The sequence below is a fragment of the Simplicispira piscis genome, assembly GCF_054783455.1.
In genome coordinates, this window is the sequence record NZ_BAAGQN010000013.1 from 63,077 (window position 1) to 107,052 (window position 43,976).

The following is a 43,976-nucleotide window of genomic DNA, read 5'->3' on the forward strand; positions in this document are numbered from 1 at the left end:
CGCCATGTGCCTTACTGGCCCCTGGGCTGGGTGGTGAACCGGTATGTCGAGCGGGTGATTGGTGCCCGGTTCACAGACATTGCGCCGCTCTACACCCTGGCCCGGGCGCAGTGCCCGGTGCTGTTGCTCCATGGCCGCCAGGACAACCTGGTGCCGGTCGATGATGTGCGCCAGCTGTGGCAGCGCCGTGGCAGCGCCCAGGTGCGCTTGCTGGAGTGCGATGGCACGCACGAGGGGTTTGATGATCTGGCCGCCGTGTCGCGGCACATTCTGGACTTTTTGCAGGCGCCGGGTGAGGCGGCTGCGTTGGCACCCATACACGAGAGCCCCAGCGCCGTTGCATCAGCCTTTTAGAATTTACTGAAACGCCACTTCGGCAAAACTGCGCAGCTTGCGGCTGTGCAGGCGCTGCACGCCACCCTCGCGCAAAATTTCGATGGCGCGCATGCCGATGCGCAGGTGCTGGTCCACGCGCTCGCGGTAGAAGTGGTTGGCCATGCCGGGCAGCTTGATCTCGCCGTGCAGGGGCTTGTCGCTCACGCACAGCAGCGTGCCGTAGGGCACCCGAAAGCGAAAGCCGTTGGCCGCGATGGTGGCGCTTTCCATGTCCAGCGCCACCGCGCGGCTTTGGCTGAAGCGCCGCTGGGGCAGGTTGTCGGGCAGCAGCTCCCAGTTGCGGTTGTCGGTGCTGGCCACGGTGCCGGTGCGCATGATGTGCTTGAGTTCGCTGCGGCCCAGTTGCGTGACGTCGGCCACGGCCTGCTCCAGGGCCACCTGGATTTCGGCCAGTGCGGGAATGGGCACCCACAGCGGTAGTTCTTCATCCAGCACATGGTCTTCGCGCACATAGGCGTGGGCCAGCACGTAGTCGCCCAACTGCTGGCTGTTGCGCAGGCCGGCGCAGTGGCCCAGCATCATCCAGGCGTGCGGGCGCAGCACGGCGATGTGGTCGGTGATGGTCTTGGCGTTGGACGGGCCGACCCCAATGTTGACCATGGTGATGCCGCTGCGGTCGGCCCGCATGAGGTGGTAGGCGGGCATTTGCGGCAGGCGCGGCAGTGGTGCGCCCAGCGCGTCGCCTGGCTGCTCGGGCAGGCCCACGCGGCGCGTGACCACGTTGCCGGGTTCCACAAAGGCGACGTATTCGCTGTCCGGGCGCGCCATCTCGGCGTGGCCCAGGCGCACGAATTCATCAATGTAGAACTGGTAATTGGTGAACAGCACGAAGTTCTGGAACCACTCGGGCGCCGTGCCCGTGTAGTGGCGCAGGCGGTGCAGCGAATAGTCCACGCGCGGCGCGGTGAAAAGCGCCAGGGGCTGCGCTTCGCCGGGGCGGTGCTGGTAGGTGCCATTGGCGATGCCGTCGTCCATGGCGGCCAGGTCGGGCAGGTCGAACAGGTCACGCATCAGCATGCGCCGCTCGGGCGAGAGCTGGCCCTCGACATGGTCGTGCTCGGCAAACGAGAAGTGGATGGGAATAGGGTGGGCGCTGGTGCCCACTTCCAGCTCTACGCCATGGCTTTGGCGCAGCAGGCGGAACTGCTCGTGGTAATAGTCGCCAAACAGGTCGGGCCGCGTGAGCGTGGTTTCGAAATGGCCCGGTCCCTCGACAAACCCATAAGCCAGCTTGCTGGCCGACCGAGCCACAGTGGTGGTGTGCACGCGCACAAAGGGGTAGAAGGCGCGTACCGGGGCTGGTGGTGTCTGCCCGGCTACAAACTCCTGCATGGTGCTGCGCAGATGGTCTATTTGCTGCTGGTAGATGCGCTGCACCTGGGACAGTGCGCTGGCAGGATCGGTGTGGCGGGTGGGTGCAATGAAATGGGGTGTTTGGGGCATGTGCCTATTGTCCATGTCCTGGATGGCTTTTTTGTTGCAGCCAGGCGTGCGTGGCAGCGGCATCCAGTGCGGCAGACACCACGTAGCCCTGGATCAGGTCGCAGCCCAGGCTGCGCAGCATGTCGCTTTGTGCAGGGGTTTCCACGCCCTCGGCCACTGTTTTGAGTTGCAGGCTGCGGGCCATCTGGATGATGGCGGTAATGATGGCTTCGTCGTCGGTGTTGCCGGGCGTGTCGACGACAAATGAGCGGTCGATCTTGAGTTTGTCGATCGGGTAGCGCTTGAGGTAGGCCAGCGAGGAATAGCCGGTGCCGAAGTCGTCGATGGAAATCCCCACGCCCAGGGCCTTGATGGCTTTGAGGGTGTCCAGTATTTGGCCGGCCTGGTGCATCAGCACCGATTCGGTCAGCTCGATTTCCAGGAAGCGTGGGGGCAGGCCTGTGGCCTGCAGCGCGGCGGCGATGTCGGCCGCCATGTCGCGCTGGCGGAATTCGAGCGCCGACAGATTCACGGCCATGGGCACCAGGGCCAGGCCTTCGTCTTGCCAGGCCTTGAGCTGGCGGCAGGCCTCGTGCATGACCCAGTGGCCGATCGGGGCGATGAGCCCGCGCGATTCAGCGAAGGCAATGAACTCGACTGGACTGACCAGGCCGCGCACCGGGTGTTGCCAGCGCACCAGGGCCTCTATGCCCTGGAGGCTGCCGTCGGCCAGGCTGACCTGGGGCTGGTAATGCAGCACAAAAGCGTTGTTGGCGATGGCCTCGCGCAACATGCGCTCTTGCTGCAGTACCTCCATGGCCCGGCTTTCCATGCCTGGCTGGTAGCGCTGGCGGTTGCCGCGCCCGCTTTCTTTGGCGTGGTACATGGCGGCGTCGGCATTGCGTAGCAGGGCGTCGCCCGTTTCGCCATCGTCCGGGTACAGGCTGACGCCGATGGATGGCGACATGGTGACGAGCTGCTGGTTCAGCGTGAAGGCGCCGTGCATGCTTTCGAGCAACCGGTCGGCCATGCGCAGGGCGCTGTCAGCATCGAGTGCGTTGGCCAGCACCACAACGAATTCGTCGCCGCTGAGCCGTGCCACCATGCCAGCCTCTCCTACGCATTGGCTCAGGCGCTGGGCCACCTCGCGCAGCAACTGGTCACCTGCGTGGTGGCCCAGCGAGTCGTTCACTGTCTTGAAATGGTCCAGGTCGACAAACAGCACGGCGGCGTGGCCCTGGCGCTGGCGGGCCTGGTCAACAACCCTGCCCAACTGCTCCATCAGGTGGCGCCGGTTGGGCAGCTCGGTGAGGGTGTCGTGCAGGGCCAGGAAGGCCTCGCGCTCCTGTGCCCGTTTGCGTGCCGTGATGTCGCGCAGGATGACGATGCGGTAGTCCCCGTGCAGTTCCGGCATGGTTTTGCCCACGGCTTCGACCGGGATCGTGCGGCCGTCTTTGTGGCGAAAACTCACTTCGTAAGGGTCCTCGCGTCCGCTGCGGGTGTATTCCAGCGCCACGGGGCGATATTCCGGGCTGATGAAATGGAAGATCGACAGGCCCAGAACCTCGTGCAGCGCATAGCCGGTCAAACGGGTCAGGGCTTCGTTGCCGTCGGAGATGAGGCCGTCGCGGTGGAAGACGATGGCTTCGTGCGTGGCATCGGAAAACTTGCGCATGCGCTCTTCGGTCTGCCGCATCGCCTGGTCGGCGCGCCAGCGCTCGGTGATGTCGGTGATCAGCACGAAGCAGCCCACCGGCTCGGGCGTGCTGGCCATGTGCGGGATCAGGTGCACCTCAATCATGCGTATTTCGCCGTTGGGCAGCGTCTGCTCGCGGGTGTACTTCACGCGCTCGCCGCGCTTGCTGCGCTCTACATAGGGCGCAATGGCCAGCCATGCGCGGGTGCCAATGGCTTCCTCCACGGACCGGTCCAGCATCGATTCGGGGGTTTGGCCGTGGTATGCGGCATAGCCCTGGTTGGCGAATCGGCAGAGCAGGCTGGGCAGCTCGAAATAAGCCATCAATGCCGGCACGGAATCCGCGATCAGGCGCAGCAGCGAATCGCTGGGTTCAGCCTGGGTGGCGGAGGGTGCATCGATGGATGGGGAGTGCATAAGAGCCGCTGGTTACAAAGGTTTATAGCCGATTGCCCGCAGGAGTGGATAGGTGCAAATCAGGAGAGTGCGGTTTTCAGACGGGCCCTGCGGCCGCGTCGGTCGAGGTTTCTGGCAGCATCGGGGTGCAACAACAACCAGGGGAGGAAGGCGCGCATGCTGGGAGCCGAGAACTTATTCGCCGCCATGGCCACGCTGGCCAGTGCGCTGGGTTGCGGATTGTTGATGGGGGTTGAGCGTGAGCGCCGCAAGGGAGAGGAGCCGTTTCGCGCCCTGGCCGGGGTGCGTTCGTTTGCCCTGGCCACGCTGGCCGGGGCGGTTGCGGCGCTCATGGACTCCATGGCGCTGGTGGTTGTTGGGGCGGCCTTCATTGCGGCCCTGGGCTTGGCGGCCTATGCCCGCGACCGCTCGGAGTTCCCCGGTGTGACCACGGAAATCGCCCTGTTTCTGGCCTACCTGATTGGCGTGTTGTGCGTGCACAACCCGGTGCTGGCTGCAGGGCTGGCGGTGGTGGTGACCGGCTTGCTGGCGGCGCGCGAAGGCTTGCACCAGTTTGCCCGCCACTGGCTGCAGCCCGGTGAGGTGCGCAGCGGCCTGGTGCTGGCGGCGCTGGTGTTGTTGGTCGCCCCGCTGGTGCCCGACGGACCGCTGTGGCAGGGCTTGCTGCATCCGCAAGCGGTGGTGCGCCTGCTGCTGGTGCTGCTGGTGATCCAGTCGCTGGCGCATGTGGGCCGGCGCCTGCTGCAGGCCCGCCAGGCGATGGCCTTGTCGGCGCTGGCGTCGGGTTTTGTGTCCAGCACGGCCACCATTGGCAGCTTGGGCATGGAGGTGCGCGCAGGGCGGGTTCAGGCGCGTGACCAGGCCGGTGCCGCCGTGCTGTCGTGCGCGGCGACCATGGCACAGATGGTGGTGGTGGCGGCGACCGTGCAGCCCGACTGGCTGGCGCTGCTGTGGTTGCCGGCCCTGGCCGGTGCGGTGACCGCCGCTGCCTGGAGTTGGTGGTGGGCACGCAACAACACAACGCGCACCGATGCGGGCGAGAGCGCGGCGGGGCTTCCCCAGTTGCCTCCCGATACGGCCATGTTCAAGCTGCGCGATGCGGCCATGATCGTGCTGCTGCTCACCACCATGCAGATGGCGGTGCAGTGGCTGACACAGTGGCTGGGCGATACCGGCATGCTGTTGGGCACCTTGCTGGCGGCGTTGGCCGATGTGCGTGCCGCGACCGCAGCGGTACTGCTGCGCGGTGGGCCGGAGAGTGCAGCGGCTACCGCTATTCAAACGGCACTGATGGCCGCCTTGCTGCTGCATGCCTGCAGCAAATGCGTGGTGGCGCTGGTCAGTGGTGGCCGCCAATACGCTCTGGCCGTGGCGCCGGGCATCGTGGCCCATACCTTGGCGTTTGTGGGTGTGCTGGCGGTTGTCTGATTCCATTTCTAAATCATCCGTGTCGTTGTTGCTTCGCCTTGCCGTGCTACAGCACTGTCTGCGGCTTCGCGCCTAGACACGAATGATTTGGAAACAGAATGACGTTTTGCGCAGGTGTTGGAAGGGCCGCACCAGATAATCGGGGCATGACGTCCCCCTCCCCCCAAGCCAGTGCGGCATTCAGCACCCTGGCCCTGAACCCCGCCACCCTCGAAAACTTGCAGCAACTGGGGTACACCCGGATGACCCCCATCCAGGCGGCCAGCCTGCCGCCCGCGCTGCTGGGCAAAGACCTGATTGCCCAGGCCAGCACCGGAAGCGGCAAGACCGCCGCCTTCGGCCTGGCCCTGCTGACGCGGCTGAACCCGCGCCGCTTTGCCGTGCAGGCGCTGGTGCTGTGCCCCACGCGCGAGCTGGCCGACCAGGTGGCCACCGAAATCCGCCGCCTGGCACGCGCCGAGGAAAACATCAAGGTCGTGACCCTGTGCGGCGGCGTGCCGCTGCGCGGCCAGATGTTGAGCCTGGAGCACGGCGCGCACATTGTGGTGGGTACGCCCGGCCGCGTGATGGACCACCTGGAGCGCGGCCACCTGACGCTCGAAGCCCTCAACACCCTGGTGCTCGACGAGGCCGACCGCATGCTCGACATGGGCTTCTTCGACGACATCGCCACCGTGGCGCGCCAGTGCCCCAAAGAGCGCCAGACCCTGCTGTTCTCGGCCACCTACCCGGAAGGCATCGCCAAGCTCAGCCAGCAGTTCATGAAGAGCCCGCAGCAGATCACGGTGCAGGCGCAGCACAGCGCGACCAAAATTGCGCAGCGCTGGTATGAGGTGAAGGAAAGCGAGCGCCTGCACGCGGTGTCGCTCCTGCTCGGCCATTTCCGGCCCGAGTCGTCGATTGCGTTTTGCAACACCAAGCAGCAGTGCCGTGATCTCGTTGGCGTGCTGCAGGCGCAGGGCTACAGCGCGCTGGCCTTGTTTGGTGAACTGGAGCAGCGCGAGCGCGACCAGGTGCTGGTGCGCTTTGCCAACCGCAGCTGCTCGGTGCTGGTGGCCACGGACGTGGCGGCGCGCGGGCTCGATATTGCCGACCTGGCCGCCGTCATCAACGTGGACGTGACACCCGATCCCGAGGTGCACATCCACCGTATCGGCCGCACCGGCCGGGGCGACGCCGAGGGCCTGGCGCTGAATCTGGCCAGCATGGACGAGATGGGCAGCGTGGGCAAGATCGAGCAACTGCAGGGCCGTGAATCGCTCTGGCACCCGCTGGCCGAACTTGCGCCCACGGGCAGCGGCCCGCTGGTGCCGCCCATGGTCACCATCCAGATCATCGGCGGGCGCAAGGAGAAAATTCGCGCGGGCGACGTGCTGGGCGCACTCACCGGCGAGATGGGTTTCACGCGTGCACAGGTCGGCAAGATCAACGTGAATGACTTCTCTACCTACGTGGCGGTGGACCGCGCCATTGGCGCCCAGGCCGCCCAGCGCCTCAACAGCGGCCGCGTGAAGGGCAAGAGCGTCAAGGCGCGGCTGGTGAGCGACGGCGAATCTTTTGAATGAAATTGGCCTATAGCGCATATCCAGCAAGCGTAAAAAGCTATTAATTAAATAGCATTCACGCCCCGCTACGGGCTCATGGGCGCGCGCCCGCGCCCTCCAGCATCTTCACCATGGCCGCGTAGCCGCGCTGGCGCGCGAGCTGCAGCGGCGTGTTGCCGTGGCGGTCGGCGAGCCGGGTGCTGGCGCCCGCGTCCAGCAGCGCCTGGAGCGTGGCCTGGTGGCGCGCGCCGCCGTCGCCGAGCACGATGGACTCGATCAGCGCCGTCCAGTGCAGGTTGTTCACATGGTCCAGCGGCGCCCCGGCCGCGATGAGCTGGCGCACCACGCCAGCGTGCCCCAGGTGGGCGGCGGCGATCAGCGCCGTGCCGTCGTAGCGGCTGGTCACCTGTTTGGCGCTGGCACCCAGCTGCAGCAGCAGGCGCAGCGTGTCCTCGTCATCGGCCACGGCGGCGATGGTGACTGCGTCGTAGCGGTCGTTCTCCAGCAGGTCGAGCGCCGCACCGGCCTGGGCCAGCAGGCGCACCGCCTCACGCTGGCGCGCGAAGGTGGCCACGTGCAGCGGCGTGCGCCCGTAGGCATCGCGTGCGTTCACGTCAGGCCGACCGGCCAGCAGCCGCTGCAGTGCGGCCGTGTCGGCGGCGTGCAGGCCCTGGTAGGCGGCGATCTCGCTGGCCGTGGGCGGCACCTGGGCTTGTGCCAGCGGCGTCAGCAGCAGTGCGGCGGTCAGTGCCAGCGGCAAGGTAGGGCATCGAAACACGGCATATTCCTCTCAATTCATCATCCCTGTGCTGCACAGGATTTGCGGCCTTGGCTACTGGCGCTGCCCAGGCCAGTGGCCACCGCGCAAGGGCCGCCCCGCCGCGCTGGTGGCGTCCCCCTTCCGCATCGCGTAGCGATGCCAGAGAAGGGGGAAGGCGCGTAGCGCCACAGGGGGTTGTTTCACTTCAGTTGGTCCTGGACCTTGGCAATGGCCGCCATGGCGCACTGCTCGTCCAGGTGGCCGCCGGGCGCGCCGCCCACGCCCACGGCGCCGATGACCTCGTTGCCCACCTTCACCGGCACGCCGCCGCCCAGCAGCAGGTAGCCGGGGATCTGGCCCAGGTTGGCCGCGGCGGGGTTCTTCTGCGCACCTTCCATGATGGCCTGCGTGGTGTTCTTGGCCGAGGCCGAGGTGTAGGCCTTCAGGCGGCTGGCCTCCAGCGTGTGCGGGCCGGCGTTGTCGGCGCGCTGCACGGCGCGCACGGTACCGGCGCGGTCGACCACGGTGGCCGTCACGTTGTAGCCGCCGGCGGTGCAGGCCGCGACGGTGTGCGCGGCGATCTGGTTGGCCAGGTCGAGCGACATGTTGCGCTCGGTGCGCACGCCTTCGGCGCTGGCGGCCGTGGCGATGAAGGCGAGGGCGAAGGCGGTGGTTTTGAGGATGTGGTGCATGGTGTTCTCCGGGGTTTTGGGGGCGGTGCCACCCTTTGTGGCGCCGTGGGAGAACTGTAGAAAAAGCCGCCGCGCGGCGCCATGCGGACGGTTACGCGCGCGGCTCCGTAGAAATACTGAGGAGGCAACCCCCTGTGGCGCTGCGCGCCTCCATGCAGCCGCCAGAGACGGCAACCCTTCGGGGACGTCCAAGCCTGCGCAGGCAGGCTTGGAGCCGCGCCCCTCAGCCCCTTCTCTGGCATCGCTGCGCGATGCGGAAGGGGGACGCCACCAGCGCGGCGGGGCGGCCCTTGCGCGGCGGCCACTGGTGAAGTCAACAGTGTTTCACGGGTCTGGGTGGGTATCTACGAGCGCGGCGTAGCGCCGGATCAGCTGGGCCAGCGAGTCCACGCCCAGCTTGGCGAACAGGTTGGCGCGGTGCGTTTCCACGGTGCGGGGCGAGAGGGCGAGCGCGCGGCCGATCTCCTTGTTCGTCAGCCCCTCGACGATCAGGCCCAGCACTTCGCGTTCGCGCGCTGAAAGCTGGCCATGGCGCTCGCGCGCCTGCTGGTCGGCCTGGTGGCGTTCGCGCGAGCGCACATGCTGGCGCACGGCGTTCTGCAGGGCCTCGATGAGCAATTCGTCATGCACCGGCTTTTCGAGGAACTCGGCCGCGCCGGCCTTGAAGGCGCGGCGGCACATGTCCACCGTGCCGTGGCCGGTGAGCAGGACCACGGGCTGGTCCGCGCCCTGGGCCTGGAGCTGCTCCAGCACGGCCAGGCCGCTGGTGCCGGGCATGCGCACGTCGAGCACGATGGCGCCGATGCTGGCGCGGTCGAACCCGGCCAGGAAGGCCTGCGGGTCGGCCCAGGCCTGCACGCGCAGGCCCACGGTGGCGATGAGCAGGCCCAGGCCCTCGCGCACGGCGGCATCGTCGTCCACGAGGTGGATGAGGGGCGAGAGGGAGGAGGCGCTGTCGTTCATGGCATGGGCGTGGCGGCGGGCAGCAGGAGCACGAAGGCCGCGCCCCGGCCGTTGCCGGGGGCGAGCTGGAGGCTGGCGCCCATGGCCTGGGCCAGGCTTTCGCACAGCGGCAGGCCCAGGCCGAGGCCGCCTGCGCGCGTGGTGAAGAAGGGCTCGAACAGGTGTTCGCGGGCCTCGGGCGGGATGCCGGGGCCGTGGTCGCGCACGGTGAGCTGGACCAGGCCGGGGGTGGGCATGGCCAGGCGCAGCTCCAGGTGGCGCTCGGCGGCGGGCACCTGTTCCAGCGCCTGCAGCGCGTTCACCACGAGGTTGTGCACGATCTGCTGCAGGGCCACGGGCTCGGCCAGCACGGCGGGTAGATGGGGTTCGGCATGCACCTCGGGCAGCACGGCGCGGGCGCGGCATTCGGGCTCCAGCAGGTGCAGCGCGTCGTGCACGGCGGCGGGTAGCTGCAGCGGCTGCGCCTGGCCGGCGAGGTCGGGGCGCTCGACCAGGCGGCGCAGCCGGCCCACCACGTCCGAGGCGCGGCGGGCCTGTTCCACGGCGCGGGCCATGGCGGTGCGGGCGGTGTCCAGGTCGGGCGGGTCGTCGCCCAGCAGGCGCTGTGCGGCCTGCGTGCCTGACAGCAGCGCGGTGAGGGGCTGGTTGAGTTCGTGCGCCATGCCGGCGGCGAGTTCGCCCAGCGTGTTCAGGCGCGCCACCTGGCCCAGGCGCAGCAGCTCCTCGGCGCGCCGGCGCGCCACGCGGTGGCGCCAGAGCACGCGCCCGGCGACGGCGGCGGCGGCCGTGAAGGCGCACCAGCCGAGCATGGCGAGCCAGGGCAGCTCGTCCCAGCCGACCACGCGCAGCGCCACCACGTCCAGCGGCTGGCTGGGCGAGGCCAGGGTCTTGCGAAAGCCATAGGCCCAGCCGCGCGCCGGGGTGCGGCCGGGCTGCACGGTGAAGGTCTGGCCTGCGTGCTCCAGCGTCACGCGCACCGGGCTGGTGGAACGGTCCATGGGCCATTCGCCCTGCGGCACGGTGGCGTGCAGGTCGATGTGCAGGGCGTAGCTGGCGGGCGTGCTGGCCAGCACCAGGTGGTAGCGTCCGGCGGCGAGGTCGGGGCGGGCCAGTGCGGCGTGGCCTGTGGTGCGCGATGCGGCCTCGGCCGCGTCGAGACCGGGCGCTGCGGCGGGCCAGGCGCCGCCGGCCGGGCGGCGCAGCACGTCGAGGATCTGCGGGTAGACCGAGGGCAGGCGCGGCAGGGCGGCGTCGGCGCTGCCCTGCTCGGGCGCGGCGGGCTGCAGCAGCGCCAGGGTGGAGAGGATGGCGTCGTGCTGCACCGCGCGCTGGCTCAGCAGGCGGTGGACGATGCGCGCGTCCGTCTCGAACGCCGCCTGCAATTGCAGCAGGCGCGCGTGTGCCAGCCACCCGGCACCACCGCCGGCGGCCAGGATGCAGGCCAGCGCGGCGGCGGTGCGGTGATGCCATGCCTTGTTCATGGCGGCGATTCTGGCACGGGGTGGGGTTGCGGGTCTGGTGTAATCCGAGGCCATGTCTTCCATAGAATCTTCCACGCGCCCCTGGCTCACGCCGGCCCATCTGCTGCGCGCCACCATTGAGCTGCTGCCCACCGATGTGGAAGCCCATTTCGACGACCTGAAGGATGTGTGATGCGACGCCCCCCTGAGGCGCCGCGTGCCTTCCCCCCGCTCTCGTATCGCTGCGCGATACGGGCAGGGGAATGCTCCTAGCGCGGCGGGGCGGCCCTTGCGCGGGAGCCCTGGCCTGGGCCGCGCCGGTGTCATCCGCCGGGTGACACACTGAACGATGGAGCACTGAAATGATCGCTGTTTTGCAAAGGGTGCGCGAGGCGCGCGTGGACGTGGCGGGCGAGACCGTGGGCGCCATCGGTGCGGGCCTGCTGGCGCTGGTGTGCGCCGAACGCGGCGATACCGAGGCTGAGGCCGACCGGCTGCTGGCAAAAATGCTCAAACTGCGCATCTTCAGCGACGATGCCGGCAAGATGAACCGCAGCGTACAGGACATCGGAGGCGGCCTGCTGCTGGTCAGCCAGTTCACCCTGGCAGCGGATACCACCACCGGCAACCGCCCAGGCTTTTCGCAGGCCGCAGCCCCCGAAGACGGGCGCAGGCTGTTCGACTACTTCGTTGCCCAGGCCCGCGCTGCCCACCCCGTGGTGCAGACCGGGCGCTTTGCCACCGAGATGCAGGTGCACCTGGTCAATGACGGGCCGGTGACGATACCGCTGCGCATGGCTCCAGCGGGTGTTTGAATGAAAAAAGATAGCTGCTCACGCTTGTCCTATAAGCGCTAGAAGCTATTTTTGCTGGAAATTACTGGCGATAAAAAAAGATCGCCGTCATCACCAGCCCGGTGAGCACGATACCCCCGCGCAGCCAGGGCGCGGGGATGCGCCGGGCCACGCGGGCGCCGCCGTAGCCGCCCAGCGTGGCGGCCACCATCATCATCAGCGCCTGGGGCCACAGCACAACGCCGCCTGCGGCGTAAATAGCCACGGCAATGGCGGTGAGCAGGGCCGAGACCCAGTTTTTGAGCCCGTTCATGGCGTTGAGATTGGTTTGCCCCAGCAGCCCGAACAGTGCCAGCAGCAAGATGCCCAGCCCGCCGTTGAAGTAGCCCCCATAGGCGGCGACGATGAGCACGCCAGCCGTGGCCTTGGCGGTGGACGGCTTACCGCCCGCCGTCCATTCGCGCAGCTTGGGCCCCAGGGCAAACAGCAGCGTCGCAGCCAGCAGCAGCCAGGGCACGATGATCGAGAACATGTCGTTGGATGTGACCAGCAGCAGCCCCGCGCCCGCTGCACCCCCGATGAGCGAGAGCAGCACCAGACGCGGCATGGAAAGTCCCGGCGGCGGCTGCGTGTCTTCCCGAAACCCCCAGGCCCCCGCCGCGTAGCCCGGCAGCAGCGCCACGGTACCGGTGGCGTTGGCCACCACAGGGGGCACGCCGGTGAATACCAGCGCGGGCAGTGTCAGAAAGCTGCCGCCTCCGGCAACGGCATTGAGGGCACCGGCGACGAAGGCGGCGGTGAGGAGCAGAGCGGTGTCGTACATGGAGGTTGTGGCGAAGGGGCCGTCTTGGGTCGTTTGGGTGCATATTAGGTGCAAAACGACCCAATATCTCGACTTATTAATAGCAAATAAGGTTGTATTGCTATGTGAGAACGTGTTCAATGTCTTTTGGTAGATCGCATTGGAGTGCAATCGGGATGAGTGGGTGGCCCAGATGCGCCGCATGGGCTCGTGCCCATGCCAGCAGATGGGGCGCCCAATCGCCCGATTTCACTCCAACCCTTGGGGCAAGTGCCTTTTCGGGCGGTCTGCGGCGTTGCAGCGCTTGTCCATAGCCGGGCTATGGACGGCGCACTGCGCCTTGCATCCCATCCCGAAAAGGTACTTGTGCGACTCCAAAAGACATTGAACACGTTCTGAGGGATGGTGCCATTGCCGCGCTGTGTTAGGCGGCGTAAGGGTTGGCAAACCCCAGTTCCTGCAGGATGGCGGTCTCGTAAGCCTCCATCTCCTGCGCGTCCTGCTCGCTGGTTTCGTGGTCCCAGCCCTGGGCGTGCAGCGTGCCGTGCACCAGCAGGTGGGCGTAGTGTTCTTCCAGCGTTTTGTTTTGCTCGCGCGCCTCACGCTTGACCACGGGGGCGCACAGCACCAGGTCGGCCAGCACCAGGGGCTCCTGCGCGTAGTCGAACGTGAGCACGTTGGTGGCGTAGTCCTTGTGGCGGTAGTCGCGGTTGAGCTGGCGGCCTTCCTCCTCATCGACGATGCGCACGGTGATCTCGGCGTCCAGTGCCAGGGCGTGGCGAATCCAGCGCGTGACCTTGTGGCGCGGCAGTGCAGCGCGGTGTGCGGCGACGTCGTCAAAACGGCCGAACTGCAGCGACAGGGTGAGTTGATTAAGTGTCATTCTGGCCTCTGGCGCCCTATATGCAAGCGCATACAGCTATGAAAAATGTAGTAATCGAATTCAGGTGCGTGGCGCTGGGCGGGTGCGCTGGGCATCGTAGGCATCGACAATGCGAGCGACCAGCGGGTGGCGTACCACGTCGGCACTGGTAAAGCGCGTGACGGCAATGCCCTTGACGCGCTTGAGCACGCGCTCGCCGTCGATGAGGCCGCTCATGGCGCCCTTGGGCAGGTCGATCTGGCTCACGTCACCCGTGACCACGGCCTTGGCGCCAAAGCCGAGGCGGGTGAGGAACATCTTCATCTGCTCGGGCGTGGTGTTCTGCGCTTCGTCGAGGATGACGAAAGCGTTGTTCAGCGTGCGCCCGCGCATGAAGGCCAGCGGGGCAATCTCGAGCGCGTTGCGCTCGAATGCCTTTTGCACTTTGTCATAGCCCATCAGGTCGTACAGCGCGTCGTACAGCGGGCGCAGATACGGGTCCACCTTTTGCGCCAGGTCGCCGGGCAGAAAGCCCAGGCGTTCGCCCGCCTCCACGGCGGGGCGGGTGAGCACGATGCGCTGCACGGCGCTGCGCTCCAGTGCATCGACCGCGCAGGCCACGGCCAGATAGGTCTTGCCCGTGCCGGCTGGGCCAATCCCGAAAGTGATGTCGTGCGTGGCAATGTTGTCCAGGTACAGGGCTTGTGTGGGCGTGCGCGCCCGCAGGTCGGCGCGGCGCGTGGCCAGCGGGGAAGGGGCGGTTTCGCTTTCGGCGGTGATGGCGCCATCGCCTGCCAGCATGAGCTGCAGGTGCTCTTCGGTGATGGGGCGCTCGGCCATCTCGTACACCGCCTGCAGCACCTCCAGGGCCTGCGTAGCGCGGGACTTGGGGCCATCCACCTTGAACTGCTCGTGCCGGTGGGCAATACTGACCTGAAGCGCAGCTTCGATCGTGCGCAAGTGGCTATCGGCAGGCCCGCACAGGTGCGTGAGGCGGGTGTTGTTGTGGGGAGTGAAGGTGTGGCGCAGGATCACGTTGATAATTCCGTCGGAATGCGCCGAACGGCGACAAAGGACTTCAATGATAGGCAAATTGACCGGCACCCTGCTGGAGAAGAACCCGCCCGAGGTGCTGGTGGATTGCGCGGGCGTGGGTTACGAGGTGCAGGTGCCCATGAGCACCTTCTATAACCTGCCTGCCGTGGGGCAGCAGGTGGGCCTGCTTACGCAATTCATCGTGCGCGAGGATGCGCAGTTGCTGTACGGCTTTGGCACCGCTACGGAGCGCGCGGCGTTCCGCGAGCTGATCAAGATATCGGGCGTAGGCCCGCGCACGGCGCTGGCCATTCTGAGCGGCATGGGTGTGCAGGATCTGGCGCAGGCGATCACGCTGCAGGAGGCCGGTCGCCTGGTCAAGGTGCCGGGCATCGGCAAGAAGACCGCAGAGCGCCTGCTGCTCGAGCTCAAGGGCAAGCTGGGGGCTGAGATGGATGGTGTGCGTACGCACGCAGGCACGCAAGCGCAGGCCGATATTCTCCAGGCCTTGCTGGCGCTGGGCTACAACGACAAAGAAGCGGCCGCCGCGCTCAAGGCTTTGCCAGGTGATGTGGGAGTGAGCGAGGGGATCAAGCTGGCGCTGAAGGCGTTGGCGAAATAATGGCAATAACGGGACGAAAAATGATGAATAACTGGAAACGTGCGGGTTCCGCGGCCGTTGCATTTTTGGTGGCCGCACTGGTCGGTTGTGGCGGTAGCTTTGAGGGGGCGGAGCCTCCATCAGCGACGGTGCTGCGGGTCGAGGGGCGGTCAATGTCGGAGCCAGGGGCTGCCTTGCCCTCCATGGTCAAGTCCCGCGAGGCGGTCTGGGTGACGACGACAAGCCGTGTGATGCTGGGGCCGCTGGAAGCGTCTAAAAGCTTGGTGTCGACGGAGGGGGGTCGGCAATTGGTAGGCGTAGGGCGCGATATTGGGGTGACCAGTACGTCGGATCAGACCCTGCAGCATCTGCGCTGGAATAGAACCCCTGCAGGGGGGCAGGTTGCGGCGGTCAGTTTCACCGCACAGGATGCGAAAGGTCTGCGCTTGGGAGTACAGATAGACGCCCTTCCTGGTGCTGCCAAACTGCGCATCTACAGCCAGGAGCGCAACAGCATCGTCTTCCAGATCACGGGGGAGGAGTTGTTGCAGCGTATCCAGGGCAATGTCAATGCAGGAGACAGCAGTAAAGAAGCGCGGACTTGGTGGACTCCCGATTTGGGTTCGGAAGAGGTGACTTTGGAAGTCGAATTACCAGTGAACGCGGACACTTCGGCACTCAAAATTTCTGTGCCGCGCTTGTCGCATATCTTTAGTGAGCTAAATTTGCTTGGCGAGCCGGAAGGGCAGGCCAAAATCAATGAATCTGCTGACTGCCATCTGGATGCGACTTGTGATGACACCTATGCCAATCAGCGAAATGCAGTTGCACGCATGCTGTTCAACAATGGGGGGCGTACTTATTTGTGCACAGGTACGCTGCTTAACGACTCCAAAAATTCAGGGATCCCGTACTTTTTAAGTGCAAGCCATTGCATCTCGAACCAGACAGTGGCATCGACGATCCAAACAGATTGGTTTTATCGCTCGCCAAGCTGTAACAGTCGGTCGCTGTCGAGTGCTAGCAGCAAGCTCTATAACGGTGCTGTGTTGCTGAGTGCCAGCAACAGCACAGATGTATCTTTGATGCGATTGAATGATGCCCCACCGGCGGGCGCCTTTTTTGCCGGCTGGGATGCATCGCTTGGAGAGTCGGCAACAGGGGCGGCGGTTGCCGGTTTGCACCATCCCCGTGGAGATTTGCTGAAAATCAGCAAGGGGCGTGTGCTGGGCCAGATCGGGTGCACCACGACAGGGGACACCCAGTTCAGCTGCAGTGGTACGAGCGGCAACTTTCAGCGCGTAGCCTGGAGCCAGGGATCAACTGAGGGGGGCAGCAGTGGCTCGGCACTGTTTTCGGGCGACAGGCGCCATGTGATTGGAACGCTGTATGGCGGCGCGGCTTCTTGCACAGCCATGGGTACATCGTTTGATGTGTATGGCCGTTTTGACGTGGCCTATAACGAAAATCTTAGTCAATGGCTTGGTGGTTCAGCCAGTGACAGCAATACGTCCCGAGCACTCGAAAGTATTTTGAAAATACTTCGAGTCTCAAGCATGAATTAAGATTTTTGTGGAGCGATGGTACAAAATTAGCTTATTAATTTCGCACTGTCGTGAATTATTCTGTAGGTGCTATCTTCTGTTGCATAGAAACTAATTTTTGCAATAAAAATGATTCGCTGGTAGATGTGCTGCGAACTCCCTGTATTTTGGATGTGATATCAGTAATGGAGACACTGACGCCTTTGAGGCTGCTGGAGCTGACTTCCTTGGAAAAAGCACACACAGCATCTCCGGGTGAGAAAAGTAACAGCAGCGCAGAGTCTGTGGAACGTCCCGGGGTTCTTCCGAGTGTCCCGGCGTACAGATTTGCGAGATCGGCGCCGTTGGTAACGGGTTCATTATTGAGATACCCTGTGCCTCGCCAATCTCCATTTGAATAACTAATTCTGGATCTCAATGAATCTACATGGAGTGTTGGGTTGGAATCGGGTCCGGTGGATTCGGAATACGCCACAAGAACCTTGAAGCCCTCATAAGTTGGGCCACCATTCGCGATGATGGTGCAAGCAATGGCTTCCTGATTGGTGGATTGCAGTGAAGTACTGCTGATGTTCAGGAGATCGGCATGTGCTGACATTGTAGAAAATGCAGCGATGCAAGTGTAAAAGATATTTTTATATTTCATAATATAACGTCCTCTCTCTGTTGGGTTTATAAGCGCAGCGGAATTTGTGAATATGATCGATGGTCTTCCGCCAAGGTTATATTACAAAAAATTACGTTCGTACAAGTAGGTGGATTCCCGTACCAAAGTATTTTTTCCTTGCGCAGAGACATGTTTTTGCGTAGACGAATATTTTCAATTTAATTTTCTGGCGCCGTGACCATCCAAACCGACGACTTCGCCCCCGCTCCCCCCAAGCGCATGGTGTCTGCAGCGCCCACTTCGCCGCAAGAAGAGGCCATCGAGCGTGCGCTGCGGCCCAAGCTGATGCAGGAATACGTGGGCCAGGCCAAGGCGCGTGAGCAACTGGAGATTTTCATTGGTGCGGCGCGCCACCGGGGTGAGGCGCTGGACCACGTGCTGCTGTTTGGCCCGCCGGGGCTGGGCAAGACGACGCTCTCGCACATCATTGCAGCCGAACTGGGCGTAAACCTGCGCCAGACCAGCGGGCCGGTGCTTGAAAAGCCCAAGGACCTCGCGGCGTTGCTGACCAACCTGGAGAAGAACGACGTTCTGTTCATTGACGAGATCCACCGGCTCTCGCCCGTGGTCGAGGAAATCCTCTATCCGGCGCTGGAGGACTACCAGATCGACATCATGATCGGCGAAGGCCCGGCGGCGCGCTCCATCAAGCTCGATCTGCAGCCCTTCACCCTGGTGGGCGCCACCACAAGGGCGGGCATGCTGACCAACCCGCTGCGCGACCGTTTTGGCATTGTGGCGCGGCTGGAGTTTTATACGCCCGAGGAGCTGGCCCGCATTGTCACGCGCAGTGCGACCCTGCTGGGCACGCCCATGGACCCCGAAGGGGGCGTCGAGCTGGCGCGTCGCTCCCGGGGCACGCCGCGCATTGCCAACCGGCTGCTGCGCCGCGTGCGGGACTATGCGCAGGTCAAGGGTACCGGGCGCATTACGCTGGACATGGCGAACCGTGCGCTGGCCATGCTCGATGTCGATCCGCAGGGCTTTGACGTGATGGACCGCAAACTCCTGGAGGCCGTGATCCACCGCTTTGACGGCGGCCCCGTGGGGCTGGACAACATTGCCGCCAGCATTGGCGAAGAGGCGGGCACCATCGAAGATGTGATCGAGCCCTACCTGATCCAGCAGGGATTTCTGCAGCGCACGCCCCGCGGGCGTATTGCCACCCTTGCTGCGTACCGGCACCTCGGTGTTGCAGCGCCACAGCGGGCCGACGGTTTGTTCGACGCTGGGGCGGCCAAGTGACGCTGCCTCGGCGCGGACTCTGGCTTGGCGCGGCTTTGCTGCTCGGCGCATCGGTGCTGGCGGGCTCCACCTGGCTGCGCGGACCGCAGGTGGATGTGATCGAGGTGCGGCGTGCGCCATTGGTGCGTACCCTGCAGTTTTCAGCGCGGGTGGCCACGCTATCGCGTGTGGATGTGGGCAGCACCGTCACCGGCCGAGTGGCCGAAGTGCGCGTGTTGGAAGGCGCCGCCGTGCGCGCGGGCGACGTGCTGGTGCAACTGGAAGACCAGGAATGGCGCGCCGCACTGGCGCAGGCGCAGGCGGCGGAAAGCCAGGCGCGGGCGCACCTGACCGGCTTGCGCAGCAGCGCACGCACGGCGACCCGTGCGGCGCTGGCGCAGGCACAGGCCACGCAGCGCGCGGCCCAGGCGGTGCTGGTGCGTGCGCAGCAGCTCGTGGCCCAGGGTTTCTACAGCGCCGCGCAGCTCGACGAAGCAAGCCGCGCAGCCACCGTGGCGCAGGAGCAGGTGCGCAGCGCCAGCGCCCAGGTGCAGGCCAATGCCGAGGGGGGTACCGACATGGCCCAGGCGCAGGCCCAGCTGGATGTGGCCCGGGCCGCCACTGTCGCGGCGCAGGCGCGCCTCGCACAGGCCACGCTGCGCGCCCCTACCGATGCCCGTGTGCTGCAGCGCGAAGTGGAGCCGGGGCAGATCGTGCAGCCCGGCAAAGCGTTGTTGGGTTTGGCGCTGGTCGGTCCGACACAGCTCGTCGCCCAGGTGGATGAACGCTTCCTGGATCAGTTGCGGCCTGGCCAGAGTGCCGCCGTGTTGGCCGACGCCTTTCCTGGGCAGCGCTTTGCGGCGCGGGTGCTCAGTCTGGCACCTGCAGTGGATGCGCAGCGCGGCGCCATCGAGGTGAAATTTGCACTCGCCGGAGAAGCACCGGCGTTTCTGCGTGAAGACATGACGCTTTCCGTCGAGGTGGAAACCGCCCGGATGGACGCCGCGCTGGTGCTGCCGCAATCAGCCCTGCGTGCGCCAGCGCAGGGTGATCGGGCCGAGGTGCTGGTGGCGCAGGACGGCCGTGCGCTTGTGCGCAGTGTGCGCCTGGGTCTGCGCACTTTGGGCGCTTTGGAAGTGCAGGATGGACTGGCCGAGGGCGATGTGGTGCTGCAAAGTGGCGGTACGGCGGCCGGTGCGCGCGTGCGCCCCCATGTGGTTGACTGGCGCCCCGCTGCGGTACCGCTGGCAACCAAGGCCGAAGATGCCGGGGGCGCCATGGCCAACGCCATGGGGCGCTGAAGCCCATGCTGCGCTGGCCCGGTTTCGAGCTCCGCGTAGCGCTGCGCTTTCTGCGCGAGGGCCGCATGCAGACGGTGCTGATCATTGTGGGCGTGGCCGCGGGTGTGGCGGTGATTGCCTATATCTCGGCGCTGATCAATGGCCTGCAGTCCAACACCCTGGCCAAGACGCTGGGCGCGCAGGCGCACATCACGCTCAAGGTCCCCGACGATCTGGTCTTGCCCGCTGCTTTGGCGCCAGCGGGGACCACGGTGCTCAGCGAAACCCAGCCGCGTGCCCAGCGCCTGCGCTCGGTCGCCAACTGGCAGGCGCTGGTACCGCTCCTTGAGAACCTGCCCAATGTGGCCGGGGTTTCGCCCATGGTTTCGGGCGCGGGGTTGGCGCTGCGTGGCGAAGCGGTGCAGGCCATTGCGCTCATGGGCGTAGACCTGGACCGCTATGACCGCGTCGTGGGCCTGCGCAGCAAGGTGGTGAGCGGCACGGCCCGGCTGGAGCCGGGCGAGTCCATCCTGGGCCGCGAGCTGGCGCAGGACTTGGGCGTGCGTGTGGGCGACCGGCTCACGGTGCAGACCGGTCAGCGCAGCGAGTCGCTGCGCGTCACCGCCTTGGTGGACCTGGGCGTGAAGGACTTGAACCGCCGCACCGTCATCGTGCCACTGCGCGCCGGGCAAAACCTGCTGGCGCTGCCCGGCGGCGCCACCAGCCTCGACCTGACGCTGGGCGACGTGTGGGTGGCGCAGGTGATGGCGCGCAATCTGCGCGCACAGTTCCCCTACAAGATCGAGAGCTGGCAGGAGAGCAATGCCCAGCTTGTCTCTGCGCTCAACGCCCAGTCCATCAGTACCAGCATCATCCGCGGCGTGGTGCTGGCCGTGGTGGTGTTGGGCATCGCTAGCGTGCTGGTGGTTTCCGTCGTGCAAAAGCGCCGTGAAATCGGCATCCTGCGTGCCATGGGCGCAACCCGCGGACAGGTCATGCGGGTGTTTCTGGTGCAGGGCGCCGTGGTGGGCGCAGTCGGCTCTCTGCTGGGGTTGCTGCTCGCCGTGGCGCTCATCTTCGTCTTCACCCGTTTTGTGCGTGGGTCCGACGGTTTGCCGCTGTTTTCCATTGGCCTGCCGCTTGGCACGGCGCTGCAGGTTGCAGTGATTGCCACCGTGTGCGGCGTGGTGGCCGCCATTGCCCCCGCACGCAGCGCCTCCCGGCTGGACCCGGCGCAGGCCATCCGTATCTGAGAGCCCGCATGGCCGCGCCGTCCAAAACCGATGCGCTGATTGCGCTCTCCGGCATCAAGAAGAGCTACAACATCGGCCGTCCGAGCGAAGCCGAGGTGCTGCACGGGCTGGACTTGCAGGTGGCTGTGGGTGAATTTATTGCGCTGATGGGCCCCTCGGGGTCGGGCAAGAGCACGCTGCTGAACATCCTGGGCCTGCTGGAGCCCGCCACCACAGGCGAGTACCACTTGCAGGGCAAAGCGGTGCAAAACCTGCAGGATGCAGAGTTGACCTTGTTGCGGCGGCATACGCTGGGCTTCGTGTTCCAGTTCCACCACCTGCTCCCGGCTTTCTCGGCACTGGAGAATGTGACGCTGCCTGCGCTGATGGGAGAGGGTCGGGTGAGCAAAGAGCAGCGTGAGCGTGCTCGCAGCCTGCTGGACGCCGTGGGCCTGGCCCATGCCATGGACAAGCGGCCTGGAGAACTCTCGGGCGGCATGCAGCAGCGCGTTGCGATTGCCCGTGCCCTGGTGCTCAATCCGCCGCTGGTGCTGGCCGACGAGCCCACCGGCAACCTCGATACCGCATCGTCGGCCGAGGTGTTTGCGCTGCTGCGCCGTATCCATGAAGAGCGCGGCACCACCTTCATCGTGGTCACGCACGACCCGCGTCTGGCGGCGCGCTGCGACCGGTTGGTGGAACTGGTGGACGGCAAGATCGCGCGCGACGAAGCCATTGCCGAGGGTGTGGAGCCTGTCCCCAGCGTTCCGCCTGCGTTGCACCCGTCAACGGCTGCTTGAATGGAAATCAAAAAAGTGAGCTAGCAGCGCTTGCTGCATAAGCGTTAGAGGCCATTTTTAATAAATATTTACTTTGCACATCGCTCCTCATTGCCAGCCAAAGCGGCGGATGTAAATGCGCTTGAGCGCCGTCGCCAGCACCGCATAGCCCAGCAAGATGGCGACCAGCCAACCAAAGAAAGGCAGCGGCAGCGCCTGCAGCTTGAAGTATTCGGCCAGCGGCCCCATGGGCAGAAAGACGCCCGCGGCCATCACCGCCAGCGTCATGCCCAGCAGCGGCCAGGCGGCGCGGCTCTGGATGAAGGGCAGTTTGGGTGTGCGGATCATGTGCACGATCAGCGTCTGTGTGAGCAACCCGACGACGAACCAGCCCGACTGGAACAGCGTTTGCTGCGCCTGCGTCTGGGCCTGGAACACCCACCACATCAGCGCGAAGGTGAGGATGTCGAACACCGAGCTGATCGGCCCGAAGAACACCATGAAGCGCCCCAGGTCCTGCGGGTTCCAGCGCAGCGGCTGGCGCACCAGCTCATCATCGACGTTGTCGAAGGGAATGGCAATCTGCGAGATGTCGTACAGCAGGTTCTGCACCAGCAACTGCAGCGGCAGCATGGGCAAAAAGGGCAGGAACGCACTGGCCACCAGCACCGAGAACACGTTGCCGAAGTTCGAGCTGGCCGTCATGCGGATGTACTTGAGCATGTTGCTGAAGGTCTTGCGCCCTTCCACCACGCCCTCGTTCAGCACCATCAGGCTTTTCTCCAGCAGGATGATGTCGGCCGCTTCCTTGGCGATGTCGACCGCGCTGTCCACGCTGATGCCGATGTCGGCGGCGCGCAGCGCGGGCGCGTCGTTGATGCCGTCGCCCATGAAGCCGACGATGTGGCCGTTGGCGCGCAGCGCGCGCACGATGCGCTCCTTGTGCAGCGGCGTGAGCTTGGCAAACAGGTGGTGCTGCTCCACCAGCAGGCGCAGGCCAGGTTCGTCCAGGTTTTCGATCTGCGCGCCCAGCACCACGCTATCGACGTTCAAACCCACATCGCGGCAGACCTTGGCGGCCACCCGATCGTTGTCGCCGGTCAGCACCTTCACGGCCACACCGTGTGCGGCCAGCGCCCGCAGGGCGGGGGCGGCCGATTCCTTGGGTGGATCGAGGAAGGCGATGTAGCCGGCCAGGATCAGGTCGGACTCGTCGGCAATGCTGTACACGCTCTTGTGCGGCGGCACCTCTTTCATCGCCACGGCCACCACGCGCAGGCCCTCGTGGTTGAGCGCACCGGTCACCTCCTGCACGCGCGCCAGCATGGCTGCGTCCAGTGGCTGCACCTGGCCGTCGGCGTCCTGGATATGGGTGCAGATGGCCAGCATCTCCTCGACGGCGCCCTTGCAGATCAGCTCATGGTGGTGCTCGCGCTCAGACACCACGACCGACATGCGCCGCCGCTCGAAGTCGAATGGAATCTCATCGACCTTGCGGTAGTCCTGTGCCAGGCGCAACTCGGTCTGCAGCTCCACATGGTCGAGCACGGCGCGGTCCAGCAGGTTCTTCAGCCCGGTCTGGTAGTGGCTGTTGAGGAAGGCGAACTTGAGCACTTCGTCGGACGGGGCGCCAAACACATTGGTGTGGCGTTCGAGCACGATCTTGTCCTGCGTCAGCGTGCCGGTCTTGTCGGTGCACAGCACATCCATGGCGCCAAAATTCTGGATCGCGTCGAGCCGCTTGACCACCACCTTCTTGCGTGACAGCAGCACGGCGCCCTTGGCCAGGGTCGAGGTGACGATCATCGGCAGCATCTCGGGTGTCAGGCCCACGGCCACCGAGAGCGCAAACAAAAAGGCCTCGGCCCAGTCGCCCTTGGTGTAACCGTTGATGAGAAAAACGATGGGCACCATGACCAACGCGAAACGGATCAGTATCCAGCTGACGCTGTTGACCCCCGCCTGGAAAGCCGTGGGCGCGCGGTCGGTGGCGGAGACGCGCGTGGCGATGGTGCCAAAGTAGGTGTTGTTGCCGGTGGCCAGCACCAACGCTGTTGCCGCCCCCGAGACGATATTGGTACCCATGAACACCAGGTTGGCGGCGTCCAGCACGCCGTCCTCGGGGGTGGCCGCAGCGGCTGCAGTGGCATGTTTCTCGACAGGCAGCGATTCGCCCGTCATGGCGGCCTGGCTGGCGAACAGGTCCTTGGATGCCAGTACACGGCAGTCGGCCGGAATCATGTCGCCGGCCGACAGCACGATCAGGTCGCCCGGTACCAGCTGGGTGATGGGTATCTCGTGCTGTGCGCTGGTGCTGCCTGCGCGGTCGTCGTCGCTGCGGCGCAGCACGGTGGCGGTGTTGCTGACCAGGGCCTTGAGCCGCTCGGCCGCGCGGTGCGAGCGACCCTCTTGCACAAAGCGCATCAGCGTGGACAGCATCACCATGCTGCCGATCACCACCGTGGCCTTCATGTCATCGGTGAGCCAGGAGATCAGGGCCAGCGCTGTCAGTAGCAGGTTGAACGGGTTCTGGTAGCAGTGCCACAGATGCAGCCAGGCGGGGAGGGGCTTTTCATGTTCGACCTCGTTGGGCCCCACGCGCGCGCGGATGGTGTCGGCTTCGTCCTGTGTGAGACCGGTGTCGCGGCTGCCCATGCGGGCCAACAGCGTGGCAGTGTCGTCCTCGCTGGCCTGGCGTAGCGAGGACGACAACCCGGGTGGCGCCGGCACGGCTTGGCCGTGCGTCTCCAGCGACTCGAGCATCAGGCGCCGCCGGAAATGCCGTAGCGCGCGACGACTGCGCAGGAAAAGTGCGAACTGGGCTTTGAAGAATTGCGGGGCCATCTTTATCCGTTGCGGAGCAGCAATCGTCGCGGCCGGGCGGGTTCTCGGCTTGCAGGCGTGGCGGCAAAAAGCATGAGCGCTTCAAGCAGAGTATCACCGTGGTGCAAGCAAATGCTGGAATGTTGAAAGCCATGCGCGGCCCCGCAAGCTGCCGACCGCCCGCGCACGAAACGTTATCGGTCAGAAGCTGGTGCGCGGGTCTTCACTGAACGACCGGTCACTGCCTGCGTGGGTCGTTTGAATTCCTGAATAGATAGCTGCTAACGCCTGATGGACGGGCCTCAGAGCCTGTTTTATCGAAATTTTGAGCGGCCGGGCGAAGCCCCGGCAAAATGCTCAGTGCGATGTGCCTTCCGAGCGGGTGATCTTGTTCCACACGTTGTATTTGCCCACAGGCTTGTTCATGGGCAGGCGCTTGACCTCTTTGAGCGTTTGCGCGTCGAACACGATGATCGCGCCGTCGCCCTCCCACACACTCACCAGGGCATAGCGGCCGTCCTTGGTGAATTCGGTGTGCGCCAGCGTGCGGCCGGGTTCGCGCAGGCTCGCAATGGGCGCCAAAGTTTTCTTGTCGATCAGCGTCAGCGTGTCTTTGGACTTGCGATCCACCAGCTGCATCGCCTCGCCGAACAGATCCGAATCAGACATGGCCAGACCGGTGCGCGCTTTGCGCGAGAGCAGATGTGCAAGAGACGCTTCGAGTTGCTGCTACGGCAGGCAGGAGGCCAGAACGACCAGCGGCTGGCGCAGATCAATCATGTGATCCAGGCGGGCTCGGGAAAAGTCTTCGGTGGCAGCGTCGGCGAACATCAAAATTTCCCAGAAACTGAAATCTATTGGAATTCAAAATGGGAGTTCTGAGTATCCGTGATCACCCAGAAAAGCTAGCATTCATGCGGGGAGCAGAGGTTTTGAAGGACTGACTACGTTCATTCCCCTGCCCGGCTGCGGGGAGCGGCTACATTCAAACGCCCGGCGCACCCATCATGCGGGAAATCGTACGCGCAGCGCGCAACAAGTGCGGTAGCAATGTCTCGCGCATGACGTCGGGAGTGGTGCGATTGGCCTGCCCGCTGATGTTGAGTGCGGCCACGGTCCGCCCAGTACGGTCTGCCAACGGCGCAGCAATGGAGATCAGCCCTTCTTCGAGCTCTTGGTTCACGAGACACCAGCCCTGCCGTCGCGCCTCATCGATACGCTGCAACAAGACATCCGTGTCGGTAGTAGTGTAGGCCGTCAGCCGCTCAAGAGGACGTGCTGCGAGGCGCTGTCTCAATACGTCTGTAGGGAGACCCGCCAAGAGGACTCGGCCCAAGGAGGTCATGGTTGCCGGCAGGCGCGAGCCCACACCCAAGCTGGTGCGCATGATTTTGTGCGTTGGCACACGCAGCACATAAACGACGTCGAGCTCATCCAACACAGCTGCAGAGGACGATTCCCGCACATCGGCCACCAAACCTTCCATCACCGGCTCTGCGAGGTTCCAGATGGGCAGCGAGGTCAGATAGGCAAATCCGAGGTCCAGGATCCGTGGACTCAAGCGGAAGTATTTGCCATCGGAGTGGACGTATCCCAAGGTATGCAAGGTGAGCAAGATGCGGCGTGCCCCAGCCCGAGTCAAACCGGTTCGGGTCGCCACCTCGGTCAAGGTCTGTTCGGGCGCTGCGGCACTGAACGAGCGTATTACTTCCAACCCTCGTGCGAACGACTGCACATAGCTGTCACTTGGTTTCGGATCCTGGGGTAGCGACGGTTGCGACAACATAAGGGGACGAGCTATACTTCTTTATACGAACACATGTTCTATATTAGAACATAGCTAAGGTACCTACACAAGCAAAGCGCGAAAGTTCTCGATGATAAAAAAGATTGTGGGGTCGGTGGCCGAGGCCCTGTCGGGGGTGAAAGATGGCGCCACTGTTCTGGTAGGGGGATTTGGCACTGCAGGCATCCCCTCCGAGTTGATCGACGGCCTGATTGCTCAAGGCGCGCGCGACCTGACCCTGGTGAACAACAACGCTGGCAACGCAGACCATGGGCTCGCTGCGCTGCTGAATACGGGGCGGGTGCGCAAGATCATTTGCAGCTTTCCACGACAGCCTGACAGCTATGTATTTGATCGGCTCTACCGTAGCGGGCAGATCGAGTTGGAACTGGTGCCCCAGGGAAATCTCGCGGAACGCCTGCGAGCCGCAGGCGCGGGTCTGGGAGCGTTCTACTGCCCCACAGGTTATGGCACGGAACTGGCCCGCGGCAAGGAAGCCCGAGTAATCGATGGCCGGCAGTACGTGCTGGAGTACCCCATCCGGGGAGACGTGGCTCTGGTCAAAGCCGAGCGGGGTGACCGCTGGGGGAACCTCACCTATCGAATGTCGGCCCGCAATTTCGGCCCGGTGATGGCCACTGCAGCGAAAGTTACCGTTGCCTCTGTTCATGAAGTCGTGGAGTTGGGGACACTGGACCCCGAGTCCATCGTTACACCGGGAATTTTCGTGAGTCACGTTGTGAAGGTGGCACGCACGGCAACTCAGGCTGTTGGCGTTAAACAGCCTGTAGCGGGACACGCGTTGCGTGACTACGTACCTCAAGTCAAGGACCCAGTGTGATCCACTACAAAAGACGAACCAAGGATGAATTGGCCCGCCGCGTGGCCCAAGACATCCACGATGGCGCCTACGTGAATCTCGGCATCGGGCAACCCACGCTCATCGCCAACCACATTCCTCCAGATCGCGAAATCATTCTGCACAGCGAGAATGGGATCCTTGGCATGGGCCCACCACCACCAACTGGGCATGAGGACTACGACCTCATCAATGCGGGCAAACAACCCGTCACCCTGCAGCCAGGCGGCGCCTTCTTCCATCAGGCCGACAGCTTTTCCATGATGCGCGGTGGCCACCTGGATATTTGTGTATTGGGAGCATTTCAAGTGTCCGCCACGGGAGATTTGGCGAACTGGAGCACCGGCGAACCAGGCTCAATACCAGCCGTCGGTGGCGCCATGGATTTGGCGGTTGGCGCCAAGCAGACCTGGGTCATGATGGATCTGATGACCAAGAAGGGGGACTGCAAAATCGTTGCCCAATGCAACTACCCCCTCACCGGCATCGGTTGCGTTTCTAGGGTCTATACCGATTTGTGCACGCTGGAGTGCTCGCCCGCGGGTTTGCTCCTCCTCGACACAGTGCCCGGTCTGAGCCTAGTTGAACTCGAAGCCATGATTGGACTTCCAGTAGCAGCTTGCGTCTGACAGCACTCACACTTTCTCCAGAACCATGAATGCAAGCACCGTATGACCACTCCTCAAGCCTTCATCTGTGACGCTATTCGTACACCCTTTGGTCGGTATGGTGGCGCGTTGTCCAGTGTTCGTACCGACGATTTGGCGGCTATCCCCATCGTGGCATTGATGGAACGCAATCCAGGAGTTGACTGGGCAGCAATGACCGATGTGCTCTTCGGCTGCGCCAACCAGGCCGGGGAAGACAACCGCAACGTGGCGCGCATGGCGAGCCTATTGGCAGGCTTGCCGGTCGATGTACCCGGTGCGACCATCAATCGCCTCTGCGGATCGGGGTTGGATGCGGTGGGAACTTCCGCGCGCGCCATCAAGGCTGGGGAAGCGGGCCTCATGATTGCGGGCGGCGTGGAAAGCATGAGCCGCGCGCCGTTTGTCATGCCCAAGTCCGAGACCGCGTTCGGACGTGCAAGTGCTGTGCATGACACCACCATCGGATGGCGCTTTGTGAACAAACTCATGAAGGAAAAGTACGGTGTCAATTCCATGCCGGAAACGGCAGAAAACGTGGCGCAGGAGTTTGGTATCGAACGAGAGGCGCAGGACCGCATGGCGTTGGCCAGTCAACAAAACGCGCTGGCAGCCATTCAGGCCGGACATTTGGCGCGCGAGATCGTCCCTGTCCGCATTCCACAAAAAAAGGGGGGGCACGCAGTCGTTGATCAGGACGAACACCCTCGCGAGACCAACCTTGAAGCGTTGTCGAGACTCAAAGGTGTAGTGCGTCCCGATGGCACAGTGACTGCGGGGAACGCCTCGGGGGTCAACGATGGGGCCTGTGCCGTGTTGTTGGCAGATGAAGCCAACGCGTCAAAGTTCGGATTGCAAGCTCGCGCCCGTGTGGTGGGCATGGCGGTGGCCGGCGTGGCGCCACGAATCATGGGCATTGGCCCTGCTCCTGCTACCCTCAAAGTGCTCGCTCAAACGGGTTTGTCTCTCGACCAGATGGATGTCATCGAGCTGAACGAAGCCTTCGCCGCGCAAGGTCTGGCAGTGCTGCGCATGCTCGGCTTGAAGGACGACGATGCGCGCGTCAATTCCTGGGGAGGTGCCATCGCACTCGGTCACCCACTGGGCGCGAGCGGTGCACGTTTGGTCACGACAGCCGTCAACCGTTTGCATGCACATGCGGGTCGCTACGCGCTTTGCACAATGTGCATTGGCGTAGGCCAAGGTATTGCCATGGTGCTGGAGAAAGTCTAAGCGCGTGCTGCGGTGGTCTCCTGTGGCCATCGCAGTCATCCGTACTTTCGTCGGCGGTCGAATCGAATGATTCGACCGCTCAAGCACCCATGATCATAGGCCCAGATAAGCCTGTTGCACCTGCGGGTTCCGTCGCACGTCGTGGCTGTTGCCATCCAGCACCATCTGCCCGGATTCGATCACATAGGCGCGATCGGCCACCCGTAGAGCCAAGTGCGCGTTCTGCTCAACAAGCAGCACCGTGGTGCCTTCTCGCCGAACCTGTTCAATGGTGCGGAAAACATCTTCCACAATCACTGGCGCGAGCCCCATGCTGGGCTCATCCAACAGCAGCAGTTTGGGACGTGCCATCATTGCACGCGCAAAGGCCAGCATCTGCTGTTGACCTCCAGACAGCGTACCAGCCGCCAACTCCTGCTTGTCGCGCAGGATCGGAAACAGCTGAAACATGCGCTCGATGTCATCCTGCAGGGCATCCTGTGCGCGCACATACGCGCCCATCACCAAGTTGTCCTTGACACTGAGCGGGCCGAAAACCTGGCGTCCCTCGGGCACCTGGGCAATACCTATTTGCACCCGCGTACGTGGAGAGGCACGGGAGATGTTCTGCCCCGCAAACACCACTTCTCCGCCGGACAGCGGATGAATGCCCGACAACGCACGCAGCAGAGTCGTCTTTCCAGCCCCATTCGCGCCAATCAGCGCAACGATTTCTCCCTCTTGTACATTCATGGAGAGGCCGCGCAGCACCTCAATGCGCCCGTAGGCGGCGCGCAAGTTGCTCACTTCAAGGAAAGTCATGCTTCCTCCAGTGCATCGGAGCCAAGATATGCCGCCAGCACCTGCGGATTTGCGCGCACTTCCGCCGGCTTTCCCTGCGTCAGCACCTGCCCATAATTGAGCACCACAATGTGTTCCGAAAGCTCCATCACCAACTTCATGTCGTGCTCAACGAGAACCACTGTGATGCCGCTAGCGGCAACTTTTTGAATCAACGTCTTTAGTTCCTGCGTTTCGGCCCCGTTCAAGCCTGCAGCAGGCTCATCCATGATCAACAAACGCGGCTGGCAACCCAGCGCGCGTGCAATGTCCAGCCGCTTGACCTGACCGTAAGACAGCGACGAAGCGGGTGCCTGTGCGAACGCCCCAAGTCCCACAAATTCAAGCAGTTCCAGACTGCGCTGGCGCAAAGCGACTTCACTTCGCCGGAAGGGCGCATATCTCAGCAACGCTCCCAGCAGTGACCGGTGGGCGGAGATATGGCAACCAATCTGCACCGTTTGGAGAGCGGTCGCGCCTTCTAGCAATTGCGGGTTCTGGAATGTCCTGGCAATGCCTTTTTCGGCCAAACGGTGTGGTGGCAAGCCAATCAGCTCAGCGCCATCCCAAGTGATGGACCCGCGCGAGGGCACGTAGAGGCCACTGACCACGTTAAACAACGTGGTCTTGCCCGCGCCGTTCGGCCCGATGATGGCTGCGATCGATCCGGCTTCAATAGTGAAACTGACATCGCTTAGAGCCTTGACCCCACCGAACTTCATCTCCACATCACTGACGCGCAGCATGGGCCGTCCTCCTACGGAATTTTTCAACAATCGTCGGGACAATACCGCGGGGCAAGAACATCATCACAAGCACGAGCACCAAGCCAAAGATCAGCATCTCATAGTCGTGAAACTGCGAAAGCAGATGTGGCATGGAGATGAGAATGGCAGCTGCGACGATAGCTCCAAATATCGACCCCATACCGCCGAGCAACACTACGATCAAAATTTCAAACGAGTAGAGAAGATCTGCCTCACCAGGCGTGATGAATTCCATATAGTGAGCAAACAGGCTGCCTGCCAAGCTCGCATACACCGCCGAGATCACGAAAATCAGCAACTTGTAGCGCGCCACATCAATGCCCGACACCTGTGCTGTGACTTCCGAGCCTTTCATGGCTATCAATGCTCGGCCAATTGGCGAATTCACCAGATTCAAGGACAACCAGGTGGCAATCAGCAGCACCGCACAGATCACGGCATACCAAGTCTGCTCGCCCTTGACAACGTAGCCCGCCACCGATAGCGGCATTACAGAGATCCCATCTGGTCCTCCGAACCAGTCGACTTGCTGATTCAAAACGATATAGATCATCGATCCCATTGCCAGCGTCGCCATCGCGAGCAAGTGGCCGCTCAAGCGGAGAATGGAACGTCCGATGATCCACGCGATGAACCCCGCCACCGATGCCGCAGCGAATATCGCCACCACAGCGGGCAATCCCGCTTTACCTGTTAGCAGCGCCGAGCCATAGGCACCGACAGCAAAGAAGCCTGCATGACCCAGGCTAATCTGCCCTGCGAACCCCAACAACAGGCTCAAGCCCAAGCACAACAGTGCCTTAATCCCGACGCTGTTGGAGACATTGAAAAATAGTTGGTTGCCGGAAAAAACGACCGGCAGCACCAGCATGACGAGGGCCAAGACAAGAAGTCCAAGCCTCTCTGGGCGAAAGAGTGGAGATGTCATACGCGGTTCAGTTGTCGTTTACCAAAAATCCCATTGGGTGCCAGCAGCATCACCAAGAGAATCACCATCAAGGCGATCAAATCCTTGTAGCTTGACGACAGATAGCCCGCTGCCATCACCTCGGTAAGGCCCAGAAGCAGTCCCCCAACCACAGCGCCCAGGCCGTTGCCCATGCCACCAATAATGGCCGCTGAAAAGCCCTTGATGGCCAGGCCAAGTCCAGAATCGTAGGACGCCAGCGTCAACGGCGTGACAAGGATGCCGGCCAGTGCTCCGAGACAAGCAGACAGCGCAAAGCTCAGACGCAGTACCGTACGTATGCTGATTCCAAACAATAGCGCCGCCGTGGGGTTCGCTGAGGCCGCCAGGATCGCCTTGCCATGACGACTGCGGCGGAAAAACGTATCCACAACGAACACTGCGATGATCATCAATCCGACAACCCACAGGGTTTGCGGGACGATGGTAGTGCCCGCAATGTTGATCAACTCACCGCTGCCAATAGGAGGCAGAGAATGCGTCTCTTTGTCCCAGATCAGGATGGCGATCCCCCGAAAGATGATGCCCATGCCGATCGTGAGCAACATGAGCGACAACATGGATTCGCGATGGCGCGGCTCGATGACCAAGCGAGACATCAACACGCCCACCACTGTCGTTCCGAACACCGCGAGGAACATGGCCACAGGCAGTGGTAAGCCAAACCCATAGAGCGACACGGCCCCCATTCCACCGAGCATCACAAACTCACCCTGTGCGAGATTGACCACATGGCTGGCGTTGTAAATCAACGCATAGCCCAATCCCACGAGTGCGTAGATCGATCCCATAGCGATTCCGGAAATCGCCAACTGCAGAAGCCCGTCCATACTAAGACCTTTCAGCGGTGTCGCTCTGTACTAGCCCGTCAGGGTTTGTCGTTTTCCGGAACGAATTTCTTGCCGCTCACCCGCATCGTGTACACCGACTCGATACCGAGGCCGGCGTGATCCGTCGGCGAATAGGTGTAGGTGCCGTTGATCAAGACCAGGTCTTTGGTGGCCTCCAGCGCGTCACGCAACTTCTTGCGATCCTTAGATCCACCTGCGCGACGGATGCCGTCGACAGCGATCATCAACGCGTCGAAACCTGTACCTGCAAACGCGGAGGTTTCGATCTTGTATTCCTTCTCGTACTCACGAACCAGCGTTTCAACCAATTCACGACGCTTGTCGGTGGCCGGCAGCTGCGACGCGATAGGCATTGCGATCGTGGACATCACAGCGCCCTCGGCTCCCGGACCTGCCAATTCAATGAAGCGGTCGGTGGCGTTGCCGGTTGCCACGTACAGTGGCTTGTTGATCTGCAATTGATGATGATTGCGCGCAGCGATCGCAACCCCGGCGCCGATGCCAAAGATGTAGACGGCTTCTGCACCCTTGTTGCGGATGGTGTTCAGCTGAGGCGACATGTCCTTATCGGCGTCTGCGTACTGCTCATCCGCGACCAGCGTCATTCCCATCTTCTTGACGAGTTCACGCACCGATTGCTGCCCCGACGCACCAAAGGAAGAAGTGGAAGACAACAGTCCCACCTTGGTGATTCCGCGGTTCTTCATATGAACAAACGTCTTTTCCGCTGTAAGTGACTCGCTGGCCGCCACCTTGAACACCCAGGGGCGCACTGGCTCTGTGAGGCGGCTCGTCGAACCCATAGCGACAAACGGGATTTGAGCTGCTTCTGCAATGGGTGCGGCTGCCAAAGCATGGCCGGAGACACCGCCTCCGATCACAATATCCACCTTGTCGTTTTCGATCAGCCGCTTCATATAGCTTACGGCCAAAGCGGACTTGGACTGATCGTCGTACTCGATGAGTTCAATTTTCTTTCCTGCCACACCACCCTGCTCGTTGAGCAAGCGCACGAACAGGCGGACAGCCTTGAGCTCCGGGTCACCAACCGCTGCCGCCGGTCCGGTGGCAGGATTGAAAGTCCCAATGCGAATGGCGTCGTCCTTGGCAGAGACGGCGAGCGAGGTGCCCAGCGCCGCGCAGGCAAAAAGGGAAAGAAGTGCTGATTTCAGTTTCATAGCTGTCTCCGGTTTCTTAGGGTGAGGACGAAGGCGAAAAATTGATCGACGGTGGCACGATGCTGTGCATCTGCTCACATCGTTCGGGTCAAGTGCTCCTGTAGCAGCTGATTGAAGATTTCGGGCTGCTCCATGTTGCAGAGGTGGGACGCATTGGGAATTTCGGCATAGACCGCGCCGTCGATGGCAACGGCCAATTGCCGTCCAGATGTCGGGGGAGTTGCAATGTCCATCGCGCCTGAAATCACCAAGGTTGGCGCCTTGATCTTTCCCGCGTAGGCCTGACCATCGAAGCCACTCAGCGCCATGCAGGCGTCGGCGTATCCGCGCGGATGCAAGCTGCGCATGGCTGCCATCTTTGCTTCCACTGCATCCGAATTTTTGCTGCGGAACTCTTCCGTGAACCACCGTGGCGCAGAGACCTCAGAAATCCATGGCATGCCTTCTGCCAGGACGCGGTTCGCGCGTTCTTGCAACAGTACCGGTGTCATGATGGTGAGTCCCGTCGCGGCAAGCACGAGTGATTTCACCCGCTCCGGATGACGGGCAGCCAGGCATTGGCCTATCACGCCCCCGATCGACAAGCCGCAGAAGGCGAAGTCTTGAACGCCGAGCCGATCCGCCACCGCTACGATGTCATCAGCCAACATCTCGATGGAAGGACGATCCTCGCTGATCGGCGTGCGACCGTGTCCGCGCATATCCACGGTCACGGTATTCCATGTCTCAGAAAGAACTTCAACCTGCGGTGCCCACATGCGGCTGTCGGCTCCTAGGGATGAGCCGAAGATCAATGTTGAACGTTGGGCTCGGAACTTGGCTTCAAAGTAGATGTGCATGGTGGATCTAACAGGTTGCGTATTGATTCATCGGCGCGCGGAGTGCGGCTTGCCTCAGCTTCGTGGCGTCTGGGGGATTCAGAGGTAGCGCGACATCAATCTGCGCAGCGCTTCGAGCCGCTCTGGCTGAGTTCGCAGCGAGAGGGACGGGCCCCGTGGGTATCCAGCGTCAACGCCAGTGACGTACAGCATTGCTTTGACCTGGGCGTGCCATGGCTGCCCCGGCTCCATCATTTCGAGAACCTCTCGTTTGAACCGGCTCAACCGCTGGACGGTCACTCTTGCCGCTGGCACATCGCCTGCCCACACCTGTTCGAAGGCTTCTGCCATGGAGCGTCCCAATGGCATAGCACTTCCGATCTGCCCGCAACCCAAGTTCTCCTGGACCATGACGTCGAACGACTCAGGATCGAGCACATCGGAAAACGCCAAGCGGTCTTTCCCCAGCGCGCGCATCGTGGCCAGTCTTGCAGTCAGCGAGGGTGTGTTGTCCTTGACCCCTACGACCCCTTCAATCGACATGAGCTCGTGTATGAGTTCTGTCGGCAGGTCGTATCCTGTGACACCGGGAACGTTGTAGATCAACAGGGGCAGCTCTGCCCGGTCGGCTATTTCACTGTAGAACCGATGAATCTCTGCGTGCGTCAGCCTTCTGGACGGCGGAATCGTCAACAACAGTCCATCCGCACCGGCCACTTTTGCATGTTGCGCAAGTTCGATCGATTCGTGCGGCAGGATGCTCGATATACCCACCAGCAGTGGCAGGGTTGAAGGCACGACCTCCCGCGCCGCTTCGAGCACACTTTTGCGTTCAGCCAGCGTTTGTGCAAACCACTCACCCGTTGTGCCGTTCACCACAATGCCATGCGGCTCCTCACCGAGGAACCAGGCGAGGGTCTTCTTGAGTGCGTCTATATCGAGGTCGCCGGACGCGGTGAAAGGCGTTGGAGACGCGGCGAAGTATCCACGCCACCGTGGTAGTTGATCAGATCGCTTCATTACCTTGCTTCGCTGCTATGACCGGAGTCGACGCTTTCGAAGAAACGTTGGAGCACCGCGGCGGTCTGTGCCGGCTTGGAAATGTTCGGAGAATGTCCGCTTTCCAGGTACTCATAACGCACATCGGCGATGTGCTCGCCCAGTTTTTTCTCCCAGCCGGCTTCGAGCATGCGGTCCTGGGTACCCGCAATCAGCAGTGTCGGGACACGGCTACCCTTGAGCGATTCAGGGAAATCCCACACGACGGGGCCGGATGATTCAGGCAAAGAAGGATTGCGCAGTTTTCCGGCCGCCATGGATTCCCATTGCCCAGGGCGCATGCTGCTTTCATACCGAGCGCGAGAGTGCTCCTCATCCTGGGTACCCTCCCCCAGAATCCACGTGTCTAGCACCCGCGCAGCCTCCAAACTGGGGATGTACTCAAATGCGCCCTTCATGCCTTCTGGGGTGCGGTATGGGCCGCCCGTACCCGCAATGCTGGTCGCCGATCGCATGCGCCATGCGGTATCGGGGCGAAGCGAGAGACGCAGCGTGACGCCCCCGCCAAACGAGTTCCCCACCACGTGCACGGCCTGCATGGACAACACATCCATGAACGCGGACAAATGGCGCAAACGGGGTTCGTAGGGGTTCTCTCCAAAGAATACCGCCTTGTCGGTCCCTCCGAATCCCAGCATCTCGGGCAGCACCAAGTGGTAGTCCTTTGCGAGAAACTCGGTCATCTTTCCGAAGGTGTTCAAGGCGTCCGCACCGAACCCGCCTTCGTGAATCAACATGACTGTTGTTTTGCCCCGTGTGCCACCTTCGAAATAGCGCGTGCGCACGGGTCCGATCTTCAAGTAGTGTTCTTGCAGTGATGTCATGGTGTGATCTCTAGGGATGTTGTTGTGGGAAACGTCGCACAGCGATTACGCGCCGATTACGGAGGCAGTAGCCAGCCATGAAGAGTGAACGGCGTCTAGCGCCGATTGATCGCGATGCAGTGGCGACTCAAAGTGGCTGTGTCGCGAAGGCGCTCGGATCCACTGATCGCGTTGCCTGCCAATATGTCAGCAGCGGATAGGGCCAGCTCGCCACTACCGTTCCGTTGCTATTGCGGTACCAGCTCTGGATCTTTGCGGCGCCCCAGGCCATCGCCCGATTCCCATCGTCAACCCATTGGATGAACGCTGAATAGGCTTGGTCCGTCGGCTCCACCGTCTGCAATTGGTGTTTCAATAGGTGGTGGATAGTCTGGCTGACGTAGTGAATGCCGCACTCGGACATGAAGGTCTGACTACCAATGGCCACCAGTCCAGTGTTTGGCCCTGCGAGACAGAAGAAGTTGGGAAAGCCTGGAATACCTATTCCCAGGTATGCACGCGCTTCGTCACCCCACTTTTCGCGCAGATTGGTTCCATTCTTTCCGATGACCTCAAACGTACCTAGGTAGTTGCTGACATCAAACCCAGTCGCGCAGATGATCAGGTCGCTCTGGTGCACGTCTCCGTTGCTGGTAACGATGCCGTTCTTCACAAAATGCGTGATCGGATCTGTCACCAGCTTTACATTGGGAGACTTCAGCGTGGTGGCCCAGACACCGTTGTCGCGGAGCATACGTTTCGCACCCACGGGGTATTTGGGAATCACCGATTCCACCAAGTCCGCTCGATCGGTATATTGGGCCCTGATTCTTGTTTCGAGGTCCTGCCGAAACCTTTGATTGGGCTCGGATACCGACCCTTCGTCCTCCCATGCAGGATCGGCCTTGGTCAGCGCATACTTGCCGATGGTCGAATGCCAGAACTCCCACAGGCGCAGCCATCGGTGAAAGTTCGGCAGCTTCTCTATCAGTGTTCTTTCCTCCTGCGGCACCTCGTGGTGGTATTTAGGAGTGGGCAGCATCCAGGGCGCAGACCGCTGGAACACATTGAGCTGGGCGACGTCTTTTGCGATGGCAGGGGCAATTTGGTACGCGCTTGCGCCTGTTCCGATGATGCTTACGCGCTTGCCGCGCAAATCGATGTCGTGCTGCCAGCGTGCCGAGTGAATTACTTTTCCGTCAAATTGATCTGCGCCCTCAAAGTGCGGAATCTTGGGTTGGTGTAATACACCAACAGCACTCACCACAGCGTCGAACGTCTGCTGGCGCTGCTCGCCTGTTCGCGTATCTTTGATGGTAAGCACCCAGCGCGCGCTGTCCGGGGAATAAACGGCACTCACCACTTCGCTATGGAAAGCCACGCAGCCCTGAAGACCGCTGTCCTGCGCGAACTCCTGGTAATAGCGCAGCAGATCTTCTTGCTTGGTGAAGAAATGCTTCCAGTCTTTGCGCTGTGCGAAAGAATAGCTGTACGACAGGCGGCCTGTGTCCAGTCGGCACCCGGGATACGTGTTGAGATACCACGTGCCACCCACATCACTGTTGATATCTAACACAGTGAAGCTCACACCCGCTCGTGCTAGTTCATATGCCATGCCCAGACCGGATGGCCCAGCACCGATGATGGCCACCTGGAATTCACGCTCAGGAGCAATTTCCTTTTTGCTCCAGCCTGGCATGCCTCCCGCCACTTTCCCGCCCAGCTCTTCGCGGAGCAAGGCTGCATGCTCGGTATCGCCCGCAGTCATGAATGCAATCAGGTCGTCGACAGGAATCACCTTCGCGGGCGCTGGCTGACCTTGCTCCATCCATCGCGCCAGCGAATCAACTATCCGTTCGCGGGCGCGTTTGGCCACGTCGGCATCCACTCCGCCGTCAGCGGGCACAACGATCATTTCGGCTTGCAGCTTGGGGCGAAAGCTCTCTTCCAGCAGGGCTCTATCGCCGGTCGCTTCTGCCAAGGCGCACAGCAAGGGGGCCAGTTCTGCAGACGCGGCGCATTTCGCCAATTCTTCAACACTCAACTGCATAGCCAGTTGTCTCCATTTGTAATAAAGTTCTTATGTAGAACTAATGTTTGTTTATAGAACTATAGCAGATTTATCGTTAGCGTCAACACTGACTCCCCAGAAATTGGACAAGCTTCATGTGGTTTCATGAAGAAGTACCAAACTGACCTTGCCTCCTGAAAAAAGTGGAGTTATTCGCTTTGTTAAAAATACCGACAAGGAGTCAAGAGATGACAGCAAAGCAGGTGCGTGCGCAGTACACGCAGGAATTCAAACTGGAGGCGGTGCGTCAGGTGCGCGCGGGCCAGGCGATTGCGGTGGTGGCCAAGGTATTGGGGATACCGAAGGCCAGCCTGTGTAACTGGGTACGCCAGGCGGCCAAGGGATATTGAGCAGTGCCGGTGGCGATGACAAGGAGGCGAAGATCTCGCCCGAGCAGATGGAGATAGCGCGCTTGCGCGCTGAGGTGGCTCGGCTTCGCATGGAGCGTGACATCGCAAAAAAAGCCGCGGCGTACTTCGCGCAGGACACGCTGCGAGGTACGCCTGGATTCACCAAATGAGGCGCCAGTACCCGGTAAGTGTTTCGTGTGGCGTGCTGGAGGTCAGCGCCAGCGGCTACTTCAACTGGCTGCGCTGCCCCAGGACATGGTTGGCAGGCCTGGCGTTCGCCACAGCGACGAGGTTGTGCTGGTCCACATCTGTGTCATCCACGCCCAGGTCAAGGGCGAATACGGCTGGCCGCGCATGCGCAAGGAACTGCTGGCCCGTGGCATCCGGGTGGGCAAAGACAGGGTGCGTAAGCTCATGCAGCAGCACGGCATCCGGACCAGGACCAAGCGCAAGTTCATGGTGACCACCGACAGCAAGCACAGCTTGCCGGTGGCGCCGGATTTGGTGCAGCGGTGCTTCAACCCCGAGGTAACCAGCCAGCTGCAGTGTGGCGACATCACCTATATCGCCACCGACGCGAGCTGGCTTCACCTGGCTGCGGTTGTCGACCTGTTCAGTCGTCAGGTGGTGGGCTGGAGCCTGCAGTCGCACATGCAGGCCAGCCTGGTCAAGGATGCCTTGGCCATGGCATGGTGGCGGCGCCGGCCGCCAGAGGGATTGATATTCCACAGCGACTGCGGTAGCCATGAGATGCAGGATGCCTTGAAGGGCTGGGGCATGCGCTCATCGATGAGCCGCAAGGGCAATTGTTTGGACAATGCACCCACGAAAAACTTTTGGGGCCGACTGAAGACAGCAAGTGTGCACGGGCAGAAATTTGCCACCAGCGCTTAGGTCAGGCAGGCGGTGAACTCCCACGGCTTTTATACGATGCACTTCGTTGTTGAATTCGCGATCAAAATTCTGTGCAGACGGAGAGCTCAGTGCGACGTGCCTTCCGAGCGGGTGATCTTGTTCCACACGTTGTATTTGCCCACAGGCTTGTTCATGGGCAGGCGCTTGACCTCTTTGAGCGTTTGCGCGTCGAACACGATGATCGCGCCGTCGCCCTCCCACACACTCACCAGGGCATAGCGGCCGTCCTTGGTGAATTCGGTGTGCGCCAGCGTGCGGCCGGGTTCGCGCAGGCTCGCAATGGGCGCCAAAGTTTTCTTGTCGATCAGCGTCAGCGTGTCTTTGGACTTGGGATCCATCATCGAATCTGCCCAGGCATAGGGCGTGTTCTCGTGGCTGCGGATAAAGAAACCGGGACCGGGCGTGGGAATGGTCTTGACGGTTTTCCAGGTCTTCATGTCGATCACGTCGATGGCGCCGTCCTTCAGGTTGGGGCTGGCCAGCACGGTGGTGCCGTTCCACGCAAACGTGATGCCCGAGCCCAGGTGCGGCATGCCTGCAATCGGCAGCTCGGCGATCTTGCGGCGCACGTCCAGGTTGACGACCTGCGCCGTGGGCGCGCCCCCGGCCGCACCCGGCTTGGGGCGCGTGGAGCCGAGCACGTTTTTGTAGCTCTGGTCGAAGAAGAAGTCGTCCAGCGGCTCGTCCAGCGGTGTGCGGCGTACGTTCTGGTAGCCTGGTTTGGCGATGGCCTCGCCCATCTTGTAGTCGTGCACCAGACCGTCGTAAATCGGACCGGCCTTGGGGTCGTAGGAGATTTCCCAGACCTCGGGGATGTCCTTGAGCGCCAGCACAAAACTGTGGCGCGGCGCTGCGTCGTACACCGCCGAGACGCGCGAGGCGCTCTTGCCATCGAGCGTGGTGGCGTCGAAGCGCTTGACGAGCTGCAGGTCGGCGTCGAACAGTACGGCGGTGCGCGGCAGGTAGTTGGCCGCCATGACCCAGCGCCCGTCGCCGCTGACGGCCACATTGCGCATGTTCAGCCCGGCACGCACCTCGGCCACCACGGTGAGGTTCCACAGGTCGTACTTGGTGATCCAGCCGTCGCGCGAGCCAAAGAACACAAAGCGCCCGTCGGGCGTGAACTTGGGGCCGCCGTGCAGTGCATAGCGGCTGGCAAAGCGGTGGATGACCTCGAAGCGGTCGCCGTCGAGCACCGAGACATGGTGGTCGCCGCCCTCCACCACCAGAAAGATGTTCATCGGGTCGGCCTTCCAGGCCGGCCGGGCCGCAAGATCGCGCGCGCCTGCGGTCTCGGTGCGCGAGGCGCGAATGTCGTTGTCGCTCCAGGCCGGGGCCGGGGTCACGGGTTGGTACACCCAGGCGGCCAGGGCCGTCACTTCGGCTGCGGACAGGGTGTCGGCAAAGCCCGGCATCTGCGTGGCGGGGCGGCCTTGCTGGATCACGCGCAGGGCCTCGGGCTTGCGCAGACGCTCCAGGCTCTCAGGCAACAGCGCCGGGCCCATGCCACCGGTGCGCTGCGTGCCATGGCAGCTGGCGCAGTGCGTGCCGTAGAGTGCAGCGGCGTCCACGGGCGCGGTGGTGGCAGGCGCCTGGGCTTGGGCCATGTCCGCGCCCATCCACAGCAGCCCGGCGCCCAGGGCCATGCGGGCGGCGGTCGCTATCCAGTGGTGCAGGGCCTTACGCATTTTCAGCCTCCACACGGATGTCGATGGTGCGGCGGCGGTGGCCAAAGGGCGTGAGGGCCACGCGCTGTGCATCGCTGCCGGCCTCCAGCCCGATCTCGTCGTCGCGCAGATAGCAGCCTGGGTCCTCGGCCCAGGTGTCGCCGGTGAGCTGCTGGGCGCGCACGCGGGTGTTGCCGCCACAGATCTCGAAATAGTGGCACGACGCGCAGCGTCCGCCCACCGGGCGCGGCTTGGCCTTGAGGCCGGCCATCAGCGGCTCGGAGGTGTCGGACCAGATGGCCGAGAAGGGCCGCTGGCGCACATTGCCCAGGTCGTGGTGCCACCACATGGTGTCGGGGTGCACGCTGCCCAGGTTGTCGATGTTGGCCACGTTCACGCCGCTCGAATTGCCGCCCCAGGCGATGAGGCGTTCGCGCAGCGGCGCCTCCCACTGCGGCATGCGTTCGCGCACCCACTGAATCAGATAGGGGCCGTCGGCGTCGTTGTTGCCGGTCACGTAGTCTTCCTCGCGCCCCTCCTGCGCGGACTGCCAGGCGCGCTCGAACAGCAGGTCCAGCGCGTCGCGCGTGGCCTGGAACTGCGCGTCCTTGCCGCGATGGATGTTGCCGCGCCCGGCGTAGTTGAGGTGCGAGAAGTAGAACTTGTCCACGGCCTCGGCACGCATCAGGTCGAGCAGCGCCGGGAAGTCGTGCGCGTTCATGGCCGTCATGGTGAAGCGCAGGCCCACCTTCACGCCGCGCTGGTGCAGGGAGCGCACAGCAGCCAGGCTGCGGTCGAAAGCGCCGTCGAGGCGGCGGAAGAAGTCGTGCGTTTCGCGCAGTCCATCCAGGCTGATGCCCACGTAGTCGAAGCCCATGGCGGCGATGCGGTCGGCCATGGGTTCGTCGATCAGCGTGCCGTTGGTGGAGAGGCCCGTGTAGAACTTCATCGCCTTGGCGCGCTCGGCGATCTCGAAGATGTCGGGCCGCATCAAAGGCTCGCCGCCCGAGAGGATGAGCACCGGCACACGGTAGCCCTTGAGGTCGTCCATCACGCCAAACACCTCCTGCGTGGACAACTCGCCCTCGTAGTCGTGGTCGGCTGAGAGCGCGTAGCAGTGCTTGCAGGTCAGGTTGCAGCGGCGGATCAGGTTCCAAATAACGACCGGGCCGGGGGCACCGCCGCTGCCCCGGCGCACGTGCACGGCCTGCGGGTACTGGCCGGTTTTTTCGGCTTGCGCGAGCTCGCGCATGTATTGGCTGATGCGGAACATGGTTCAGCTTTCCTTGAGTCGCAATCCGGTTTTTTTCAGGATCACGGTGGAGTAAAGAATGTCGTGGCCCGTGCAGGCCGCGCCCAGGAGTGCGCGCACCTGCTCGGCCTGCTGTTCGACTTCGGCGCGCGTGCGGCCATGCAGCATGGCGAAAAGGTTGTACGGCCAGTAAATGCCCCCTGTCGGTGTGCTTTGCACACCGTCTCCCCCCGAGGGGGACTCGGCATCTTGGGAGCGGCCCGGCGATGCCTTGGGCAGGTGGCGCGGGCGGCGGTAGCAGTGGCTCACGCCGGGCAGCTGGCCGATGCGTTCGCCGAGCTGGTCCACCAGCGCGTCGTCCACGTCCCAGACGCTCATGCCGTTGGCCGTGAAGCCCAGGCGGTAGTGGTTGGGTACGGCGCCGATGCGGCGGATGAGTCCGCTCTCGATCATCTGCGCCAGGCGCTCGCGCACCTGCTGGCCCGAGACGCCGAGCTGTTGCCCCACGGCGTCGTAGGGGCGCGGCACCAGCGGCAGGCCGCCCTGGGTGGCGGCGATCAGCTGGCGGTCGAAATCGTCAAGCGCCATGCTGCACTCCGCTCGTGAGGGGGAGCTTGAGTTCGACGAAGAACTCGCGCTCCTTCGGGAAGTCCAGCACGGGGAGGCCCGTTTCGGCCTCGATGCGTTCAATGGCGGCGGCACACTGCGCCGGGGTTTCGGTGCCGAGCACGAACCACATGTTGAGCGCATGGTCGCGCCGGTAGTTGTGCGCGATCTCGGGGTGGGCGTTGACCTGGGCCGTGACGGCCTCGTAGCGCTCCTCGGGGACGGCCATGGCGGCGAGCACGAACAGGCCGCCCGCGCGCTCGATCTGGAACAGCGGGCCGAAGCGCGTGAGCATGCCGCTGTCCAGCAGGGCCGAGAGCCGACCGATCACGTAGTCCTCGGTCCAGCCGAACTCAAACGCCACATCGGCGAAGGGCCGCTCGGTCAGCGGCAGGTCGCCGTGCAGGCGCTCCAGCAGGCGGGCGTCATCCGGCGACAGCATCGAGCACCTCCGGTAGGGCGGCGTCCGGTGCCGTGGCGGTGGGCAGGGCGCGGAAGCGCCGGGGGCCGGTCTGCTTGAAGCGGCGGCAGGAGAACAGCACCTCGTGCGGATAGTGCGCCAGGCCTGCGTTGCCCATCGCGCGTGCGATCACCTCCAGCACCGCCGCACGGTCGCGGCCATGCACCATGCAGTACAGGTTGTAGGGCCAGCCCTCGGCGCGCTCGCGCCGGTAGGCCAGCGTCACGCCGGTTTCGCACGCCAGGGCCTCGCCGCACCGGTCCACTGCGGCGTCGGGAATATCGAACACCGTCATGGCGTTGGCGTCAAAGCCCAGTTCGTGGTGGCGCACGATGGCGCCGATGCGCCGCAGCGTGCCCTGGTCCAGCCATTGCTGCAGCGTCGCCAGCACCGAGGCGGGCGTTCGGCCCAGCGCCTGCGCCCAATCGTCGAAGGGGCGCGGCACCA

40 protein-coding genes and 2 pseudogenes are annotated in these 43,976 nt (G+C 63.1%); 15 read left to right on the forward strand and 27 right to left on the reverse strand.

The genetic code is table 11. The features are described 5' to 3' along the window. A partial coding sequence (locus tag ACYVOC_RS07685; protein WP_461161473.1) for a hypothetical protein occupies positions 1-164 on the forward strand: 164 nt, incomplete at its 5' end. After that, complete coding sequence (locus ACYVOC_RS07690; RefSeq protein ID WP_461161380.1) at positions 118-354, forward strand: hypothetical protein; 237 nt, start codon at positions 118-120, stop codon at positions 352-354. The genes ACYVOC_RS07685 and ACYVOC_RS07690, both read left to right, overlap by 47 nt. 3 nt (positions 355-357) lie before the next feature. Here ACYVOC_RS07690 and ACYVOC_RS07695 read toward each other — a convergent pair whose 3' ends face one another. After that, positions 358-1,839 carry an AMP nucleosidase gene (locus tag ACYVOC_RS07695; RefSeq protein ID WP_116005110.1) on the reverse strand — a complete coding sequence of 494 codons (1,482 nt, stop codon included), beginning with the start codon at positions 1,837-1,839 and terminating at the stop codon, positions 358-360. A 4-nt stretch (positions 1,840-1,843) separates the two neighbouring features. Then, complete coding sequence (locus ACYVOC_RS07700) at positions 1,844-3,931, reverse strand: putative bifunctional diguanylate cyclase/phosphodiesterase (protein WP_461161381.1); 2,088 nt, start codon at positions 3,929-3,931, stop codon at positions 1,844-1,846. A 156-nt stretch (positions 3,932-4,087) separates the two neighbouring features. Between ACYVOC_RS07700 and ACYVOC_RS07705 the strand changes: the two genes are divergently transcribed. Both ACYVOC_RS07705 and dbpA read left to right on the forward strand, forming a co-directional pair. Further along, positions 4,088-5,359 (forward strand): MgtC/SapB family protein, encoded by a 1,272-nt coding sequence (locus ACYVOC_RS07705; RefSeq protein WP_461161382.1) that lies wholly within the window; start codon positions 4,088-4,090, stop codon positions 5,357-5,359. A gap of 146 nt (positions 5,360-5,505) precedes the next feature. Next, positions 5,506-6,924, forward strand: a complete 1,419-nt coding sequence (dbpA, locus tag ACYVOC_RS07710; protein ID WP_461161383.1) for an ATP-dependent RNA helicase DbpA — start codon at positions 5,506-5,508, stop codon at positions 6,922-6,924. 73 nt (positions 6,925-6,997) lie between these two features. Here the strand turns inward: dbpA and ACYVOC_RS07715 are convergent, their stop codons facing one another. The 4 genes from ACYVOC_RS07715 to ACYVOC_RS07730 all read right to left on the reverse strand — a co-directional run bounded on the left by ACYVOC_RS07715 (position 6,998) and on the right by ACYVOC_RS07730 (position 10,799). Beyond that, the gene (locus ACYVOC_RS07715; protein ID WP_461161384.1) at positions 6,998-7,681 is read right to left on the reverse strand and encodes an ankyrin repeat domain-containing protein; all 684 of its coding nucleotides are present in this window, start codon (positions 7,679-7,681) and stop codon (positions 6,998-7,000) included. 182 nt (positions 7,682-7,863) lie between these two features. Then, a complete protein-coding gene (locus ACYVOC_RS07720) occupies positions 7,864-8,355 on the reverse strand; it encodes a GlcG/HbpS family heme-binding protein (protein ID WP_461161385.1) in 492 nt (163 codons plus the stop codon). A gap of 324 nt (positions 8,356-8,679) precedes the next feature. Continuing rightward, positions 8,680-9,318, reverse strand: coding sequence for a response regulator transcription factor (locus ACYVOC_RS07725; RefSeq protein WP_461161386.1), 639 nt, complete (start codon positions 9,316-9,318; stop codon positions 8,680-8,682). After that, complete coding sequence (locus ACYVOC_RS07730; protein WP_461161387.1) at positions 9,315-10,799, reverse strand: sensor histidine kinase; 1,485 nt, start codon at positions 10,797-10,799, stop codon at positions 9,315-9,317. The genes ACYVOC_RS07725 and ACYVOC_RS07730 overlap by 4 nt, the downstream gene beginning before the upstream one ends. 341 nt (positions 10,800-11,140) lie before the next feature. On the opposite strand from ACYVOC_RS07730, the gene dtd reads away from it, so the two are divergent. Further along, positions 11,141-11,593, forward strand: a complete 453-nt coding sequence (dtd, locus tag ACYVOC_RS07735; RefSeq protein WP_116005101.1) for a D-aminoacyl-tRNA deacylase — start codon at positions 11,141-11,143, stop codon at positions 11,591-11,593. Positions 11,594-11,654: 61 nt separating this feature from the next. On the opposite strand, the gene ACYVOC_RS07740 is transcribed toward dtd, so the two are convergent. The 3 genes from ACYVOC_RS07740 to ACYVOC_RS07750 form a co-directional block, all read right to left on the reverse strand. Beyond that, on the reverse strand, positions 11,655-12,395 hold the full coding sequence (locus tag ACYVOC_RS07740; protein ID WP_461161388.1) for a sulfite exporter TauE/SafE family protein: 741 nt from the start codon (positions 12,393-12,395) through the stop codon (positions 11,655-11,657). Between the two features lie 403 nt (positions 12,396-12,798). Next, positions 12,799-13,257 carry an rRNA maturation RNase YbeY gene (ybeY, locus tag ACYVOC_RS07745; protein WP_461161389.1) on the reverse strand — a complete coding sequence of 153 codons (459 nt, stop codon included), beginning with the start codon at positions 13,255-13,257 and terminating at the stop codon, positions 12,799-12,801. 60 nt (positions 13,258-13,317) lie between these two features. After that, positions 13,318-14,271: a PhoH family protein gene (locus ACYVOC_RS07750; protein ID WP_116005098.1), complete on the reverse strand. Its 954-nt coding sequence runs from the start codon at positions 14,269-14,271 to the stop codon at positions 13,318-13,320. A gap of 46 nt (positions 14,272-14,317) precedes the next feature. Between ACYVOC_RS07750 and ruvA the strand changes: the two genes are divergently transcribed. Together ruvA and ACYVOC_RS07760 are read left to right on the forward strand one after the other, a co-directional pair. Next, on the forward strand, positions 14,318-14,893 hold the full coding sequence (gene ruvA / locus ACYVOC_RS07755) for a Holliday junction branch migration protein RuvA (protein WP_116005097.1): 576 nt from the start codon (positions 14,318-14,320) through the stop codon (positions 14,891-14,893). Positions 14,894-14,916: 23 nt separating this feature from the next. After that, a complete protein-coding gene (locus ACYVOC_RS07760) occupies positions 14,917-16,437 on the forward strand; it encodes a trypsin-like peptidase domain-containing protein (RefSeq protein WP_461161390.1) in 1,521 nt (506 codons plus the stop codon). 55 nt (positions 16,438-16,492) lie between these two features. Here the strand turns inward: ACYVOC_RS07760 and ACYVOC_RS07765 are convergent, their stop codons facing one another. Next, complete coding sequence (locus ACYVOC_RS07765; RefSeq protein WP_461161391.1) at positions 16,493-17,062, reverse strand: hypothetical protein; 570 nt, start codon at positions 17,060-17,062, stop codon at positions 16,493-16,495. A gap of 195 nt (positions 17,063-17,257) precedes the next feature. Here ACYVOC_RS07765 and ruvB point away from each other — a divergent pair, with 195 nt between their 5' ends. From ruvB to ACYVOC_RS07785, 4 genes are read left to right on the forward strand one after another with little or no spacing between them, the layout of a single operon-like run. Beyond that, positions 17,258-18,328 (forward strand): Holliday junction branch migration DNA helicase RuvB, encoded by a 1,071-nt coding sequence (ruvB, locus tag ACYVOC_RS07770; RefSeq protein WP_116005095.1) that lies wholly within the window; start codon positions 17,258-17,260, stop codon positions 18,326-18,328. Beyond that, entirely contained in the window at positions 18,325-19,608 is a 1,284-nt protein-coding gene (locus tag ACYVOC_RS07775) for an efflux RND transporter periplasmic adaptor subunit (protein WP_461161392.1), read from the forward strand. Before ruvB ends, ACYVOC_RS07775 begins: the two co-directional genes overlap by 4 nt. A 5-nt stretch (positions 19,609-19,613) precedes the next feature. Beyond that, positions 19,614-20,840: an ABC transporter permease gene (locus tag ACYVOC_RS07780; RefSeq protein WP_461161393.1), complete on the forward strand. Its 1,227-nt coding sequence runs from the start codon at positions 19,614-19,616 to the stop codon at positions 20,838-20,840. Positions 20,841-20,848: 8 nt separating this feature from the next. Further along, on the forward strand, positions 20,849-21,619 hold the full coding sequence (locus ACYVOC_RS07785; protein ID WP_461161394.1) for an ABC transporter ATP-binding protein: 771 nt from the start codon (positions 20,849-20,851) through the stop codon (positions 21,617-21,619). An 87-nt stretch (positions 21,620-21,706) separates the two neighbouring features. Here ACYVOC_RS07785 and mgtA read toward each other — a convergent pair whose 3' ends face one another. From mgtA to ACYVOC_RS07800, 3 genes and pseudogenes are all read right to left on the reverse strand, one after another. After that, positions 21,707-24,442, reverse strand: a complete 2,736-nt coding sequence (mgtA, locus tag ACYVOC_RS07790; protein ID WP_461161395.1) for a magnesium-translocating P-type ATPase — start codon at positions 24,440-24,442, stop codon at positions 21,707-21,709. 336 nt (positions 24,443-24,778) lie between these two features. Next, a pseudogene (locus tag ACYVOC_RS07795) lies at positions 24,779-25,039 on the reverse strand (cytochrome D1 domain-containing protein); the annotation flags it as partial. Between the two features lie 367 nt (positions 25,040-25,406). Continuing rightward, a complete protein-coding gene (locus ACYVOC_RS07800; protein ID WP_461161396.1) occupies positions 25,407-26,207 on the reverse strand; it encodes an IclR family transcriptional regulator domain-containing protein in 801 nt (266 codons plus the stop codon). 91 nt (positions 26,208-26,298) lie between these two features. Here ACYVOC_RS07800 and ACYVOC_RS07805 point away from each other — a divergent pair, with 91 nt between their 5' ends. From ACYVOC_RS07805 to pcaF, 3 genes are read left to right on the forward strand one after another with little or no spacing between them, the layout of a single operon-like run. Next, positions 26,299-27,048, forward strand: coding sequence for a 3-oxoacid CoA-transferase subunit A (locus ACYVOC_RS07805; RefSeq protein ID WP_461161397.1), 750 nt, complete (start codon positions 26,299-26,301; stop codon positions 27,046-27,048). Further along, a complete protein-coding gene (locus tag ACYVOC_RS07810) occupies positions 27,048-27,695 on the forward strand; it encodes a 3-oxoacid CoA-transferase subunit B (protein ID WP_461161474.1) in 648 nt (215 codons plus the stop codon). Before ACYVOC_RS07805 ends, ACYVOC_RS07810 begins: the two co-directional genes overlap by 1 nt. A gap of 42 nt (positions 27,696-27,737) precedes the next feature. Further along, the gene (pcaF, locus tag ACYVOC_RS07815) at positions 27,738-28,946 is read left to right on the forward strand and encodes a 3-oxoadipyl-CoA thiolase (protein WP_461161398.1); all 1,209 of its coding nucleotides are present in this window, start codon (positions 27,738-27,740) and stop codon (positions 28,944-28,946) included. A gap of 93 nt (positions 28,947-29,039) precedes the next feature. Here pcaF and ACYVOC_RS07820 read toward each other — a convergent pair whose 3' ends face one another. The 9 genes from ACYVOC_RS07820 to ACYVOC_RS07860 form a co-directional block, all read right to left on the reverse strand. After that, positions 29,040-29,747: an ABC transporter ATP-binding protein gene (locus tag ACYVOC_RS07820; RefSeq protein ID WP_461161399.1), complete on the reverse strand. Its 708-nt coding sequence runs from the start codon at positions 29,745-29,747 to the stop codon at positions 29,040-29,042. Beyond that, on the reverse strand, positions 29,744-30,511 hold the full coding sequence (locus ACYVOC_RS07825) for an ABC transporter ATP-binding protein (RefSeq protein ID WP_461161400.1): 768 nt from the start codon (positions 30,509-30,511) through the stop codon (positions 29,744-29,746). The genes ACYVOC_RS07820 and ACYVOC_RS07825 overlap by 4 nt, the downstream gene beginning before the upstream one ends. Then, complete coding sequence (locus ACYVOC_RS07830; protein ID WP_461161401.1) at positions 30,495-31,460, reverse strand: branched-chain amino acid ABC transporter permease; 966 nt, start codon at positions 31,458-31,460, stop codon at positions 30,495-30,497. The genes ACYVOC_RS07825 and ACYVOC_RS07830 overlap by 17 nt, the downstream gene beginning before the upstream one ends. Next, positions 31,457-32,329 carry a branched-chain amino acid ABC transporter permease gene (locus tag ACYVOC_RS07835; RefSeq protein ID WP_461161402.1) on the reverse strand — a complete coding sequence of 291 codons (873 nt, stop codon included), beginning with the start codon at positions 32,327-32,329 and terminating at the stop codon, positions 31,457-31,459. Before ACYVOC_RS07835 ends, ACYVOC_RS07830 begins: the two co-directional genes overlap by 4 nt. Positions 32,330-32,367: 38 nt before the next feature. After that, positions 32,368-33,528, reverse strand: coding sequence for an ABC transporter substrate-binding protein (locus tag ACYVOC_RS07840; RefSeq protein ID WP_461161403.1), 1,161 nt, complete (start codon positions 33,526-33,528; stop codon positions 32,368-32,370). A 74-nt stretch (positions 33,529-33,602) separates the two neighbouring features. Next, positions 33,603-34,367 (reverse strand): alpha/beta fold hydrolase, encoded by a 765-nt coding sequence (locus tag ACYVOC_RS07845; RefSeq protein WP_461161404.1) that lies wholly within the window; start codon positions 34,365-34,367, stop codon positions 33,603-33,605. Between the two features lie 78 nt (positions 34,368-34,445). Continuing rightward, the gene (locus tag ACYVOC_RS07850) at positions 34,446-35,366 is read right to left on the reverse strand and encodes a dihydrodipicolinate synthase family protein (protein WP_461161405.1); all 921 of its coding nucleotides are present in this window, start codon (positions 35,364-35,366) and stop codon (positions 34,446-34,448) included. Next, positions 35,366-36,229: an alpha/beta fold hydrolase gene (locus ACYVOC_RS07855; RefSeq protein ID WP_461161406.1), complete on the reverse strand. Its 864-nt coding sequence runs from the start codon at positions 36,227-36,229 to the stop codon at positions 35,366-35,368. Before ACYVOC_RS07855 ends, ACYVOC_RS07850 begins: the two co-directional genes overlap by 1 nt. Positions 36,230-36,356: 127 nt before the next feature. Next, positions 36,357-38,258: a flavin-containing monooxygenase gene (locus ACYVOC_RS07860; protein ID WP_461161407.1), complete on the reverse strand. Its 1,902-nt coding sequence runs from the start codon at positions 38,256-38,258 to the stop codon at positions 36,357-36,359. A gap of 209 nt (positions 38,259-38,467) precedes the next feature. On the opposite strand from ACYVOC_RS07860, the pseudogene ACYVOC_RS07865 reads away from it, so the two are divergent. Next, positions 38,468-39,514 (forward strand): annotated as a pseudogene (locus ACYVOC_RS07865) (IS3 family transposase); the annotation flags it as partial. Positions 39,515-39,609: 95 nt separating this feature from the next. Here the strand turns inward: ACYVOC_RS07865 and ACYVOC_RS07870 are convergent. The 5 genes from ACYVOC_RS07870 to ahbB form a co-directional block, all read right to left on the reverse strand. After that, positions 39,610-41,163 (reverse strand): cytochrome D1 domain-containing protein, encoded by a 1,554-nt coding sequence (locus ACYVOC_RS07870; RefSeq protein WP_461161475.1) that lies wholly within the window; start codon positions 41,161-41,163, stop codon positions 39,610-39,612. 61 nt (positions 41,164-41,224) lie between these two features. Next, positions 41,225-42,484, reverse strand: coding sequence for a heme d1 biosynthesis radical SAM protein NirJ (nirJ, locus tag ACYVOC_RS07875; RefSeq protein ID WP_461161408.1), 1,260 nt, complete (start codon positions 42,482-42,484; stop codon positions 41,225-41,227). A 3-nt stretch (positions 42,485-42,487) separates the two neighbouring features. After that, positions 42,488-43,051, reverse strand: a complete 564-nt coding sequence (locus ACYVOC_RS07880) for an Lrp/AsnC family transcriptional regulator (RefSeq protein WP_461161409.1) — start codon at positions 43,049-43,051, stop codon at positions 42,488-42,490. Next, entirely contained in the window at positions 43,041-43,511 is a 471-nt protein-coding gene (locus ACYVOC_RS07885) for an Lrp/AsnC family transcriptional regulator (protein WP_116005086.1), read from the reverse strand. Before ACYVOC_RS07885 ends, ACYVOC_RS07880 begins: the two co-directional genes overlap by 11 nt. Then, on the reverse strand, positions 43,495-43,976 hold a 482-nt coding region (gene ahbB, locus ACYVOC_RS07890), incomplete at its 5' end, for a siroheme decarboxylase subunit beta (protein WP_461161410.1). The genes ahbB and ACYVOC_RS07885, both read right to left, overlap by 17 nt.

What these genes read in the sequence shown, in the direction of transcription:
- ACYVOC_RS07695 (WP_116005110.1), bottom strand. Translation starts at nt 1,839, where the DNA reads ATGCCCCAAACACCCCATTTCATTGCACCCACCCGCCACACCGATCCT.
- ACYVOC_RS07700 (WP_461161381.1), bottom strand. Translation starts at nt 3,931, where the DNA reads ATGCACTCCCCATCCATCGATGCACCCTCCGCCACCCAGGCTGAACCC.
- ACYVOC_RS07705 (WP_461161382.1), top strand. Translation starts at nt 4,088, where the DNA reads ATGCTGGGAGCCGAGAACTTATTCGCCGCCATGGCCACGCTGGCCAGT.
- dbpA (WP_461161383.1), top strand. Translation starts at nt 5,506, where the DNA reads ATGACGTCCCCCTCCCCCCAAGCCAGTGCGGCATTCAGCACCCTGGCC.
- ACYVOC_RS07720 (WP_461161385.1), bottom strand. Translation starts at nt 8,355, where the DNA reads ATGCACCACATCCTCAAAACCACCGCCTTCGCCCTCGCCTTCATCGCC.
- ACYVOC_RS07725 (WP_461161386.1), bottom strand. Translation starts at nt 9,318, where the DNA reads ATGAACGACAGCGCCTCCTCCCTCTCGCCCCTCATCCACCTCGTGGAC.
- ACYVOC_RS07730 (WP_461161387.1), bottom strand. Translation starts at nt 10,799, where the DNA reads ATGAACAAGGCATGGCATCACCGCACCGCCGCCGCGCTGGCCTGCATC.
- dtd (WP_116005101.1), top strand. Translation starts at nt 11,141, where the DNA reads ATGATCGCTGTTTTGCAAAGGGTGCGCGAGGCGCGCGTGGACGTGGCG.
- ACYVOC_RS07740 (WP_461161388.1), bottom strand. Translation starts at nt 12,395, where the DNA reads ATGTACGACACCGCTCTGCTCCTCACCGCCGCCTTCGTCGCCGGTGCC.
- ybeY (WP_461161389.1), bottom strand. Translation starts at nt 13,257, where the DNA reads ATGACACTTAATCAACTCACCCTGTCGCTGCAGTTCGGCCGTTTTGAC.
- ruvA (WP_116005097.1), top strand. Translation starts at nt 14,318, where the DNA reads ATGATAGGCAAATTGACCGGCACCCTGCTGGAGAAGAACCCGCCCGAG.
- ACYVOC_RS07760 (WP_461161390.1), top strand. Translation starts at nt 14,917, where the DNA reads ATGAATAACTGGAAACGTGCGGGTTCCGCGGCCGTTGCATTTTTGGTG.
- ACYVOC_RS07765 (WP_461161391.1), bottom strand. Translation starts at nt 17,062, where the DNA reads ATGAAATATAAAAATATCTTTTACACTTGCATCGCTGCATTTTCTACA.
- ACYVOC_RS07780 (WP_461161393.1), top strand. Translation starts at nt 19,614, where the DNA reads ATGCTGCGCTGGCCCGGTTTCGAGCTCCGCGTAGCGCTGCGCTTTCTG.
- ACYVOC_RS07785 (WP_461161394.1), top strand. Translation starts at nt 20,849, where the DNA reads ATGGCCGCGCCGTCCAAAACCGATGCGCTGATTGCGCTCTCCGGCATC.
- mgtA (WP_461161395.1), bottom strand. Translation starts at nt 24,442, where the DNA reads ATGGCCCCGCAATTCTTCAAAGCCCAGTTCGCACTTTTCCTGCGCAGT.
- ACYVOC_RS07800 (WP_461161396.1), bottom strand. Translation starts at nt 26,207, where the DNA reads ATGTTGTCGCAACCGTCGCTACCCCAGGATCCGAAACCAAGTGACAGC.
- ACYVOC_RS07805 (WP_461161397.1), top strand. Translation starts at nt 26,299, where the DNA reads ATGATAAAAAAGATTGTGGGGTCGGTGGCCGAGGCCCTGTCGGGGGTG.
- pcaF (WP_461161398.1), top strand. Translation starts at nt 27,738, where the DNA reads ATGACCACTCCTCAAGCCTTCATCTGTGACGCTATTCGTACACCCTTT.
- ACYVOC_RS07820 (WP_461161399.1), bottom strand. Translation starts at nt 29,747, where the DNA reads ATGACTTTCCTTGAAGTGAGCAACTTGCGCGCCGCCTACGGGCGCATT.
- ACYVOC_RS07825 (WP_461161400.1), bottom strand. Translation starts at nt 30,511, where the DNA reads ATGCTGCGCGTCAGTGATGTGGAGATGAAGTTCGGTGGGGTCAAGGCT.
- ACYVOC_RS07830 (WP_461161401.1), bottom strand. Translation starts at nt 31,460, where the DNA reads ATGACATCTCCACTCTTTCGCCCAGAGAGGCTTGGACTTCTTGTCTTG.
- ACYVOC_RS07835 (WP_461161402.1), bottom strand. Translation starts at nt 32,329, where the DNA reads ATGGACGGGCTTCTGCAGTTGGCGATTTCCGGAATCGCTATGGGATCG.
- ACYVOC_RS07840 (WP_461161403.1), bottom strand. Translation starts at nt 33,528, where the DNA reads ATGAAACTGAAATCAGCACTTCTTTCCCTTTTTGCCTGCGCGGCGCTG.
- ACYVOC_RS07845 (WP_461161404.1), bottom strand. Translation starts at nt 34,367, where the DNA reads ATGCACATCTACTTTGAAGCCAAGTTCCGAGCCCAACGTTCAACATTG.
- ACYVOC_RS07850 (WP_461161405.1), bottom strand. Translation starts at nt 35,366, where the DNA reads ATGAAGCGATCTGATCAACTACCACGGTGGCGTGGATACTTCGCCGCG.
- ACYVOC_RS07855 (WP_461161406.1), bottom strand. Translation starts at nt 36,229, where the DNA reads ATGACATCACTGCAAGAACACTACTTGAAGATCGGACCCGTGCGCACG.
- ACYVOC_RS07860 (WP_461161407.1), bottom strand. Translation starts at nt 38,258, where the DNA reads ATGCAGTTGAGTGTTGAAGAATTGGCGAAATGCGCCGCGTCTGCAGAA.
- ACYVOC_RS07870 (WP_461161475.1), bottom strand. Translation starts at nt 41,163, where the DNA reads ATGGGCGCGGACATGGCCCAAGCCCAGGCGCCTGCCACCACCGCGCCC.
- nirJ (WP_461161408.1), bottom strand. Translation starts at nt 42,484, where the DNA reads ATGTTCCGCATCAGCCAATACATGCGCGAGCTCGCGCAAGCCGAAAAA.
- ACYVOC_RS07880 (WP_461161409.1), bottom strand. Translation starts at nt 43,051, where the DNA reads ATGGCGCTTGACGATTTCGACCGCCAGCTGATCGCCGCCACCCAGGGC.
- ACYVOC_RS07885 (WP_116005086.1), bottom strand. Translation starts at nt 43,511, where the DNA reads ATGCTGTCGCCGGATGACGCCCGCCTGCTGGAGCGCCTGCACGGCGAC.